The 52,940-nt window shown below is 64.4% G+C and carries 56 protein-coding genes, 1 tRNA gene and 6 pseudogenes (1 of these 63 cut by a window edge); 47 read left to right on the top strand and 16 right to left on the bottom strand.

Annotated features, from left to right (window positions below; translation table 11 throughout):
- The 14 genes and pseudogenes from rplF to ACQ86E_RS00520 all read left to right on the top strand — a co-directional run.
- A pseudogene (gene rplF, locus ACQ86E_RS00585) lies at window positions 1-125 on the top strand (50S ribosomal protein L6) (it extends 410 nt beyond the left edge of the window).
- A gap of 11 nt (window positions 126-136) precedes the next feature.
- Window positions 137-499, top strand: a complete 363-nt coding sequence (gene rplR, locus ACQ86E_RS00580) for a 50S ribosomal protein L18 (protein ID WP_007603036.1) — start codon at window positions 137-139, stop codon at window positions 497-499.
- A gap of 44 nt (window positions 500-543) precedes the next feature.
- A pseudogene (gene rpsE, locus ACQ86E_RS00575) lies at window positions 544-1,135 on the top strand (30S ribosomal protein S5).
- A gap of 24 nt (window positions 1,136-1,159) precedes the next feature.
- Window positions 1,160-1,354, top strand: a complete 195-nt coding sequence (gene rpmD, locus ACQ86E_RS00570) for a 50S ribosomal protein L30 (protein WP_011088137.1) — start codon at window positions 1,160-1,162, stop codon at window positions 1,352-1,354.
- Window positions 1,355-1,429: 75 nt separating this feature from the next.
- Complete coding sequence (gene rplO / locus ACQ86E_RS00565; protein ID WP_151649655.1) at window positions 1,430-1,915, top strand: 50S ribosomal protein L15; 486 nt, start codon at window positions 1,430-1,432, stop codon at window positions 1,913-1,915.
- A gap of 150 nt (window positions 1,916-2,065) precedes the next feature.
- On the top strand, window positions 2,066-3,397 hold the full coding sequence (gene secY, locus ACQ86E_RS00560; RefSeq protein ID WP_431203772.1) for a preprotein translocase subunit SecY: 1,332 nt from the start codon (window positions 2,066-2,068) through the stop codon (window positions 3,395-3,397).
- Window positions 3,398-3,672: 275 nt separating this feature from the next.
- Window positions 3,673-4,542 carry an adenylate kinase gene (locus tag ACQ86E_RS00555; RefSeq protein WP_431203771.1) on the top strand — a complete coding sequence of 290 codons (870 nt, stop codon included), beginning with the start codon at window positions 3,673-3,675 and terminating at the stop codon, window positions 4,540-4,542.
- Window positions 4,543-4,729: 187 nt separating this feature from the next.
- A complete protein-coding gene (gene rpsM, locus ACQ86E_RS00550; protein ID WP_148770533.1) occupies window positions 4,730-5,098 on the top strand; it encodes a 30S ribosomal protein S13 in 369 nt (122 codons plus the stop codon).
- A gap of 122 nt (window positions 5,099-5,220) precedes the next feature.
- Window positions 5,221-5,610 carry a 30S ribosomal protein S11 gene (rpsK, locus tag ACQ86E_RS00545; RefSeq protein ID WP_007603045.1) on the top strand — a complete coding sequence of 130 codons (390 nt, stop codon included), beginning with the start codon at window positions 5,221-5,223 and terminating at the stop codon, window positions 5,608-5,610.
- A gap of 112 nt (window positions 5,611-5,722) precedes the next feature.
- Window positions 5,723-6,754 (top strand): DNA-directed RNA polymerase subunit alpha, encoded by a 1,032-nt coding sequence (locus tag ACQ86E_RS00540; RefSeq protein ID WP_431203770.1) that lies wholly within the window; start codon window positions 5,723-5,725, stop codon window positions 6,752-6,754.
- A 121-nt stretch (window positions 6,755-6,875) separates the two neighbouring features.
- Window positions 6,876-7,292 (top strand): 50S ribosomal protein L17, encoded by a 417-nt coding sequence (gene rplQ / locus ACQ86E_RS00535; protein WP_431203769.1) that lies wholly within the window; start codon window positions 6,876-6,878, stop codon window positions 7,290-7,292.
- Window positions 7,293-7,411: 119 nt separating this feature from the next.
- Window positions 7,412-8,251: a c-type cytochrome gene (locus ACQ86E_RS00530; protein ID WP_431203768.1), complete on the top strand. Its 840-nt coding sequence runs from the start codon at window positions 7,412-7,414 to the stop codon at window positions 8,249-8,251.
- A gap of 80 nt (window positions 8,252-8,331) precedes the next feature.
- Window positions 8,332-9,120 carry an SDR family NAD(P)-dependent oxidoreductase gene (locus tag ACQ86E_RS00525; RefSeq protein ID WP_431203767.1) on the top strand — a complete coding sequence of 263 codons (789 nt, stop codon included), beginning with the start codon at window positions 8,332-8,334 and terminating at the stop codon, window positions 9,118-9,120.
- Window positions 9,121-9,227: 107 nt separating this feature from the next.
- Window positions 9,228-10,556, top strand: a complete 1,329-nt coding sequence (locus ACQ86E_RS00520; protein WP_431203766.1) for a chloride channel protein — start codon at window positions 9,228-9,230, stop codon at window positions 10,554-10,556.
- Window positions 10,557-10,565: 9 nt separating this feature from the next.
- Here the strand turns inward: ACQ86E_RS00520 and ACQ86E_RS00515 are convergent, their stop codons facing one another.
- Window positions 10,566-11,579 (bottom strand): zinc-binding alcohol dehydrogenase family protein, encoded by a 1,014-nt coding sequence (locus tag ACQ86E_RS00515; RefSeq protein WP_431203765.1) that lies wholly within the window; start codon window positions 11,577-11,579, stop codon window positions 10,566-10,568.
- Between the two features lie 134 nt (window positions 11,580-11,713).
- Here ACQ86E_RS00515 and ACQ86E_RS00510 point away from each other — a divergent pair, with 134 nt between their 5' ends.
- Entirely contained in the window at window positions 11,714-12,091 is a 378-nt protein-coding gene (locus ACQ86E_RS00510) for a winged helix-turn-helix transcriptional regulator (protein WP_431203764.1), read from the top strand.
- A gap of 66 nt (window positions 12,092-12,157) precedes the next feature.
- Here ACQ86E_RS00510 and ACQ86E_RS00505 read toward each other — a convergent pair whose 3' ends face one another.
- Window positions 12,158-13,771: an OprO/OprP family phosphate-selective porin gene (locus ACQ86E_RS00505; RefSeq protein WP_431203763.1), complete on the bottom strand. Its 1,614-nt coding sequence runs from the start codon at window positions 13,769-13,771 to the stop codon at window positions 12,158-12,160.
- 313 nt (window positions 13,772-14,084) lie between these two features.
- Here ACQ86E_RS00505 and ACQ86E_RS00500 point away from each other — a divergent pair, with 313 nt between their 5' ends.
- The 5 genes from ACQ86E_RS00500 (at window position 14,085) to ACQ86E_RS00480 (ending at window position 18,769) form a co-directional block, all read left to right on the top strand.
- Entirely contained in the window at window positions 14,085-15,491 is a 1,407-nt protein-coding gene (locus ACQ86E_RS00500) for a DegQ family serine endoprotease (RefSeq protein WP_431203762.1), read from the top strand.
- Entirely contained in the window at window positions 15,488-16,822 is a 1,335-nt protein-coding gene (locus ACQ86E_RS00495) for a replication-associated recombination protein A (RefSeq protein ID WP_431203761.1), read from the top strand. The genes ACQ86E_RS00500 and ACQ86E_RS00495 overlap by 4 nt, the downstream gene beginning before the upstream one ends.
- Window positions 16,823-16,885: 63 nt before the next feature.
- Window positions 16,886-17,233: a type II toxin-antitoxin system RelE/ParE family toxin gene (locus tag ACQ86E_RS00490; protein WP_431203760.1), complete on the top strand. Its 348-nt coding sequence runs from the start codon at window positions 16,886-16,888 to the stop codon at window positions 17,231-17,233.
- Window positions 17,233-17,523, top strand: coding sequence for a helix-turn-helix domain-containing protein (locus ACQ86E_RS00485; protein ID WP_431206640.1), 291 nt, complete (start codon window positions 17,233-17,235; stop codon window positions 17,521-17,523). Before ACQ86E_RS00490 ends, ACQ86E_RS00485 begins: the two co-directional genes overlap by 1 nt.
- Window positions 17,524-17,548: 25 nt before the next feature.
- Window positions 17,549-18,769 (top strand): RluA family pseudouridine synthase, encoded by a 1,221-nt coding sequence (locus tag ACQ86E_RS00480; protein WP_431203759.1) that lies wholly within the window; start codon window positions 17,549-17,551, stop codon window positions 18,767-18,769.
- 175 nt (window positions 18,770-18,944) lie between these two features.
- Here ACQ86E_RS00480 and ACQ86E_RS00475 read toward each other — a convergent pair whose 3' ends face one another.
- The gene (locus ACQ86E_RS00475; RefSeq protein ID WP_431203758.1) at window positions 18,945-19,391 is read right to left on the bottom strand and encodes a hypothetical protein; all 447 of its coding nucleotides are present in this window, start codon (window positions 19,389-19,391) and stop codon (window positions 18,945-18,947) included.
- 92 nt (window positions 19,392-19,483) lie between these two features.
- On the opposite strand from ACQ86E_RS00475, the gene ACQ86E_RS00470 reads away from it, so the two are divergent.
- The 4 genes and pseudogenes from ACQ86E_RS00470 to blaOXA all read left to right on the top strand — a co-directional run bounded on the left by ACQ86E_RS00470 (window position 19,484) and on the right by blaOXA (window position 23,060).
- Window positions 19,484-20,278 (top strand): ATP12 family chaperone protein, encoded by a 795-nt coding sequence (locus ACQ86E_RS00470; protein ID WP_431203757.1) that lies wholly within the window; start codon window positions 19,484-19,486, stop codon window positions 20,276-20,278.
- A 59-nt stretch (window positions 20,279-20,337) separates the two neighbouring features.
- Window positions 20,338-21,912, top strand: a pseudogene (locus ACQ86E_RS00465) (flagellar hook-length control protein FliK).
- Window positions 21,909-22,169: an EscU/YscU/HrcU family type III secretion system export apparatus switch protein gene (locus ACQ86E_RS00460; protein WP_431203756.1), complete on the top strand. Its 261-nt coding sequence runs from the start codon at window positions 21,909-21,911 to the stop codon at window positions 22,167-22,169. Before ACQ86E_RS00465 ends, ACQ86E_RS00460 begins: the two are co-directional and overlap by 4 nt.
- A 72-nt stretch (window positions 22,170-22,241) precedes the next feature.
- The gene (gene blaOXA, locus ACQ86E_RS00455; protein WP_431203755.1) at window positions 22,242-23,060 is read left to right on the top strand and encodes a class D beta-lactamase; all 819 of its coding nucleotides are present in this window, start codon (window positions 22,242-22,244) and stop codon (window positions 23,058-23,060) included.
- 113 nt (window positions 23,061-23,173) lie between these two features.
- On the opposite strand, the gene ACQ86E_RS00450 is transcribed toward blaOXA, so the two are convergent.
- Together ACQ86E_RS00450 and ACQ86E_RS00445 are read right to left on the bottom strand one after the other, a co-directional pair.
- Complete coding sequence (locus tag ACQ86E_RS00450; protein WP_431206639.1) at window positions 23,174-23,767, bottom strand: hypothetical protein; 594 nt, start codon at window positions 23,765-23,767, stop codon at window positions 23,174-23,176.
- Between the two features lie 164 nt (window positions 23,768-23,931).
- On the bottom strand, window positions 23,932-24,348 hold the full coding sequence (locus ACQ86E_RS00445; protein ID WP_431203754.1) for a DUF4260 domain-containing protein: 417 nt from the start codon (window positions 24,346-24,348) through the stop codon (window positions 23,932-23,934).
- Window positions 24,349-24,498: 150 nt separating this feature from the next.
- Here ACQ86E_RS00445 and ACQ86E_RS00440 point away from each other — a divergent pair, with 150 nt between their 5' ends.
- From ACQ86E_RS00440 to ACQ86E_RS00425, 4 genes are all read left to right on the top strand, one after another.
- Window positions 24,499-26,031: an acyl-CoA carboxylase subunit beta gene (locus ACQ86E_RS00440; RefSeq protein ID WP_151649672.1), complete on the top strand. Its 1,533-nt coding sequence runs from the start codon at window positions 24,499-24,501 to the stop codon at window positions 26,029-26,031.
- A 34-nt stretch (window positions 26,032-26,065) separates the two neighbouring features.
- Complete coding sequence (locus ACQ86E_RS00435) at window positions 26,066-26,278, top strand: hypothetical protein (protein WP_431203753.1); 213 nt, start codon at window positions 26,066-26,068, stop codon at window positions 26,276-26,278.
- Window positions 26,275-26,943 (top strand): Fic family protein, encoded by a 669-nt coding sequence (locus ACQ86E_RS00430; protein WP_431203752.1) that lies wholly within the window; start codon window positions 26,275-26,277, stop codon window positions 26,941-26,943. Before ACQ86E_RS00435 ends, ACQ86E_RS00430 begins: the two co-directional genes overlap by 4 nt.
- Before the next feature lie 61 nt (window positions 26,944-27,004).
- Window positions 27,005-27,352 (top strand): hypothetical protein, encoded by a 348-nt coding sequence (locus tag ACQ86E_RS00425; protein WP_431203751.1) that lies wholly within the window; start codon window positions 27,005-27,007, stop codon window positions 27,350-27,352.
- A gap of 28 nt (window positions 27,353-27,380) precedes the next feature.
- On the opposite strand, the gene ACQ86E_RS00420 is transcribed toward ACQ86E_RS00425, so the two are convergent.
- Window positions 27,381-27,530: a hypothetical protein gene (locus ACQ86E_RS00420; RefSeq protein ID WP_431203750.1), complete on the bottom strand. Its 150-nt coding sequence runs from the start codon at window positions 27,528-27,530 to the stop codon at window positions 27,381-27,383.
- A gap of 103 nt (window positions 27,531-27,633) precedes the next feature.
- Window positions 27,634-28,284: a glutathione S-transferase family protein gene (locus tag ACQ86E_RS00415; protein ID WP_431203749.1), complete on the bottom strand. Its 651-nt coding sequence runs from the start codon at window positions 28,282-28,284 to the stop codon at window positions 27,634-27,636.
- A gap of 145 nt (window positions 28,285-28,429) precedes the next feature.
- Between ACQ86E_RS00415 and ACQ86E_RS00410 the strand changes: the two genes are divergently transcribed.
- Window positions 28,430-28,744: a hypothetical protein gene (locus tag ACQ86E_RS00410; RefSeq protein WP_431203748.1), complete on the top strand. Its 315-nt coding sequence runs from the start codon at window positions 28,430-28,432 to the stop codon at window positions 28,742-28,744.
- Window positions 28,745-28,853: 109 nt separating this feature from the next.
- The gene (locus tag ACQ86E_RS00405) at window positions 28,854-29,126 is read left to right on the top strand and encodes a twin-arginine translocation signal domain-containing protein (RefSeq protein ID WP_431203747.1); all 273 of its coding nucleotides are present in this window, start codon (window positions 28,854-28,856) and stop codon (window positions 29,124-29,126) included.
- Window positions 29,127-29,264: 138 nt separating this feature from the next.
- Here the strand turns inward: ACQ86E_RS00405 and ACQ86E_RS00400 are convergent, their stop codons facing one another.
- The 3 genes and pseudogenes from ACQ86E_RS00400 to ACQ86E_RS00390 all read right to left on the bottom strand — a co-directional run bounded on the left by ACQ86E_RS00400 (window position 29,265) and on the right by ACQ86E_RS00390 (window position 30,985).
- A complete protein-coding gene (locus tag ACQ86E_RS00400) occupies window positions 29,265-29,507 on the bottom strand; it encodes a GCG_CRPN prefix-to-repeats domain-containing protein (RefSeq protein ID WP_015685441.1) in 243 nt (80 codons plus the stop codon).
- 208 nt (window positions 29,508-29,715) lie between these two features.
- Entirely contained in the window at window positions 29,716-30,222 is a 507-nt protein-coding gene (locus ACQ86E_RS00395) for a hypothetical protein (protein WP_431203746.1), read from the bottom strand.
- Window positions 30,223-30,287: 65 nt separating this feature from the next.
- Window positions 30,288-30,985 (bottom strand): annotated as a pseudogene (locus ACQ86E_RS00390) (metalloregulator ArsR/SmtB family transcription factor).
- Between the two features lie 148 nt (window positions 30,986-31,133).
- Between ACQ86E_RS00390 and ACQ86E_RS00385 the strand changes: the two are divergent.
- From ACQ86E_RS00385 to ACQ86E_RS00375, 3 genes are read left to right on the top strand one after another with little or no spacing between them, the layout of a single operon-like run.
- Window positions 31,134-31,442, top strand: a complete 309-nt coding sequence (locus tag ACQ86E_RS00385) for an NIPSNAP family protein (protein WP_375314113.1) — start codon at window positions 31,134-31,136, stop codon at window positions 31,440-31,442.
- 23 nt (window positions 31,443-31,465) lie between these two features.
- Complete coding sequence (locus ACQ86E_RS00380) at window positions 31,466-31,816, top strand: antibiotic biosynthesis monooxygenase family protein (protein WP_431203745.1); 351 nt, start codon at window positions 31,466-31,468, stop codon at window positions 31,814-31,816.
- Between the two features lie 54 nt (window positions 31,817-31,870).
- On the top strand, window positions 31,871-32,680 hold the full coding sequence (locus ACQ86E_RS00375; protein WP_431203744.1) for an isocitrate lyase/PEP mutase family protein: 810 nt from the start codon (window positions 31,871-31,873) through the stop codon (window positions 32,678-32,680).
- A gap of 60 nt (window positions 32,681-32,740) precedes the next feature.
- Here the strand turns inward: ACQ86E_RS00375 and ACQ86E_RS00370 are convergent, their stop codons facing one another.
- Complete coding sequence (locus ACQ86E_RS00370) at window positions 32,741-33,136, bottom strand: hypothetical protein (protein ID WP_431203743.1); 396 nt, start codon at window positions 33,134-33,136, stop codon at window positions 32,741-32,743.
- 143 nt (window positions 33,137-33,279) lie between these two features.
- On the opposite strand from ACQ86E_RS00370, the gene ACQ86E_RS00365 reads away from it, so the two are divergent.
- Window positions 33,280-33,924 carry a trimeric intracellular cation channel family protein gene (locus tag ACQ86E_RS00365; RefSeq protein ID WP_431203742.1) on the top strand — a complete coding sequence of 215 codons (645 nt, stop codon included), beginning with the start codon at window positions 33,280-33,282 and terminating at the stop codon, window positions 33,922-33,924.
- Window positions 33,925-34,038: 114 nt separating this feature from the next.
- Here ACQ86E_RS00365 and ACQ86E_RS00360 read toward each other — a convergent pair whose 3' ends face one another.
- On the bottom strand, window positions 34,039-35,244 hold the full coding sequence (locus tag ACQ86E_RS00360) for a c-type cytochrome (protein ID WP_431203741.1): 1,206 nt from the start codon (window positions 35,242-35,244) through the stop codon (window positions 34,039-34,041).
- Window positions 35,245-35,523: 279 nt separating this feature from the next.
- Here ACQ86E_RS00360 and ACQ86E_RS00355 point away from each other — a divergent pair.
- Window positions 35,524-39,014 (top strand): annotated as a pseudogene (locus tag ACQ86E_RS00355) (indolepyruvate ferredoxin oxidoreductase family protein).
- Window positions 39,015-39,115: 101 nt separating this feature from the next.
- On the opposite strand, the gene ACQ86E_RS00350 reads toward ACQ86E_RS00355, so the two are convergent.
- The gene (locus ACQ86E_RS00350; RefSeq protein ID WP_431203740.1) at window positions 39,116-40,075 is read right to left on the bottom strand and encodes a radical SAM protein; all 960 of its coding nucleotides are present in this window, start codon (window positions 40,073-40,075) and stop codon (window positions 39,116-39,118) included.
- A 240-nt stretch (window positions 40,076-40,315) separates the two neighbouring features.
- Here ACQ86E_RS00350 and ACQ86E_RS00345 point away from each other — a divergent pair, with 240 nt between their 5' ends.
- From ACQ86E_RS00345 to ACQ86E_RS00310, 8 genes and pseudogenes are all read left to right on the top strand, one after another.
- On the top strand, window positions 40,316-41,473 hold the full coding sequence (locus ACQ86E_RS00345; RefSeq protein ID WP_431203739.1) for a thiolase domain-containing protein: 1,158 nt from the start codon (window positions 40,316-40,318) through the stop codon (window positions 41,471-41,473).
- The gene (locus ACQ86E_RS00340) at window positions 41,473-41,862 is read left to right on the top strand and encodes a Zn-ribbon domain-containing OB-fold protein (protein WP_015685453.1); all 390 of its coding nucleotides are present in this window, start codon (window positions 41,473-41,475) and stop codon (window positions 41,860-41,862) included. The genes ACQ86E_RS00345 and ACQ86E_RS00340 overlap by 1 nt, the downstream gene beginning before the upstream one ends.
- A 196-nt stretch (window positions 41,863-42,058) precedes the next feature.
- On the top strand, window positions 42,059-42,919 hold the full coding sequence (locus tag ACQ86E_RS00335) for a MaoC/PaaZ C-terminal domain-containing protein (protein ID WP_431203738.1): 861 nt from the start codon (window positions 42,059-42,061) through the stop codon (window positions 42,917-42,919).
- Between the two features lie 79 nt (window positions 42,920-42,998).
- Window positions 42,999-43,877: an SDR family oxidoreductase gene (locus ACQ86E_RS00330; RefSeq protein WP_431203737.1), complete on the top strand. Its 879-nt coding sequence runs from the start codon at window positions 42,999-43,001 to the stop codon at window positions 43,875-43,877.
- 27 nt (window positions 43,878-43,904) lie between these two features.
- Window positions 43,905-44,859 (top strand): annotated as a pseudogene (locus ACQ86E_RS00325) (dihydrodipicolinate synthase family protein).
- Between the two features lie 4 nt (window positions 44,860-44,863).
- Window positions 44,864-45,658 (top strand): NUDIX hydrolase, encoded by a 795-nt coding sequence (locus ACQ86E_RS00320; RefSeq protein ID WP_431203736.1) that lies wholly within the window; start codon window positions 44,864-44,866, stop codon window positions 45,656-45,658.
- Window positions 45,659-45,739: 81 nt separating this feature from the next.
- Window positions 45,740-46,654 carry a DMT family transporter gene (locus ACQ86E_RS00315; RefSeq protein WP_431206638.1) on the top strand — a complete coding sequence of 305 codons (915 nt, stop codon included), beginning with the start codon at window positions 45,740-45,742 and terminating at the stop codon, window positions 46,652-46,654.
- Between the two features lie 115 nt (window positions 46,655-46,769).
- Window positions 46,770-49,457: a PAS domain S-box protein gene (locus ACQ86E_RS00310; protein ID WP_431203735.1), complete on the top strand. Its 2,688-nt coding sequence runs from the start codon at window positions 46,770-46,772 to the stop codon at window positions 49,455-49,457.
- A gap of 8 nt (window positions 49,458-49,465) precedes the next feature.
- Here the strand turns inward: ACQ86E_RS00310 and ACQ86E_RS00305 are convergent, their stop codons facing one another.
- On the bottom strand, window positions 49,466-49,816 hold the full coding sequence (locus tag ACQ86E_RS00305) for a GrlR family regulatory protein (RefSeq protein WP_162006267.1): 351 nt from the start codon (window positions 49,814-49,816) through the stop codon (window positions 49,466-49,468).
- Between the two features lie 257 nt (window positions 49,817-50,073).
- Between ACQ86E_RS00305 and ACQ86E_RS00300 the strand changes: the two genes are divergently transcribed.
- A complete protein-coding gene (locus ACQ86E_RS00300) occupies window positions 50,074-50,571 on the top strand; it encodes a hypothetical protein (RefSeq protein WP_431203734.1) in 498 nt (165 codons plus the stop codon).
- A gap of 49 nt (window positions 50,572-50,620) precedes the next feature.
- On the opposite strand, the gene ACQ86E_RS00295 is transcribed toward ACQ86E_RS00300, so the two are convergent.
- On the bottom strand, window positions 50,621-51,007 hold the full coding sequence (locus ACQ86E_RS00295) for a VOC family protein (protein WP_431203733.1): 387 nt from the start codon (window positions 51,005-51,007) through the stop codon (window positions 50,621-50,623).
- Between the two features lie 175 nt (window positions 51,008-51,182).
- Between ACQ86E_RS00295 and ACQ86E_RS00290 the strand changes: the two genes are divergently transcribed.
- The 3 genes from ACQ86E_RS00290 to ACQ86E_RS00280 all read left to right on the top strand — a co-directional run bounded on the left by ACQ86E_RS00290 (window position 51,183) and on the right by ACQ86E_RS00280 (window position 52,642).
- Window positions 51,183-51,749, top strand: coding sequence for a hypothetical protein (locus ACQ86E_RS00290; RefSeq protein ID WP_431203732.1), 567 nt, complete (start codon window positions 51,183-51,185; stop codon window positions 51,747-51,749).
- A gap of 161 nt (window positions 51,750-51,910) precedes the next feature.
- Window positions 51,911-52,414 (top strand): hypothetical protein, encoded by a 504-nt coding sequence (locus ACQ86E_RS00285; protein ID WP_431206637.1) that lies wholly within the window; start codon window positions 51,911-51,913, stop codon window positions 52,412-52,414.
- A 151-nt stretch (window positions 52,415-52,565) separates the two neighbouring features.
- Window positions 52,566-52,642 (top strand) — tRNA-Arg (locus ACQ86E_RS00280).
- Between the two features lie 84 nt (window positions 52,643-52,726).
- Here ACQ86E_RS00280 and ACQ86E_RS00275 read toward each other — a convergent pair.
- A complete protein-coding gene (locus tag ACQ86E_RS00275) occupies window positions 52,727-52,861 on the bottom strand; it encodes a hypothetical protein (RefSeq protein WP_431206655.1) in 135 nt (44 codons plus the stop codon).
- Window positions 52,862-52,940: the final 79 nt, after the last annotated feature.

The following is a 52,940-nucleotide window of genomic DNA, read 5'->3' as shown; positions in this document are numbered from 1 at the left end:
CATCCAGCGCGTCGGCCAGGTCGCCGCCGAGATCTCGCTCCTATCGTCCGCCGGAGCCCTACAAGGGCAAGGGCGTGAAGTATGTTGGCGAATTCATCTTCCGCAAGGAAGGCAAGAAGAAGTAACGGAGCCGGTCATGTCGAAAGCCAAGGTTACGAATGCCCGGCGCAAGCGGAGTGTGCGGCTGAAGCTGCGCCGCTCCGGTGGCGGCCGTCCGCGTCTGTCTGTGTTCCGCTCGTCCAAGCACATCTACGCCCAGGTCATCGACGACCTGAAGGGCGAGACGCTGGCATCTGCCTCTTCGCTCGAGAAGTCGATGCGCGACGGCGGCAAGACCGGCGCCGACATCGATGCGGCGAAGGCGGTCGGCAAGCTGCTGGCCGAGCGCGCCGCCGAGAAGGGCGTCAAGGAAGTCGTGTTCGATCGCGGCAGCTACCTCTATCACGGGCGCGTCAAGGCTCTTGCCGATGCGGCGCGTGAGAGCGGGCTGAGCTTCTAACAGAATTTGAGGATTGAGGCGTAAGCCTCTGAAGGATTGGAAAAATGGCAGAACGCGAACAACGTGGTGGACGCGATCAACGCGGCGGACGTGACCGCCAGCAGCGCGAGGAGCGCGACAGCGAGTTCGTCGACAAGCTGGTCCACATCAACCGCGTGGCCAAGGTCGTCAAGGGCGGCAAGCGCTTCGGTTTCGCGGCGCTGGTCGTGATCGGCGATCAGAAGGGCCGCGCCGGCTTTGGTCATGGCAAGGCGCGCGAAGTGCCTGAAGCCATCCGCAAGGCCACCGAGTCCGCCAAGCGTAACCTGACGCGCGTGTCGCTGCGCGAGGGCCGTACGCTCCATCACGATATCGCCGGCCGTCATGGCGCGGGTCGTGTCTACCTGCGTGCAGCTCCGGCCGGTACCGGCATCATCGCGGGCGGCCCGATGCGCGCCGTGTTCGAGACGCTCGGTGTGCAGGACGTGGTGGCGAAGTCGATCGGCTCGTCGAACCCGTACAACATGGTTCGCGCCACCTTCGACGCGCTGAAGCATCAGGATCTCGCCGCGTTCGGTCGCAGCCCGCCGCAACATCAAGGTGTCCACCATCCAGTCACGTCGCATCGGCGGTGACGCCGAGGCGGCTGCCGACTAACGGAAGCTTTCGGAGTAGACCATGATGGCCAAGGCCGCAAAGACGATCAAGCTCGAGCAGACCGGCAGCGCAATCCGCCGCCATCACTCGCAGCGTTCGACGCTGATCGGGCTCAAGCTCAACAAGATCGGTCGCACCAGCGAACTGCCGGATACCCCGGCTGTCCGCGGCATGATCGAGAAGGTTCACCATCTCGTTCGCATCGTCGACGAGAAGTAAGACACAGCGCGTGATCCCGAAAGCCGGCGATCGGTTCTCGGCAGAGATCATGCGCAAGAAACAAGGAGCAGGGCGATGAAGCTCAGCGATATCGCCGACAATGCCGGCTCGCGCAAGAAGCGTATGCGTGTCGGCCGCGGCATCGGTTCGGGCAAGGGCAAGCAGTCCGGCCGCGGCGGCAAGGGCCAGACCGCGCGTTCGGGCGTGCGCATCAAGGGTTTCGAAGGCGGCCAGATGCCGTTGCATCGCCGTCTGCCCAAGCGCGGCTTCACCAACATCTTCCGTGTCGAGTTCGCCGAGATCAACCTCGACCGGCTCCAGGATGCGGTCGATGCGAAGAAGATCGACACCGGCAGCGTCGTGAACGTCGAGGCCCTGGTGAAGGGCGGCGTGCTGCGTCGTGCCAAGGGCGGCCTGCGGCTGCTCGGCCGCGGCGAGCTCAAGTCCAAGCTCAACATCGAAGTCCACGGTGCCACCAAGGCCGCGATCGAAGCGGTCGAGAAGGCCGGCGGCTCGGTGAAGATCCTCGCCCCTGCCAAGGAAGAAGGCGAGGCGGCGTAACAACTGCGTCATTGGCCCGCGGCTCGCGGGCCTTTACGCGTGTGGGACGTGGACTTATCGATGCCGAGCCCCAGATAATGTCCGGCGTCCGCTATATCGTAGCCCGGCCGCGGGCATGACGGCGCAATAGGCGGCGGGAGAAAGTCCAAGATGGCCTCTGCAGCGGAACAACTTGCAGCCAATCTGAATTTCGGTGCGTTTGCCAAGGCTGACGAACTGAAGAAACGCATCTGGTTCACCCTGGGTGCGCTGCTGGTTTACCGGCTCGGGACCTACATCCCGCTGCCCGGCATCGATCCCAACATCTGGGAGCAGGTGTTCCGCTCCCAGGCGGGCGGCATCCTCGGCATGTTCAACATGTTCGCCGGCGGCGGCATCCACCGCATGGCGATCTTCGCGCTGAACATCATGCCGTACATCTCGGCGTCGATCATCATCCAGCTCCTGACCACCGTCTCGCCGCAGCTCGAGGCGCTGAAGAAGGAAGGCGAGGCCGGCCGCAAGCTGCTGAACCAATACACTCGCTATCTCACGGTCATCCTGGCCGCGTTCCAGTCCTACGGCATCGCGGTGGGTCTCGAGGGCGCCGGTAACGTCGTCAGCGACCCCGGCATGTTCTTCCGCCTCTCGACCGCGATCACGCTGACCGGCGGCACCATGTTCCTGATGTGGCTGGGCGAGCAGATTACCTCGCGCGGCATCGGCAACGGCATCTCGCTGATCATTCTCTCCGGCATCGTCGCCGAGCTGCCCGCGGCGCTCGCCAACATGCTCGAGCTCGGCCGTCAGGGCGCGATGTCGACCGGCCTGATCCTGGTCGTCATCATCATGGCGGTCGCCGTGATCGCCTTCATCGTGTTCGTGGAGCGCGCCCAGCGCCGGCTGTTGATCCAGTATCCGAAGCGCCAGGTCGGCAACAAGATGTTCGAGGGCCAGTCCTCGCATCTGCCGCTCAAGCTCAACACCTCGGGCGTGATCCCGCCCATCTTCGCGTCCTCGCTGTTGCTGCTGCCGACCACGGTGGCCAACTTCAACGCAGGCAAGGGACCGGAATGGTTCCAGTGGATCACGACGCAGCTCGGCCACGGCCGTCCGCTGTTCCTGATCATGTATCTCGCGCTGATCGTGTTCTTCGCGTTCTTCTACACCGCAATCGTGTTCAACCCGACCGAGACCGCGGACAATCTGAAGAAGCACGGCGGCTTCATTCCGGGCATCCGCCCGGGTGAGCGCACCGCGGAATATATCGACTACGTGCTGTCGCGTATCACCGTGCTCGGCGCGATCTATCTCGCGATCGTCTGCTTGATCCCCGAGATCCTGATCTCCTACGCCTCGGTGCCGTTCTACTTCGGCGGCACCTCGCTGCTGATCGTCGTCAGCGTCACCATGGACACGGTGGCACAGGTACAGGGCTATCTGCTGGCCCATCAGTATGAAGGCCTGATCCGGAAGTCGAAGCTGCGCGGCCGCCGCCGCTAAGCGCGGCGTCCTGGCCGGCTTCCGACTCACATCGCCGATCTGCCGCGCACGTGGCTGCGCGGCTTCCGCGAGGTGCGTGTACCTGCCGTTCGGTCGTATCGGCAGAACCGCTCTGACTGCGACGCAATCACTGATTTCAAAGGGGTTCTTGGCGGCAGGGCATTTGCTCCCCTATGATATGGGTGGCAGTGCGGAGCCGATTGTGATTTGCACTGTTGTCGAACTTCAAACACAGGTGCGCGACGTATCGCTCACCAATCCGGGGGCGTACGCCGATGAGAATTATACTTCTGGGACCGCCGGGGTCGGGCAAGGGGACCCAGGCGCAGCTGATGGTGCAGCGCTATGGTATCGTCCAGCTCTCGACCGGCGAGATGTTGCGCGCGGCCGTCGCGGCGGGAACGCCGGTCGGCCTCAAGGCCAAGGAAATCATGGCCAGCGGCGGCCTCGTGCCCGACGACGTCGTAGTCGGAATCATCTCCGACCGCATCGACCAGCCGGATGCCAGAAACGGTTTCATTCTCGACGGCTTTCCGCGCACCGTGCCGCAGGCCGAAGCGCTGGATGATTTGCTCAAGCAGAAGCATCTCAAGCTCGACGCCGTGATCGAGCTCCGCGTCAACGAGAGTGCGCTGCTGAGTCGCGTCGAGACTCGCGTTGCCCAGATGCGGGAGCGCGGGGAGGAGGTCCGGCTCGACGACACTCCGGAGGTCCTGACCAAGCGCCTGGCCAGCTACCGGAGCCAGACGGAACCCTTGATTCACTACTATTCCGAGCGGCGGAAGCTCTCCACCATCGACGGCATGATGGCGATCGACGAGGTCACCGGCGCCATCCACCGCCAGCTCGTGGCGCTGGGGGCGACCGAGCCCAAGGTCCGCGCCAAGAGCGCTGCCAGGGCGACGCCGGCCAAGAAGGGTACGACGCAGAGCGCCGCAAAGGCCAAAACAGCCAGGAAAGCGGCGAAAACGGCCAAAAAGCCTGCCAAATCCGCCAAGAAGGCCGTAAAGGGCACGAAGAAGGCGGCCAAGAAGACCGTCAAGAAGGTGGCGAAAAAGGCTGGCAAAAAGGCCCCGAAGAAGTCCTTCAAAAAGGGTGCCAAAAAGGCCGCAAAAAAGGTCACGAAAAAGCGAGCTAAGCGCTAGCAGCGGTTGACGAAAGCCCCCTGAATCCCCTAATAAGCCCAGCATCCAAGTCGGATAGTTTCAAACGATGCCGGGCCCCAGGAAGACTAGGGGTGGGCGTCGTGTTCGCGTTTGTGAACACCTGCCCGAGAAACCAAGCACTTAAAGACCGGTTCCTGACGAGGGACCGGCAACAGGAGAGAGAGCCGTGGCCCGTATTGCCGGCGTGAACATTCCGACCAACAAGCGCGTGCTCATCGCGCTCCAGTACATCCATGGCATCGGCCAGAAGATTGCCGGTGAGATTCTCGAGAAGGTGAAAATCGCCGAGGATCGTCGCGTCAATCAGCTCAGCGACGCCGAAGTGCTCCAGATCCGCGAAGTGATCGACCGCGACTATCTCGTCGAGGGCGATCTGCGTCGTGAAGTCGGTATCAACATCAAGCGTCTGATGGACCTCGGCTGCTATCGCGGCCTGCGTCATCGTCGCGGCCTGCCGGTGCGCGGTCAGCGGACCCACACCAATGCGCGCACGCGCAAGGGTCCGGCCAAGGCCATCGCCGGCAAGAAGAAGTAAGTTTTCGAATCAAGATCTCGGCGTGTGGCGAATCGGGATGACCCGTCGCCACACGCCTTTCGTTCCACAGGTGTAGCCGCTGGCATTACGGCGGCGTTCGAGATCTCCAGGAAAGGTACTCAATGGGTAAGGAAGCCACCCGCGTTCGCCGTCGCGAACGCAAGAACATCGCCTCCGGCGTTGCTCATGTGAACTCCTCGTTCAACAACACGACCATCACCATCACCGACGCGCAGGGCAACACGATTGCCTGGTCTTCCGCCGGAACGATGGGCTTCAAGGGCTCGCGCAAGTCGACCCCGTACGCCGCGCAGGTTGCCGCCGAGGACGTGTCGAAGAAGGCGCAGGAGCACGGCATGCGTACGCTGGAAGTCGAAGTCGCCGGTCCCGGTTCGGGCCGCGAGTCGGCGCTCCGCGCGTTGCAGGCCGCGGGCTTCACCGTCACCTCGATCCGCGACGTGACCACGATCCCGCACAACGGTTGCCGTCCCCGCAAGCGCCGGCGCGTTTGATTCCAGGTTGCGGGCGCATCGGCGCCCGCGATGACTTTTGCAAGAAGCCGCAGGTGCGACCTGCGGCCTTTCTCCAACGCCAGTGTCTGCAACGGCAGTTCGACTGGCCTGTATGGGTGAAACAGTGACGATCCAGAAAAATTGGCAAGAACTGATTCGGCCGAACAAGCTCCAGATTCAGCCTGGCAGCGACCCTCAGCGTTTCGCGACCATCATCGCCGAGCCGCTCGAGCGCGGCTTCGGCCAGACTCTCGGCAACGCCTTGCGCCGCATCCTGCTCTCCTCGCTCCAGGGCGCGGCGGTGCAGTCAGTGCACATCGACGGCGTGCTGCACGAGTTCTCCTCGATCGCGGGCGTCCGTGAGGACGTCACCGACATCGTGCTCAACATCAAGGACATCTCGATCAAGATGCAGGGCGAAGGCCCCAAGCGCATGGTCGTGAAGAAGTCCGGCCCGGGCGTCGTCACCGCCGGCGACATCCAGACCGTCGGTGACGTGGTGGTGCTCAACCCGGACCTGCAGATCTGCACGCTCGACGAGGGCGCCGAGATTCGCATGGAGTTCACGGTCGCCACCGGCAAGGGCTACGTGCCCGCCGAGCGCAACCGTCCCGAGGACGCGCCGATCGGCCTGATCCCGGTCGACAGCCTGTACTCACCGGTCCGCAAGGTCTCGTACAAGGTCGAGAACACCCGTGAGGGCCAGATCCTCGACTACGACAAGCTGACCATGACGATCGAGACCAACGGCGCGCTGACGCCGGATGATTCGGTGGCTTACGCCGCCCGCATCCTGCAGGATCAGCTCAACGTGTTCGTCAACTTCGAAGAGCCGCGCAAGGAAGTCGCCCAGGAGATCATCCCGGACCTCGCCTTCAACCCGGCGTTCCTCAAGAAGGTGGACGAGCTCGAGCTCTCGGTGCGTTCGGCCAACTGCTTGAAGAACGACAACATCGTCTACATCGGCGACCTCGTGCAGAAGTCGGAAGCGGAAATGCTCCGCACCCCGAACTTCGGCCGCAAGTCGCTGAACGAGATCAAGGAAGTGCTGGCCCAGATGGGTCTGCATCTCGGCATGGAAGTGCCGGGCTGGCCGCCGGAAAACATCGACGAGCTCGCCAAGCGCTTCGAGGATCACTACTGATCTGAACTCACAACAGGCGAAAGCGCGACTTCATCGCGCTTTCGCGGGCGAACGCAGGCAGCCCACCTGAGCAACAAGTCCGACGAACCGTCGCGACGAATGGAATTTAAGGAATACCAAAATGCGTCACGGCAAGGTTCATCGTAAGCTCAACCGCACCGCCGAGCATCGCCGCGCGATGTTCGCCAACATGTGCGCCGCGCTGATCAAGCACGAGCAGATCGTCACCACGCTCCCCAAGGCCAAGGAATTGCGCCCGATCGTGGAAAAGCTGATCACCCTCGGCAAGAAGGGCGGCCTGTCCATGCGCCGCCAGGCCATCTCCGAGATGCGCGACAAGGACCAGGTCAGGAAGCTGTTCGACACACTGGCACCCCGTTACAAGGACCGCCAGGGCGGCTACACCCGCATCATCAAGGCCGGCTTCCGCTACGGTGACAACGCCGCGATGGCCGTGATCGAGTTCGTCGATCGCGACGTCGATGCCAAGGGCCAGGATTCCGGTCCGGTGCAGGAGAAGGAAGCCGAGGCGGCGTAAGCCGGCCGGTCTCTCAGTTTTCAGAAAGCGGCGCCCTTGGGTGCCGCTTTTTGTATGGCGCGGCGATATCTCATGCCGCGCATCGTCTGGTGAACGCGATTCCGGCCGGGGGGCTGTCGATGAGAATTGTGTCCGGGATTACGCTCGCGCTGCTGATGTCGCCGGCTTCTGGCGAGACGCTGGTCGAGCGCGGCGCCTATCTCGTCAACAGCGTGATGGTCTGCCACAACTGCCACACCCCGCGCGGCCCTCAAGGCCTCGATCTCTCGCGCGCGCTCTCGGGCGGCAGCCAGGTTTTTGACGAGCCGGCCTTCAAGGTCTCCGGCTCCAACATCACGCCGGACAAGGACACCGGGATCGGCAACTGGAGCGAGGCCGAGCTGAAGCGGTTTCTCGTCAGCGGCATCAGGCCTGATGGCACCAAGGTTGCGCCGATCATGCCGACTGCGTTCTACACTGTGCTCACCGCTCGCGATCTCGATGCGCTCACGGCCTATCTGCGCTCGGTGCCGCCGGTGCGCCACGAGACGCCGGCGCCGGAATACAGGATCGCGCTGAAGCCGGAGACGCCGACCTACGCCGGCAAGCAGGCAGTCGAGGGCGAACTGTCCGACAAGCTCGCGCGCGGCCGCTATCTCCTGACCCTCTCTCATTGCCTGGAGTGTCACACGCCGGCGGGCCCATCCGACGTGCACGATTTCACGGCAGCAAGCGGCAAGGGAGGACGGACATTCAAGGGGCCGTGGGGCGAATCCGTCTCCGGCAACATCACTGCGGATTCCGCGGCGGGGCTGGGCGGCTGGAGCGATGACGAAATCAAACGTGCGATTACGCAAGGCATCGCGCGCGACGGCCACAAGCTCAAGCCGCCGATGGCCTATGCTGCCTACGCCACCATGACGGCTCAGGATCTCGATGCCATCGTCGCGTTTGTCCGGACGTTGCCGCCCCGCCGCTAGTTGCTCACGCGTCGGTGAGGGGCGATTGCGGCCGCGTGTGCAGCGCACGATATCGGCTTCAACATCAATGGAGACGACGTATGAAGATCGACCTTTCCGGAAAGACCGCTCTCGTGACCGGTTCGACCGCCGGCATCGGCCACGCGATTGCGAAAGGCCTTGCCGGCTCAGGCGCCAGCGTGGTGATCAACGGGCGTAGCCAGGACAAGGTCGATGCGGCCGTGCACAAGCTGGAAGCGGCCGGCGCCAAGGTCCGCGGTATCGCCGCCGACGTCTCGACCGCTTCGGGCTGCAAGGCGCTGGTCGCGGCACTGCCAGAGGTCGACATCCTCATCAACAATGCCGGCATCTTCGAGCCGAAGGACTTTTTCGACATTCCGGATGAGGACTGGACGCGCTTCTTCGAGGTCAACGTGATGAGCGGCGTGCGGCTGTCGCGCGCGTACATGCAGGGCATGCTCAAGCGCAATTGGGGCCGCATCGTCTTCATCTCCTCGGAGTCCGGCCTCAACATTCCCGTCGAGATGATCCACTACGGCATGAGCAAGACGGCCCAGCTCTCGGTCGCGCGCGGCCTCGCGCAGCTCACCCGCGGCACCGGTGTCACCGTCAATTCCGTGCTGCCGGGCCCGACCATGTCGGAGGGCGTCGAGACCTTCGTGAAGGATCTCGCCAGGCAGAACGGCCAGTCGCTGGACGAGGCCGCGGCCAATTTCGTCAAGCAGCATCGTCCGAGCTCGCTGATCCAGCGATTTGCCAGCGTCGAGGAGATCGCCAACATGGTGGTCTATGTCGCGTCGAAGGAAGCGTCCGCGACCAACGGCGCTGCGCTGCGGGCCGAGGGCGGTATCGTCAACACCATCGCCTGAGACCGGCTCAGAGGTTATGTGATCTGGGGAGCGCATGATTACGGCTTGGCTGGTCTGTCCACTTTGCGCTTCAATTCGGTGCGTGACGGGCTAAAACTAAGGTCTGCATGCTCAAGCCACTGTCGACACGCCAAAAACGTCTGTTCAGACTGACCTCCGCGCGGTGGCAGCGGCGGGCGATTTTCGTGCTTGGCGGGATCGGCGTTGGCGCTGCGGCAGTGGCGCTTGCGCAACTCGCCGATCTCGCACAGCACGTGTTTGCCCTGCTGCTCACAAGGTCGCGCTACGCCGTGCTGGCGCTGACCCCGCTCGGTTTCATGCTGTCAGCCTATCTGACCATCCGGATGTTCCCGAACGCGCAGGGCAGCGGCATCCCGCAAGCGATCGCCGCCCGGCATCTGACAGATCAGAGCGCGCGCGAGAAGCTCGTCTCGATCAGGATCGCGATCGGGAAGGTGATCCTCACTCTGTTCGGTCTGTTGTGCGGGGCCTCAGTCGGACGGGAAGGGCCGACGGTACAGGTCGGTGCCTCCATCATGTTCGCGCTCGGCCGCGTCTCGCCGCGCCGGCAGCCCGGGTTGATCCTGGCCGGTGCCGCCGCCGGTGTTGCCGCCGCGTTCAACACGCCGCTGGCCGGCATCGTCTTCGGCATCGAGGAGATGAGCCGCGCGTTCGAGACGCGCACGTCCAGCCTGATCATCGCGGCCGTGATTGCGGCCGGACTGACCTCGCTCGCGATCGCCGGCAATTACGCTTATTTCGGCACCAGCGCGATGTCGCTGGCGCGGGGCGCGGACTGGCTTGCCGTTCCGCTTTGTGGCGTGGCCGGTGGCCTCGCGGGCGGCTTGTTCAGCCGTATCGTCATCGGCGTGGCGCGCGGGTTCGAGAACCCGCTCGGCCGCGCGATCAAGCGACACCCGCTCTGGTTCGCCTTCGCTTGCGGCCTCGCTGTCGCCATCTGCGGCCTGGTGTCCGGTGACACGATCTACGGCACCGGCTACGATCAGGTGAAAACGGCGCTGGAGCACGGCTCGCCACTGCCGCAGGATTTTAGCCTGCTCAAGCTCCTCGCCACCACCTTTGCCGCGATCAGCGGCATTCCGGGCGGCATTTTCGCGCCGTCGCTCGCCGTCGGTGCCGGCATCGGCAGCAATATCGCCTCGTTCTTCCACGATGCGCCGCTCGGCGCGATCATGCTGCTCGGCATGGTCTCGTACTTTGCCGGTGTGGTGCAGGCGCCAATCACGGCCTTCGTGATCGTGACCGAGATGACCGACAATCACGGCATGGTCGTGCCGCTGATGGCGGCGGCGCTGATCGCACACGCGACCTCGCGAGCGATCTGCGAGGAGGGCATCTATCACGCGCTCGCCAAAGGCTTTATCGAGCGGGCGGCGCACCCGCCAGAGGCGAAGGCGCCGCCCGCTTCGAACTAGTCTAAAAGCCTACCATCCCTCCAGCACGATCTTGCCACGCGACTTGCCACTCTCCAGCAGCGCATGCGCGCGCTTGAGGTTGGCGGCGTTGATCGTGCCAAACGTCTGGTCGAGCGTGGTGCGCAGCACGCCCTTGTCGATGAGGTCGGCGACGTCGTTGAGCAGATGATGCTGCGCGATCATGTCGGCCGTCTGGAACGAGGACCGCGTGAACATCGACTCCCAGTGCACCGAGATCGCCTTGCCCTTGAAGGTGCTCATCGCGAACTCCGGCGGATCGTCGATCAGGCCGAACCGGCCCTGCGGCGCCATGAGTTCGGCGATCGACTTGTAGTGCTGGTCGGTGAAGGTGAGGCTCGCCACCAGCGCGACCGGCGGCAGCTTGAGCTTCTCGATCTGCTCCTTCATCGGCTTGCCATGGTCGATCACCGCATGCGCGCCGAGATCGAGGCACCATTTTTGCGACTCCGGCCGCGTCGCGGTCGCGAGCACCGTCAGCCCGGTGAGGCGGCGGGCGAGCTGGATCAGGATCGAGCCGACGCCGCCGGCGCCGCCCGTGATCAGCAGCGTGCGCGGATCGACGCTCTTGCCGGGCACCGCGCCGAGGCGGTCGAACAGCAATTCCCAGGCGGTGATGGAGGTGAGAGGAAGGGCGGCGGCCTGCGCGAACGAGAGCGACTTCGGCTTGTTGCCGACGATTCGCTCGTCGACGAGATGGAATTCGGCATTGGTACCCTGGCGCAGGATCGAGCCGGCGTAGAACACCTCGTCGCCCGGCTTGAACAGCGTCACGTCGGGCCCGACGGCGTCGACCACGCCGGCCGCGTCGTAGCCCAGGATCTTGGTTTCGCCCTCGGGCGGGGCGGCGCGCTTGCGCACCTTGTAATCGACCGGATTGGCCGAGATCGCCTTCACGGCGACGCGGATGTCGCGTCCCTTGGGCTCGGGTTTCTCGGTCTCGAAATCGATCAGCGCGTCCTGATCCTCGATCGGAAGCGATTTCTTGTAGCCAACGGCCTTCATGGCGTGTCTCCATCAGATGGCGCGATCGCTTGTGATGTGCGCCTGCCGTTGTAACTGTCCCGCCAGGCCCCATTTGGCAAGTACTGTCAAATCGGGGATATAGTCCCTGTTTGGATACTATTGGGAAAACATCTATGAAACGGCGGGATTTTAGCCGGCGCCCCGGCTGCTCGGTCGAGGCGACGCTGGATCTGATCGACGGCAAGTGGAAGGGCGTGATCCTCTACCACCTCCAGAACGGCACCCAGCGCTTCGGCGAATTGCGTCGCCGGATGCCCGGCATCACCCAGCGCATGCTCACCAAGCAGCTTCGCGCGCTGGAAGAGGACAAGCTCGTCATCCGCAAGGTCTATGCCGAGGTGCCGCCGCGGGTGGAATATTGCCTCTCCGAACTCGGCGAGAGCCTGCGGCCGGTGATCGACATCCTGAAGGCCTGGGGCGAGAGCCACCAGCAGCGGCTCTCCTGCGCGCCGCCGCCTGTCGTCGTGAGGAAGCCGAAGCGGGCTGCATGAGGCCGGGAGGCGGTGTCGCTTGGTCCCGGGGTCGCGCTTGCGCGCGCCCCGAAACGACGAGAGATGTCAGAACGCAAACTGCGTGCGCATCGCCACCGCGTCGAACTTCGAGCCGACATCGGCGGTCGAGACCGGCGAGGCCTGTCTCGACACCGTGCCGTGCAGATAGTCGAGCATGAATCGGACGTTGCCGTTGACATACCAGTTCAGCGCCGCCGTGTAGACGGTCTGCCGACCGCCGGCGATGCCGGTCGCCATTCCCAACTGGTTGTTGAGGTCGATCGTCGAGAAGCGTCCCGCGATTTCCCACGCGCCCCAGCCTCCGCCATCGAGCGAGAACGGATGCGCCGGCTTGACGCCACCATAGGCCGCATTCGCGGCGTTGTAGCTCCGGCCTTCGCCCGTCAGCACGTAGCCCGCTTGCGCATAGCCGCCCTGGAATTTCAAGCTCGGTGCGCCGAGCAGCGGCACGCTGGTGTTGGCGGTGCGATCGATGTTGTACCAGAAGTACTCGCCCTGGAGGATCAGCGGCCCGTACGTCGCTGCGGCCTCGACGCTGTAGACCTGCGCGCCCGAGGCGTTGGCGATCGCGCCGGTCGAGATCAGCGTGGTCGGGTCGAGACGCAATTCCGGCCGGTCGCTGAGCGTCACCGTCTGAGTGTTGGCGATCAGATTGCGCGGCGGCTGGATCAGCCACTGTGCGTCGGCGCCGATATGCACCGAGTAGTCCTTGCCGCTGATCGGGTTGCTGGCAATGCGCGCCACCGCGCCATATTGCTCGCTGGTGCCCGCCGGCGCCGCGCTCGAAGCCGAGTGGATCGCGCCGGTCGACGGGCCTGTGACATAGCCGCCGATCCAGAGCTGGTCGTTGAACCAGCGCGTGCCGGCCGCGGAGCGGAAGTCGCCGGCGGCGATGTTGGTGGCAACGATGCCGGCCGAGGCGCGCTCCATGAACATGATGTCGTTGGAGCTCGTGGCCTCGTCCATGGTGTAGGGCAGGTCCATGATGCCGGCCTCGATCGCCATCCGGCCGCCGAACGGCTTCAGGCCTGTATAGCTGACATAGGCGTTCTCGACGCCGGACACAGCGCCACCAGGCAGCGAGCCGGGCGCAGCGCCGCCAAAACCGTCGGATGAGCCGCCGAAGTCGTAGACCAGTGCGAAATTCCAGTCGTTGAAGAACTTGCCGGCAATGCCGATACGCGCGCGACGGACGTTCTGTCCGCTGTCGAGCTTTTGCGGCACGGTGGCCGCCGTGTTGGGACGATAGTCGTAGCCGCCGACATCGTAGTGCAGGCGGCCGGTGATCGCGACGCAGTTTGCCTGATCGGCGGTGCAGATGGTCGGCCGGTTGTTCGGCATCGTCACGACGACGCCGGACGCGGGTGCCGGTCCCTTGAGCGGGATGGCCGCGTTGGCGTTGGCGACGACTGCCTTTGCCTCCGAGCGCGCTTCCGCCTTGGCCTCGGCCTTTGCTTCCACTCTGGCCTTCGCCGTGGCTGCGGTGTTCGCCGCGGTCTGGCTCTGGAGCTTGTCGAGCTTCTGCTCCAGCATCTTCAGCTGCTGCTTCAGCAGCGCGATCTCCTGCTCGCTGCTGCTTGCCGTTTGGGCCTGGGCCTGCGCGGCCGCCAGCGCGCCGGCAAGACCAATCGCCGTGGCTGCAAGTCTCGTTCTGCTCACGTCACGCCTCCATCGTTTGACGAACTTCCCCAACTCGCGACGGGAGAGCCTAGGTCTGATCGATGACCGCCCCGCGACGCTGCGCTCCGGTTGCGCGGTTCCCACTGGTGCAAATTCGCCGCAACCGAATCCGCCATGAAGTAGAGTGCTGGATGATGCGCGTCATGCCAATCTGTCGGGACAGAAGGATTGTGATTTCGCACGGAGGGCTTGCATTTCGGAGACACCCGGAAGAGGTGAATATTGCCGCCCCGCGCCCTTCTATTGGCCGGCGAACGCGCCTATATTCCGGCGTCTTTTCCGAGAGGTAGGAATGTTTCGATCGATCCGCGCCGCCGTCATCACGGCATTGTGCATAGCCTTTTCGGCCACCTTCGATCCGGCCGTCGCGCAGGACCGCCGTGTCCCGTCGTCGCCGGCCGAGCTGCGACTGTCCTACGCGCCGATCGTGCAGCGGGTGCAGCCTGCGGTGGTCAATGTCTACGCCGCCAAGGTGGTGCAGAACCGCAATCCGTTGCTCGACGATCCGATCTTCCGCCGCTTCTTCGGCGTACCCGGCCAGCAGCCCGAGCAGATGCAGCGTTCGCTCGGCTCCGGCGTCATCGTCGATGCCTCCGGCCTCGTTGTCACCAACGTCCACGTCATCGAGGGGGCGGACCAGGTGAAGGTCTCGCTGTCGGACAAGCGTGAGTTCGAAGCCGAGATCCTGTTGAAGGACCCCCGTACCGATCTCGCCGTGCTGCGCCTGAAGGACACCAAGGAGAAATTCCCGACCCTCGACTTCACCAATTCGGATGAGTTGCTGGTCGGCGACGTCGTGCTGGCGATCGGCAATCCCTTCGGCGTGGGGCAGACCGTGACCCATGGCATCATCTCGGCGCTTGCGCGCACGCAGGTCGGCATCACCGACTACCAGTTCTTCATCCAGACCGATGCGGCGATCAATCCCGGCAATTCCGGCGGCGCGCTGGTCGACATGAGCGGCAAACTCGCCGGTATCAACACCGCGATCTATTCGCGCTCCGGCGGCTCGCAAGGCATCGGCTTTGCGATTCCTTCCAACATGGTGCGCGTCGTCGTCGCCTCCGCCAAGGGCGGCGGCAAGGCGGTGAAGCGTCCCTGGCTCGGCGCAAAATTGCAGGCGGTGACGCCCGAGATCGCGGAAAGTCTCGGCCTTCGTTCGCCGACCGGTGCGCTGGTGGCCAGCGTGGTCTCGAGCAGCCCCGCGGCGAAGGCCGGCCTGAAGTCCTCCGATCTCATCATCGGGATTGACGGCCAGACCGTGGATGACCCCAATGCCTTCGACTACCGCTTCGCGACGCGCCCGCTCGGCGGCACGGCACAGATCGACGTGCAGCGCGGCGGCAAGCAGGTCAAGCTGACGGTGGCGCTGGAGACCGCGCCCGATACCGGCCGCAACGAGCTTGTCGTCACCGCGCGCTCGCCGTTCCAGGGCGCGAAGGTGTCGAGCATCACGCCGGCGGTCGCCGACGAGCTGCATCTGGACGCCGACACCGAAGGCGTCGTGATCACCGATCTCGGCGGCGACAGCGCGGCTGCAAATGTCGGCTTCCAGAAGGGCGACATCATCCTGGCGGTGAACAACCAGAAGATCAGCAGGACCGGCGATCTCGAAAAGGCCGCGAGCGAGCGCCCGCGGGTCTGGCGCATCACGCTGGTGCGCGGCGGCCAGCAGATCAACGTCACGCTGGGCGGATGAGTCCGAAGCGACCACAGGAGACGCCAACTCTCTTTGCCGCGGCGGGGCTCGATCACGAGGCGCCGCATCCGCTGCCGGACCGGCTGCGTCCGCGCGCGCTGTCGGAGGTCGTCGGCCAGGACCACATCCTCGGTCCCGACGGCGCGCTGACGCGCATGCTGGAGACGCGCACGCTGGGATCGCTGGTGTTCTGGGGCCCGCCCGGTACCGGCAAGACCACGGTGGCGCGGCTGCTGGCGGATGCGACGGATCTACACTTCGAGCAGATCTCCGCGGTGTTCTCCGGCGTCGCCGACCTCAAGAAGGCCTTTGAAGCCGCGCGCGCCCGCCGCGAGATGGGCAAGGGCACGCTGCTGTTCGTCGACGAGGTGCATCGCTTCAACCGCGCCCAGCAGGATTCCTTTCTCCCCGTGATGGAAGACGGCACCGTCGTCATGGTCGGCGCCACCACCGAGAACCCGTCCTTCGAGCTCAACGCGGCGCTTCTGTCCCGCGCGCGCGTGCTGGTGTTTCGCTCGCTCGATGCGGCCGCGATCGAAAAGCTGTTCGCGCATGCCGAGGAGGTCGAGGGTCGCAAGCTTCCGCTCGATGACGAGGCGCGCGCCGTGCTGGTGCGCATGGCCGACGGCGATGGACGGGCGTCGCTGACCCTTGCCGAAGAGGTCTGGCGCGCCGCGCGCAAGGACGAGATTTTCAACGCCGCGCAATTGCAGGACATCCTGCAGCGCCGCGCGCCGATCTACGACAAGTCGGCCGACGGCCATTACAACCTGATCTCGGCCTTGCATAAATCGGTGCGCGGCTCCGATCCCGACGCCGCGCTGTATTATCTCTGCCGCATGCTCGATGCCGGCGAGGACCCGCTGTTTCTCGCCCGCCGCGTCGTGCGCATGGCGGTGGAGGACATCGGCCTTGCCGATCCGCAAGGACTCGTCATCGCCAATGCGGCCAAGGATGCCTTCGATTTCCTCGGCCACCCCGAAGGCGAACTCGCCATCGCCCAGGCGGTGGTCTATCTCGCCACCGCGCCGAAATCGAACGCCGTCTACACTGCCTTCAAGTCTGCGATGCAGGTTGCCAAGCAGGCCGGCTCGCTGCTGCCGCCCAAGCACATTCTGAATTCTCCGACCAAGCTGATGAAGTCGGAAGGCTACGGCGCAGCCTACGAATACGACCACGACACCCCCGACGCCTTCTCGGGGCAGGACTATTTTCCGGATGCCCTCGGGCGTCAGACCTTCTACGACCCGCCGGAGCGGGGCTTCGAGCGGGAGATCCGCAAGCGGCTGGATTACTGGGCCAAGCTGCGCAAGGAGCGGGGCGGGAAATAGGTTCGGCGGAGCCTAAACGAAGCTTGCATTCACGTGTCAAAAATGACACATGAATGGAGCCGAATGATCGATCGTACGAAGAAGCTTCCAGCGAGGTTCTACGTCAGCTCGACAGGTCGAAATCCTGTTCGCGAGTGGATATTGCAATTGCCTCCCGAGGATCGTCGGACCGTCGGGAAGGATATTCAGAAAGTCGAATTCGGCTGGCCGTTAGGACGCCCGCATTGTGCCCCGCTGGGGAATGGATTGTGGGAGGTTCGGAGTGATCTCGACAGTAACCGGATTGCGCGGGTGATCTTCTGTCTGGAAGGCGGGCAGATGATCTTGCTTCACGGCTTCATCAAGAAGACGCAGAAGGCGCCGAAGCAGGATATCGACCTTGCGCTCAAGCGCAGACGAGAGGTGACGTGATGGCAAAGAGAAGAGCGCATGTGAGCGAAGAAACGTTCGACGAGTTTCTTGCGGAGGAAGGCATACTTGGGGCCTGTGAAGAGCGTGCCATCAAGGAGCTCATTGCCGAGCAACTGACGGAAGCGATGAAGACGCAGGGGATCACGAAAACGGCGATGGCGGAGCGCATGAAGACGAGCCGCCGGCAACTCGATCGCCTCCTCGATCCCACGACACCTTCGGTGACGCTGGATACTCTACAGCGCGCCGCAAGCGCAGTAGGACGTACATTGCGAGTTGAGCTGGTATAATAAGACGAAAGCTTGGATGAACCGCATGAGCCGCCGCATCAAGAGAATGAACCCGAAACCTCGCGAGCGCGACGAGCATAAGGAGGCACGTCCGTTCAAAGCGCGCGGTGCGTCAAAGGCCAGCCCGCGTTCGGGGGCTAAGCCTGGGACGAAGCCGCCGCGCTTTGCGGGTGAGCGCGCCGAGCGGCGTGCGCCCAAGGTGGCCGCACCGGAAACGCCGGTGCCCGCAAAGCCCGTCGAGGCCCTGCTGCCGACCAAGGTGCAGACAGTCGAGGTGACGGCAGACGAGAACAACATGCGGGTTGATCGTTTCCTCGAAGCGCGCTTTCCCGGCCTGTCGTTCTCTCACATCCAGCGCGTCGTCCGTAAGGGCGAACTGCGCGTCGACGGCAAGCGCGTCGACAGCAAGGATCGGCTGGAGGAAGGGCAGAGCGTCCGCATTCCACCGCTGAAGCTCGACGCGCCCAAGGCTGCCGCCGGCTCCCTGTCAGAAGCCGCACAGAAGACGCTGGCCGCGCTGAAGGAGATGACGATCTACGAGGACGACGACGTCCTCGTGCTGAACAAGCCGGCCGGCCTTGCCGTGCAAGGCGGCTCGGGCATGACGCGGCACATCGACCAGATGCTGGAGGTGATGCGCGATTCCAAGGGCCAGAAGCCGCGCCTCGTGCACCGCATCGACAGGGAGACGTCGGGCTGCCTGCTGATCGCCAAGACACGCTTCGCCGCCTCCTATCTGACCGGCGCATTCCGCGAGCGGTCGGCGCGGAAAACCTATTGGGCGCTGGTGCCGGGGCTGCCGAAGCCGAAGCAGGGCCGTATCTCGACCTTTCTCGCCAAGGAAGAGAGCGAGGACGACACCATCATGCGCATCGCCCAGCATGGCGACGAGGGCGCAAGCCACGCGGTGACCTATTACGCGGTGGTCGAGACCGCCGGCAACAAGCTGACCTGGGTGTCGCTGAAGCCGGTGACGGGCCGCACCCATCAGCTTCGTGCACACATGGCGCATATCGGCCACCCCATCGTCGGCGATCCCAAATATTTCAACATCGAGAACTGGCAGCTGCCGGGCGGCCTGCAGAACCGGCTGCATCTGTTGGCCCGCCGCATCGTCATTCCGCATCCGCGCGGCGGCGTGATCGACGCCACCGCACCGCTGCCGCCGCACATGCAGCAGTCCTGGAATCTGCTCGGGCTCGACGCGAGCCGCTTCGATCCGATCGAGAACGCGCCGGAAGAGTAGGCTCGACGGGAACCATAGATTGGTAGACCAGCCACACCCTCCGCTGTCATCGCCCGGCCTTGACCGGGCGATCCAGTATTCCAGAGACCGCAGTGATTGATCCGAGAGCCGCGGCGTACTGGATGCCCCGGTCAAGCCGGGGCATGACAGTTGTGGTTGTACGACCGACAATCCCTCAATTCCGGAACTGCTCCAGAAACATCCGTAAGGAGTCATGTGGGCTCTCGACGTCGGTAATCAGCCAACCCTCGGGCCCGTTGACCAGGATGAAGTTCAGCGTCACTCGCCGCCCGCGATTGTCGAAATTCGCCGCGACATAGGTCTTGTCATATTGCCTGCGAACGACCGCGGTCGTGACCGGGCCAAGCTTCCAGCTCGGGCTCTGCACCAGGAAATCATAGGGCTCGCTCCGCGGCGCCGACCACGCCTTGCGCAAGGAGGGGTCGAAGAACTGCCGGGCGGTCGCCGCATCCCGCGGCAGGCCCTTGGACAGCTCTGGCGCGCCCTGGCCGTAATAGGCATAGACGTTGCGGACCAGCGATTCCGGGCTGCGAAAGCCGGCCTCCGCCGCGGCCAGCCAAAGTCCGGCGAACAGGGCCACAATGCCCGCAAGTTCCCTCATGCCCGCCGCTCGCTTTATCGGCCGCAAGGTTTGGCTTAAAATGGTCTTATCTTAAAAGCCTAGCATCCACCGGCGGAGAGCGAAAACTCAAGATGCGCGAATTGTTCGATGAAGCTGCGGTGCAATCCGCTCGCGATCCCCGTGAATCGGTCCGCCAGTCCGGACGTACGCCACAGCGCAAGCGCTTCTACAAGGAGGCCGGCGCCACTGAAGCCGAGGGCGGCTTCGCCATCACGCTCGACGGCAAGCCGATCCGTACGCCGTCCGGCCGTCAGGTGGTGATCCCCTCGCGGGCGCTGGCCGATGCGGTGGCTGCCGAATGGGCGGCGCAGGGCGAGACGATCGATCCCGTGACCATGCCGCTGACGCGGATCGCCAACAGCGTGGTGGAGGGCGTCGTCGACCGCATCGAGCTCGTCACCGACGACCTCGCCAAATACTTCGAGTCCGACCTGCTGTTCTATCGGGCGGGCCACCCCGAGGGGCTGGTGGCCCGCGAGGCCGCGCACTGGGACCCCCTGCTGTTCTGGGCGGCGGAGACGCTGGGCGCGCATTTCATCCTGTCCGAGGGCATCATGCATGTGAAGCAGCCGGACGAGGCCATCGAGGCCGCGCGCGGTGCGCTGCCCGGGGATGCCTGGTCGATTGCCGCGCTCCATGTGGTGACGACCCTGACCGGTTCGGCGCTCCTCGCGCTCGCACTTGCCCATGGCGTGCGCGATGCCGGCCAGGTCTGGGCAGCCGCCCATGTCGACGAGGACTGGAACGTCGAGAAATGGGGCGCGGACGAGGAGGCAGCCAGCCGCCGGACCGCCCGCCTGAGGGATTTCGAGGCCGCCGTGGCGGTATTGGCCGCCGTAAAGCCCGCTGCGGCCAAAGGTCCTTAACGAGAGGTTTACGACGGCGGCCTTAGGGTGGGCACTAGCTTTCCCCGGGCCGCCTTCAGATGCCGACGCCGATAAGCTCGATTCTTCCCGTCAGTGCTGCCAGCCCCGTGGCTGATGCGGCAACACCCGATCTCGTGCTTCAGGCAGGCAGTGTCGTCGACGCCAGGGTCGTCAGTGTGATGGCTGACAATCTGGTGCGGATCGCGATCGCCAATCTGTCGATGGACGTGATGTCGGAGGTGTCGCTAACACCAGGGCAAAATCTCCAGCTCGCGGTCTCGAAAAACGACGGCACCATCCGGCTTGCGGTGATGAGCGGGGCAGGCGAGGCGACGGGGGATCAGATCACGTTGACGTCTCGGGCGGCCTCGCTGGTGGAGAGCCCGTCGCTGGCGCCGTCTGCGATTGCCGCACGCAATACGCTGACGCCGTTGGAGCAGGCCGCGGTCACCGCCGCTTCGGCCGATGCGGCCACGAAACAGGGCAGCCAGGCGCCGCTGTTCGCCAATCTGGCCTCCGTCGTCACCGGCAGCGATCTGCCGGGGGGCTGAAGCAGGCGATGCTGGACGTGCTGGCGCAGCAGACGCCGCTCAATGCCGGGCTCGACGGCGGCGATATCGAATCCGCCTTCCAGAAATCCGGCTTGTTGCTCGAGGCCTCACTGGCCGCGGGCGCGACGCCGTCCTCCGGTGCGATGCCGGACCTGAAGGCCGCGCTGCTGGTGTTGCGGCAGACGCTGGCTACACTCGACACCACCGCGCCACAGGGCGCAGCGCATCCCGCGAGTGCCACAGGGGCACCGCAGGTCGCCGCCGCGGCGGCGGGAGGCGAGGCGACCGGCGAAGCGTCCCAGATACCGCGCAACACCAACCCGGCTGCCGCCGTGCTCGCCGACATCGCCGGTAGCCCTCCGCAGGCCACAATGACCCGCACGATGAGTGCCGGCGTTGCCGCGGCTCTTCTGCAGGAAGTCGCTCAAAATCTGTCGCGCATGACGGGCAACGTCCCCGGCTCGAACAAAGCCGTACCCGACGGCCATATTTTCGAGGCCGCCGCGCACACGACGCCACCGCCATTCCGTGGGGCACTGCCGGCGCCGCAGGCGGTCGCTTCGGCCTCGCTCGCACCCGATACGCCGCTTTCCGCCACGGTGCACCGGCTGCTCGACGATACCGAGGCCGCAATTGCACGGCAGACCCTGTTGCAAGTCGCCTCGCTGCCCGATCGCACCGATGCCAGCGGTCACCGCACCGACCGGGCCGTGCCGCAGTGGAATTTCGAGATTCCGTTCGCGACGCCGCAGGGCACCGCGATGGCGCAGTTCGAGATCTCACGCGACGGCGGCAACGAGATCCGCCGATCCCGCCAAACGCGCCTGGCGCGCGCGCTTCACGCTCGATGTCGAGCCGGCCGGCCCCGTGCATGCGCTGATCACGCTCAACGGCGACAAGACCTTCGTGCGGATGTGGGCGGAGCGCTCCGCGACCGCTCAGCAGCTTCGCGCCGGCATCGGTGAGCTCAATCAGGCCCTGACGCGGGCCGAGCTCAAGCCCGGCGACATCCTGGTCCGCGACGGCACGCCGCCGCAGCCGGTACCGCCACGCGCCGGTCACTTCCTGGATCGCGCCACATGAGCGATCCGTCCAAGCTTGCCATTGCGCTGCATTACGAGAAGGGCAGCAACGCGCCCATCGTCGTCGCCAAGGGCAAGGGCACGATCGGCGAAAAGATCGTCGAGATCGCCAAAGCCAACGACATCCCGATCGAGGAGAACGAGATCCTGGCCGGCGCGCTGTCCAAGGTCGAGCTTGGCGAGGAGATCCCGCCCGACCTCTACAAGGCCGTCGCCGAAGTGCTGGTGTTCGTGCTGCGGCTGTCGGGGCGGCGCTGAGGGCGCTGTCATCGTTTCACCACGATATCGGCTGCATGCTCGCGCCGCATCTCCCAATTCAGGACGTTTGACGTGATCACCCGTCGCTCCACCCTCGGCCTTCTCGCCGCTGCCGCGGTCTTGCCGCAGCGCTCGCTCGCCCATGTCGCGCCGCCGCGCAACGAGATCCGCGACAGCCTGGCAAAGCGCTTCGCCGATCTCGGCACGTCGGGCACCTTCGTCGGCTACAAGGTCGAGGACTATCTGATCGTCGCAAGCGACAAGGAGCGCTCAGGCGAGGGCAAGCTGCCGGCCTCGACCTTCAAGATCCCGAATTCGCTGATCGCGCTGGAGACCGGCGTGGTCGGCGATCCTGACAAGGACGTGTTTCCGTGGGACGGCGTGAAGCGTTCGATCGAGGCCTGGAACAAGGATCACACGCTGCGCAGCGCCATCGCGGCGAGCGCGGTGCCGGTCTATCAGGAGATCGCGCGCCGCATCGGCCAGGAGCGCATGCAGAAATATGTCGACCTGTTCGACTACGGCAACCGCGACATCGGCGGCGGCATCGACCAGTTCTGGCTCACGGGAAATTTGCGCATCGATCCGATCGAGCAGATCGATTTCATCGACCGGCTGCGCCGCCGCGCGCTGCCGATTTCCAAGCGCAGCCAGGATCTGGTCGCCGACATCCTGCCGGTGACCAAGGTCGGCGAGAGTGTCATCCGCGCCAAGTCGGGCCTGCTCGGTGCCGAGCGCGGCGAGCCGTCGCTCGGCTGGATGGTTGGCTGGGCCGAGAAGGGCGAGGCGCACACGGTGTTCGCGCTCAATATGGATTGCACCGAGCCGCGCCTCGTAGGCGAGCGGATGCCGCTGACGCAAGCCTGCCTTGCCGCGATCGGCGCGATTTGACGCACGATGAGACGAGCCCAACTGAAGCCGCGGCGGAGGTCTGCTACCTCTCCCCGCAAGCGGGGCGAGGCAAGGCGGCATCGCACGTCGGTAGTGACGAGCTGTAATTCCTCTCAGGCCCCGTCGGCCTTCTTCACCGTCAGGGCCTGGTCGATGGCAAAGCCGCCGATCTCGCTCATCGCCTGCGAGATCACGTCGCCCTTGCGGGCAAATCCTGCGGAGAGGAAATCGAACTGGGTGCGCGCCAGCCGCAGCACCTCGATCGGCACGGAGACCACCGTCTCATTGAAGCTGTCGACGGAGGCGCGCAAGCTGTCGAGCTCGGTGGTGAGCTTGCCGATATGGCTCTCCGCATGCTGCATCAGGCCGAGCAGCTTGTCGCGCTCGGCATCGAATGCGGCGCGCTCAGTGGCGGCCGCCGCCGTCACGTCCGCCAGTTGGGCCCGCAGCGCCTCGATCTGGCTGACCATGGCGTCGGAGGCGAGCTCGGCGGCCTCGCGCAGCTCGGTGCTGCGCGTGCTCTCTTCCTGCTGTTGGTGATAGAGCCGTTCGGCCGTCATCGCCCGCTGCGCCAGCGACTCGATCAGCGATGCGGCGCGCAGCAGCATCTCGCCGTTCCGCCCCGACACCATGCTGGCCATGCGGCGCAGAAAGTCGGTGGTTTCGGACGATGAGTTCGGCGGCAGGGGGACGACCGTCGCGGACATGAGGTGATGCTTGAGCCAAAGCGTCATGATCACCGCCGTACCGACTGGGCTCACGCAACATTCGGCGCCTGATCGTAAGCGTTGAGCAAGCCTGAATCGGCAGGCCGGGTCAACCGGGCGGGCCGCCAAATTTGCGGGCGGCGTCCGCTGTCGGAGCCCGCAGGTCAGGCGTCCTTCTGCCGCCCGATCCGCCCCAGATGGGTGAAGCCGAACCCGGCCGCGTATTTCAGCCCATAGCCCAGCGCCCGGTCGAGGCCGATATGGGCGAGCCAGATCAGGGCGATGGACAGGGTGAGCGGCGAGGCGAGGCCGAAGCCCAGCGTCAGCAGCGTCACCGGGGCCATGTAGCTGTGGGCGGCGTTGTAGACCATCGCGCCGAATTTGGCGTCGGAGAGGTATGCCAGGAAGCTGAGATCGGGCACGAAGAACAGCAGGGCGAACACCAGCCAGGAGCCGTCCCAGGACGCATAGAGCAACACCATGCCCAAGAACAGGGTCAGGCCCTCCAGCCGCAGCATGATGTTGACGCCGCCCGTCACAGCGCCGGTCTCGGCGCCGGTCTTGGCCGTTCCTTGGTCCATCGTCGTCTCTCCAGGCAAAACTTTGTAATTCCTTGCGCTTTGGCGCTGCGGCAAGGCAGCCCTACGGCGCCGAAAGCCGCTTCCCGGCCCGCAAAATGCCGTGTTAGAACCCCCGGCAATCGCATTTAGGCTAAGAACTGGCGGGAGCAAATGAAGAATATCCTGGACGCCCTTGAAGATCGTCGTGCCGGCGCGAAGCTCGGCGGCGGGGAGAAGCGCATCGAGGCGCAGCACGCCCGCGGCAAGCTGACCGCCCGCGAGCGCATCGAGCTGCTGCTCGACAAGGGATCGTTCGAGGAGTTCGACATGTTCGTCGAGCACCGCTCCACCGAGTTCGGCATGGAGAAGAACAAGGTGCCCGGTGACGGCGTCGTCACCGGCTGGGGCACCGTCAACGGCCGCAAGACCTTTGTCTTCGCCAAGGATTTTACGGTGTTCGGCGGTTCACTCTCCGAAACGCACGCGCTGAAGATCACAAAACTCCAGGACATGGCGATGAAGGCGCGGGCGCCCATCATCGGCCTCTATGACGCGGGCGGCGCCCGCATCCAGGAAGGCGTCGCCGCGCTCGCCGGCTATTCCTACGTGTTCCGCCGCAACGTGCTCGCCTCGGGCGTGATCCCGCAGATCTCCGTCATCATGGGCCCCTGCGCCGGCGGCGACGTCTATTCGCCGGCGATGACCGACTTCATCTTCATGGTGAAGAACACCAGCTACATGTTCGTCACCGGCCCGGACGTGGTGAAGACCGTCACCAACGAGGTCGTCACGGCGGAAGAGCTCGGCGGCGCCTCGGTGCACGCCACGCGCTCCTCGATCGCCGACGGCGCCTTCGAGAACGACGTCGAGACGCTGTTGCAGATGCGACGCCTGATCGACTTCCTGCCGTCCAACAACAGCGACGGCGTGCCGGAATGGCCGAGCTTCGACGACATCGGCCGCGTCGACATGTCGCTCGACACGCTGATTCCCGACAATCCGAACAAGCCCTATGACATGAAGGAGCTGATCCTCAAGGTCGTGGACGAGGGCGATTTCTTCGAGATCGCGGACATGTTCGCCAAGAACATCGTCACCGGTTTTGGCCGCATCGCCGGCCGCACCGTCGGCTTCGTCGCCAACCAGCCGATGGTGCTGGCCGGCGTGCTCGACAGCGATGCGTCACGAAAAGCGGCGCGCTTCGTTCGTTTTTGCGACGCGTTCAACATCCCGATTGTCACCTTCGTCGACGTGCCGGGCTTCCTGCCGGGCACCGCGCAGGAATATGGCGGCCTGATCAAGCACGGCGCGAAGCTGCTGTTCGCCTATTCGCAGTGCACCGTGCCGCTGGTCACCATCATCACCCGCAAGGCCTATGGCGGCGCCTTCGACGTCATGGCCTCCAAGGAAATCGGCGCCGACATGAACTACGCCTGGCCGACCGCCCAGATCGCGGTGATGGGCGCCAAGGGCGCGGTCGAGATCATCTTCCGCTCTGATATCGGCGATCCCGACAAGATCGCCGCGCGCACCAAGGAATACGAAGACCGCTTCCTGTCACCGTTCATCGCCGCCGAGCGCGGCTACATCGACGACGTCATCATGCCCCACTCGACCCGCAAGCGGATCGCGAGGGCGCTGTCGATGCTGAAGGACAAGAAGGTGGAGACGCCGGCGAAGAAGCACGACAATTTGCCGTTGTGAGCAAGCTCACAGTGGTTTTCACATACAGAATCGCATGGTGCCCCAGAGCGGACTCGACTATATTGTTGCGATGATCGACGCTCTTAAGAAACTCATCGAAGCTGCCAAGTCCGCGAAACCATCCCCGGAACACCGGGAGGAGCAGCGGCGCAGCTTCGTGTACGGCAACACCCATTTCGAGAATGCGCTCATTACGCGTGAAATGGTGGACCGAGAGGCCGAGAAGTTGGCCAGGGACGAGAAATGACAGGCGACGAGCGTGAACGGCGTGATAGCCGCGCGCTCGAACCTGAGTTAATTACAGATCCCCAGCAAAAGGCCGCAGCGGAAGCTCGGAATGGGTTCCGCCAGTACGACGCAGCTATTAGTGCGATCCAGGCGGCTCTTGAGCGCGGCTCATTCAAGCTCCGCCCCTCTCTCATTCTCGGATTACAGCGAGAGGCCTTGGCAGGCATCAGTTCCTACGCTGGCAATTATCGCCCCGGTGGTGTTGCCATCGAGGGAAGTCGGCACGAGCCCGTCGGCGCACATTTGGTGCCGGAACTCGTTGAAGACATGTGCGATTACGTCAATGACCATTGGGAAGCCAGCACACCGATTCACTTGGCTGCTTATGTCATGTGGCGATTAAATTGGATTCATCCGTTCGCGGATGGAAATGGTCGCACCTCTCGAATTGTCTCATACGTTGTGCTGTCAATTCGGGCTGGCGCGCTGCTGCCCGGCACGCCGACGATACCGGATCAAATCGTCGACAACCGAAAGCCCTATTTCGACGCCTTGGACGCTGCCGATATGTCCTTCCGGGACAGCGGCCGGATCGATGTTTCGGAGATGGAAGGTTTGTTGGCTTCGCTCCTGGCGAACCAACTCGCGGAATTCTATAAATCCGTTGGGGGCAAGCTTACTTAGTTATCAAGAATTCTGCCGCCAAGCTCCATTCGTAATCGAGCTCCGTAAATCCAGAAACCCAATGACCGAAGACGATCTGACTGACGAGATTTCCCAGATCGAAAACCGGATCGAGGCGCTCGCCGAGATCGCCGAGCGGTGCCGCAAATACATTCTGGCGTCCAAGATCGCCGTCGGCAGCGGCGGCGCGCTGCTGCTGGTCACGATCCTCGGCCTGTTCGGGATGGGGCAGACCGCAGCGCTTGGCTCGATCGCTCTTGTGCTGGGCGGGATCGTGTCGCTCGGCTCGAACGTCAGCACGTTGCGGCAGACCGAAGATGCCATCGGCGCTGCCGAGGCGCTTCGCGCGCAGCTGATCAGCAGGATTGATTTGCGCGTGGTGGCCGATACACCGATGAAGCTGGTGTGACGCGGCGCTCGGCGAGCGCCAACGCGCCTTACGCGGCCCTGCGCGTCAGGTCCTGCAGCTCACCGCGGCATTCGGCCGCAAAAGTTTGAAGTCGCTGTGCGGTTTGCTGGTCGAGGATCGCTTTCGCCAGCCGCTCGGCGCGGGCAAGCTGCTCTTTCAGATATGCGATGCGGGCCATGTCTCACCTTCCGCAGGGGATTTGAATGACAATTTGAAGCAAATTGCCTGGTTCCGATGGCTTTGAGCCTAGGGCTACCAACGGGTTAAAACTGTGCGGTTCGTCACGCTTCGCGCGCCGCATCCGCCGCGGCGAAATGCGCCATCTGGTCCGCGTGGGCCTTGGCGAAGGCCGGGCGGCCCGTTGCGCGCGCGACGTACGCGCGGCAGGCGGGATGATCCGCCAGCCCGTCGAAACCGTCGACGACGCGCAGCACGTCCGACATCAGGATGTCCGCGACCGAGAAAGATCCCGCCAGCCATTCGCGCCCAGCCAGCACCGGCTCGAGATGCTTGAGGCGAAGCTTGAGAAAGTCGTCGACGAATTTCCACGCTGCGGTGTCGGTCGGATGGCCCATGAACTGCGACATGCCCCAGGGCAGGCTCGCCATCTCGACTGAATTGAGTGCGGCGAACACCCATTCCGTCGCCTCGCTCTGGCCGCGCGGATCTGACGGCATCAGCTTTGCGCTGAGTCTTCCCAGATGCAGCAGGATCGCGCCGGTCTCGAAGATCGAGAGGTCGCCGTCGGTCAGCCACGGCACCTGGCCGAACGGCTGGTGGGCGAGATGTTCGGGGCCCTTGTCGCCCGACACTCTGGCGACGCGATAGGGCAAGGCTGCTTCTTCCAGCGCCCAGCGCACGCGAAGGTCGCGCACGAAGCCGCGCGGGGCTGAGGGAACCCAGTCGAAGGTGGTCAGCGTGAGGTCGGCCATGCGGTGTCTCCATCTGCTGTTCGAACTTGTGCTGTTCAAAGCAAGGACGGGCGAAGGGCGCGCGTTCCGACAGGGCTGCCAACTCTTTTTGTCGCCGGCGCGGGTACCGTCTATGCTGTGGGCAAACAGCAGGAGGAAATCAAAAATGCCCGCCGCCTACTTCGTCGTCCGCGCCACCGTCACCGATCCCTCGAAGCGCGCCGCCTTCGACAAATGGTACGAGACTGAACATGTGCCCGACGCGGTGAAGGCGTTCGGCGTCAGCAAAGCCTGGCGATTCTGGAGCCTGGACGATCCCTCGCTGCACCAGGCCATGTATCAGTTCGACGATGAGGCCAGGCTGGCTGCGATGCTGAACGGCGATGCGCTGAAGCAGCTCGTTGCCGATTTCAACCGCGACTGGCCCGATGTGACGCGCACGCGCGATACGCTGGTGCTGGCGCAGGCGTTTGGAACGTAGCTTCCTGTCGGCTTTGCAATGAACCTGAACGCGGGATTCAGCGGCAGTTCATGTCGCCACAGCGACACTTCGTTTCGCATCACCTGAGCGATAGCCGAGAGGACATGTCATGGAACGCCGCAATTTTCTGAAACTCGCATTCGGTGTCGCGGCGGGAGCCGCCGCGTTCACCACCGCCGCACAGGCCGCGCCGCTGTCGCCGCGGCCGCTCGGTGATGTCGGTGGGCCACAAGGCAATCCGGACGCGCATCCCGCCGTCACCACCGGAGAGGAGGCAGCCCATCTCAAGCCTGAACAGGTGCACTGGCACGGCCATCACCGCCACTGGCGTCACCGCCACTGGGGCTGGCGCCGTCGCCGTTGGCATCGCCGCCACTGGTAAGCTCCACACAAGCCATGCTCTGAGCGGGGATCGCAATTGCGGTCCCCGTTTTGATTCTCGGACGGGCGTCAGGCGCTCAAAAAGAAATGGCCGCGCAGCTCTCGCCGCGCGGCCATTCTGCAATGCAAGAAGATCAGATCAGAACGGACGGCAGCGACCGGCGTACCAGCGGAAACCATAGGGGCACACGCGCGGACGCACCACCACGACCGGCGCGGGGCGGGGCGCCACGACGACGACCGGCGCACGCCGGGCCATCGGCTGGCAGCCGCCATACGGGCCGCGATACCAGCCGGGGCCGCAGCCGCCGGCGGCGCTGGCCGCCTCGCTGAAACCGACGACCGCACTGGCGAGCATTACGGCGGCGAACATATACTTCATTCTGATCTTCCTTCTCGTCCTTGGGGGCAGATTCTCGAGGAGCGGCGCTTGCGGCGCACAATGAATCAAAAGACACGATTCGACATGTTAAATTTTGCAACATGCCGACACGTCGCGATCCAAACCTGCCAATCATGACCTGAATGCGGCATGAACGCAGCTAGCGCATCGTTGTGCCGGTGGCGGCTGGAGGTAGCGTCTGGATGCCTCATTCGATCTTCGGCGAGGTCTCGAAATTGCCGTCGGTATTCATCGTGTACAGATGCTTCAAGCGGCCGCCTTCGCCGAGCAGGTAGTAGTGATTGCCGATAGCACCGGTCTCGTTGCGCGCGCCGCGGAAGACGATGAGACGGCTGCTGGCACGGCTGACTACGGCGTCGAAATCGTCGCCGACCTCCCGCCAGCCGGACACCGTGAACAGCTCGGTGATGCGGCCGGTGCGGGCATCCAGCAGCACGGGGGCGACGCAGGCCGAACCGCAGGGCAGCTTGACGACGTAATAGTGGCCGGCCGCGCTGACCTTGTCGTCACTGATGGCGTGATCAAACTGTTCGCGGACGTCGCGCAGGTATTGGTTGTGCAGGCGCGGCCTGGCCGGTTTTCCGGTGAAGACTTTGGCCGGATAGTCGACGAATTTGGGGACGATATCCGCGTGGACCGGCAGGATGTACCCCGCAATGAGCAGGGCAGGAAGCAGGCGTAGCAGGCGGTACATGGGGCTCTCGAAACCTCGCCCCGATTGGTCGCCCGGCCGGGCGAATGGTTCAAGAGTTGCGAGGGCTAGCCGCCATCATTCCCGAACAGCGCCGCAAACTGCTTTTCGCCGGTGCGGGTGAAATTCACCACGCGGCTGCCGGGCGTGGCATCGCGCGCGGCCCATTTCAATTCGGCGAAGCGATGCATCATGGCGGCGCCGAGCGTGCCGGCGAGATGGCGGCGGCGCTCGCTCCAGTCGAGGCAGGCCTTGCACACCGGGCGGCGCGGATGGGTCAGCATGTCGGGCGAGATCTGCAGATGTTTGGCCAGGAAGCGTTCGCCTTCGGGCGTCAGCTCGATGTCCTGCTTCTTCTGCCTGATCAGGTTTCGCGTGCGCAAGGAGTCCAGCATCTGCACGCCGAGATCACCGGCAAGATGGTCGTAGCAGATCCGCGCGCGGCGCAGCGCAGGATCCTTCGGCCCGGTACGGACGCGCATGTGGCCCGTGCGCGCCGCAAGCCCCGCAAGTCCTCGAGCACGCCGGCGACATCGTCGTCGGTGAGGCGGTAGTAGCGGTGGCGGCCCTGTTTCTCCGGTTCGATCAGTCCGCCGGCCTCGAGCTTCGCCAGGTGCGAGCTCGCCGTCTGCGGCGTGATGCCGGCTTCCTGCGCCAGCTCGCTCGCGGTGAGCGCGCGGCCGTTCATCAGCGCTGTGAGCATGTTGGCGCGTGCGGGATCGCCGACCAGCGCGGCGACCATGGCGATGTCAGGTCCCGATTTCATGCTTCGATGGTAGCCGAAGCATTGTCGTCGGGCAAGGGCGTAGCGTGTTGCCACAAACTCGTCATTGCGAGCGAAGCGAAGCAATCCAGACTGCTTCAGCGGCGACGGTGTCGCTTTGCCCGTTGCAACGACCAATCAGGAGACCGCCATGTCCGTCACCGTCTTCATCCGCTACCAGCTCGATCCCTTCAAGCGCGCGCAGTTCGAGGAATATTCGAAGCGCTGGCTCACCATCATTCCGAAATGCGGCGGCGACCTGATCGGCTATTTCATGCCGCATGAGGGCACCAACAACATCGCCTTCGGACTGATCACCTTCGAGAGTCTGGCCGCCTACGAATCTTATCGCGCGCGGCTGCGGCAGGATACCGAGGGCATGGCCAACTTCCATTTCGCCGAGGAGCACAAATTCATCCTCGCCGAAGAGCGCACCTTCCTGCGCAAGGTGGTATTGTAGGCCACCAACGCAAGGAGACGCCCATGATCGCCGTGATTTTCGAAGTCTGGCCCAAACCGGAACATCGCCAGGACTATTTCGATCTCGCAGCCGATCTGAAGCCGATCCTGCAGACCATCGACGGCTTCATCTCGGTCGAGCGCTTCGAGAGCCTGACCGACAAGGGAAAGATCCTGTCGGTGTCGTTCTGGCGGGACGAGGCCGCCGTGCAGGCCTGGCGCAACACGATGGAGCACCGGCGCACTCAGGCCAAGGGCAGGGCGCAGATCTTTTCCGATTATCATCTGCGCATCGCCAGCGTCGTCAGAGACTACAGCATGACCGATCGCGCGCAGGCCCCGAAGGACAGCCGCGCGGTTCACGACGCGCACTAGCGTTTGCATCCACGCGAGCCTATGTCTGCGCGGCTATTATCCAGGGAGAGAAACATGCACGTGACAACCGCTGACAAGCGCGAGGCGTTCAGGAAGATGCACGAGAGCGGCTGCTTCATCCTGCCCAATCCGGTCGATGTCGGCAGCGCCAGGGCGTTGCAGCATCTCGGCTTCAAGGCGCTGGCCTCCTCCAGCGCGGGCTTTGCCTGGACCATCGGCAAGGCCGACAACCATGTCACCGTCGAGGATGTCTGTCAGCATCTGGCAGCATTGTGCTCGGCCGTCGACATCCCCGTGAATGCGGATTTCGAGGGCGGCTTCGCGGTCGAGCCGGACAAGGTCGCTGATCATGTCGAACGCTGCGTGCGCACCGGCGTTGCGGGCCTGTCGATCGAGGATTCCACCGGCGACAAGGACAAGCCGATCTACGAGCGCGCGCTCGCGGTCGAGCGCATCAAGGCTTCGCGCAAGGCGATCGGCGACAGCAATGCCATGCTGGTCGGCCGCTGCGAGGCCTATTTGTGGGGCGTCACCGATCTCAAGTTCGTCATCGACCGGCTGACCGCTTACGCCGAAGCCGGCGCGGACTGCCTCTACGCGCCGGGCCTGAAGAGCCGCGAGGATATCGCCGCGGTGGTGAAGGCGGTGCACCCGAAGCCGTTCAACCTGCTGATCGGTGCATCCGGCCTGTCGTTGCGGGAGGCCGAAGATCTCGGTGTGCGCCGCATCAGCGTCGGCGGCTCGCTCGCACGTGCCGCCTGGGGCGGCTTCATGCGCGCCGCCAAGGAGATGGCGGAGAAGGGGACGTTCACCGAGCTTGCCGGCGGCTATCCCGGCGGCGAACTCAACAAGATGTTCCATTAACGAAAAGCGGCGGGACCTTTCGGGTCCCGCCGCGCTCACGCGTTATCACGAATTGTACTTCTACTTCGCGCCCTCGGTCGGCGCGACCGGAGCCGGAGCCGACGGCTTGCTCGGCGCAGCGCCCGTGGTCATGCCGGGCTCGGTGTTGTTGCGCGGCGTCACGTCACGCATGCCCGGAGGCGTGGCCGGGTTGGCGGGCGCGGTCTGCTGGGCGGTCTGTGTAGTCGGCGCGTTGCTCGCCTGGTTGCTCGTGCTGCTGTTGTTCAAACCATAGAACACGGCGCCCAGCACCAAGGCGACCGCAACGGCAAACACGGCAATCCTGCCGCTGGAAGCGGGGCCTTCGGCAAGTTCGGGATCGGCCTGAAGTTCGGCATCCCGGCGCGCCGCGCGAGCATACTCATCCTCGGCGAGGTTCGGGCGATACGGATCGTTCGGAAAACGCTCGTCAGCCATCTTTGGATCTCCTCGTTTATTGCGCGGGGACAACCCCTAGATGCGAGATTCCGTTCCGTCCTCCCTGTGCTTTCGTCGCATGTTGCCCCCCGCAGGGAATCGGGAACCTGTTAGGTTCCACCGTTAGCGAAGGGAACAAGGGAATGTGGAGCCTGCCGCCGAGCGATAGCGTGCTGCATTTCCTGTCCCTGGTTGCCGTCGCTGCGCAAGGCATGACTGCTGCGCTCGCGGCGGGCAGGCGCAGCATGGACTGGTTGGGGGTCTGCTTCCTCGGCTGCATCACTGCGCTCGGGGGCGGCACGCTGCGCGATCTCTTCCTCGGGCACTACCCGCTGGCCTGGGTGCAGAGCCCGATCTATCTGGCGCTCGCCGGCGGCGCGGCCTTCCTCACCATTCTGACCGCGCGCCTCGTGCACCGGCTCAGGCTCGCCTTCATCGTGCTCGATGCGATCGGCCTCGTCGTCTTCACCATGGCCGGCTGCGACATCGCCTGGCAGATGGATGCCACGCTGCCGATCGTCATCGTCTCCGGCATGGTCACGGGCTGCGCCGGCGGCGTGCTGCGCGACGTGCTCTGCAACGACGTGCCGCTGCTGTTTCGCTCGGAGCTCTACGCCACTGTTTCGGCGGCCACCGGCCTGTTCTATGCCACCGCCTTCGGCTTCAATCTCAATGCCGAGCTCTGGACCATCTTGACGTTCGTCCTCGGCATCAGCTTCCGCCTGCTGGCGGTGCGCTACAAATGGGAGATGCCGAAATTCGTCTTCACGGGGGATGAGGAGAAGTAGCTCCATCCGCGCCGTCATTGCGAGCGCAGCGAAGCAATCCAGACTCTTTCCGCTGAGGGACTCTGGATTGCTTCGCTGCGCTCGCAATGACGAGGAGGAGACAATGGAGATCCACTATTCCTTCCGCGCCTTCGCCACTTGCGCCGGCGTCACCATCAGGCCCGCATTGCCCCAGGAATTGCGGATGTAATTGGTGACCGCCGCGATATCTTCGTCGGACAATTGTTTGGCATAGCTTGGCATCTCGCCAGTATTCGGCGCGCGCGGCGTCGTCACGGTGTGGGCGCCGTCGAGGATGATGCGCAAGGTGGAGGACGGATTGATCGATTGCAGCAGCGCATTGCCCGGCAGCGGCGGATAGATCCGAGGGCTGCCCGTGCCGTCGGCTTCATGACAGGCGATGCAGAGTTTTGCGTAGACGGCCTGGCCGGCCTTCATCTCGGCCTCGCCGGGCGGCGTCACGATCGTCTCGCGCCGCGCCGGCGGCAGGCTCTTCAAATAGAGCGCGATCGCGCGGACATCGGCATCGCTCATCTTCGACGTGGAATTGACGACCACCTCCGCCATTAGCCCGCCGGCATGGCTCCTGGCGTTGCGCCCGCTCTGCAGATATTCGACGATGTCCTGCGCGCTCCACGATTTCAGCCCGGTGCGTGCTGCACCATCGAGCCTTGGCGCATACCAGCCGCCGATCTCGCTGCCGGCGAGCGCCTGCGTGGTCTTGTCTGCGCCAAACCAGTTCTTCGGCGTGTGGCAGGCGCCGCAATGGCCGAGCCCGGTGACGAGATAGCCGCCTCTGTTCCACGCCGCGCTCTGGCTCTGATCCGGCTCGAACAGGCCGGGCTTGAAGAACATGGCGTTCCAGACCCGCATCAGGCCGCGATAGCCGAACGGCCAGCGCAGCTCCGGCGGTTTGTTCCGGCTCGCGACGGGCGGCAGCGTGCCGAGATAGGCCCGGATCGCCAGCGTGTCGTCCTTGGTCATCTTCGTGAAGTAGGGGTAGGGGAACGCCGGGTAATAGTTCGAACCGTCCGGCGCGATGCCGGTGCGCAACGCGCGCGTGAAATCGGCATCCGCCCAGGCGCCGATCCCGGTCTCGCGATCGGGCGTCAGGTTCGGCGCGTAGATCGCACCGAAGGGCGTGTCGATGCGCTTGCCGCCTGCGAACGGTCTTGCCGGATCGGCGGTGTGGCACCCCGCGCAGTCGCCGGCCTCGACCAGCGCCTTGCCGGAGGCGATCAGTTCCGGCGACGGCTCGGCAGCGAGGGCCACGCTTGCAACCGCACTGCACAAGAACAGTCCCGCCAGAATCGTCCGCATCCAGAGGCCTCCTGCGACCAATCACCCCGTCCCGCATGATACCTGCGTCACGTCGTTGCGCGATGGCGGGGGTATGGTGACACAAATTGAAAATCGCCGATGCCTTGTAGCCACGAAATTGCGATTTTTACCCGGCGCTCCCTTTGGTCCAGATTTGTGATGCGGAGCGTTAAATATCCGACATAGAGTGGCGCGGATGGTCGGCGCGCCCTAGCTAAAAACAACGGGCAGGCAACGGCTTAAGCAGCCAAGCGCTCAAAAGGGCGGAAGAGGACGAGAATGGGCATCAACCAGGGTCCGATCAGTCTCGATCAGAAATACACCCAGGACACCGGCCATATCTTTACGACCGGCATTCAGGCGTTGGTCCGCCTGCCCATGGCCCAAATTCGCCGCGACCGTGCCGCCGGGCTGAACACGGCGGGCTTCATCTCCGGCTACCGCGGCTCGCCGCTGGGCGGCTACGACCAGCAGCTGTTCGCCGCCCGCAAGCATCTCGAACAGTACAACATCAAGTTCCAGCCCGGCGTGAACGAGGACCTCGCGGCCACCGCCGTCTGGGGCTCGCAGCAGCTCAACCTCTCGCCCGGCGCCAAATATGACGGCGTGGTCGGCATCTGGTACGGCAAGGGCCCCGGCGTCGACCGCTGCGGCGACGTGTTTCGCCACGGCAACGCTGCCGGCTCCGCCAAGAACGGTGGCGTCTTGTGTCTCGCCGGCGACGATCACGGCGCCAAATCCTCCACCGTCCCGCATCAGTCCGACCACGCCTTCATGTCGGCTCTGATGCCCTATCTCTACCCGTCGAGCGTCCACGAGATGATCGAGATGGGCCTTCTGGGTATCGCGATGTCGCGCTACTCGGGCTGCTGGGTCGGCATGAAGGTGATCACCGAGACGGTGGAGACCACCGCCGAGATCGACCTCACCGACGAGATGACGCCGTTCGTGATCCCCACTGATTTCGAGATGCCCGAGGGGGCCTCAATCTGCGTTGGCCCGACGACCGCTTTGCCCAGGACCGCCGCCTCCAGGACTACAAGGGCTTTGCCGCGATCGCCTTCGCGCGCGCCAACAAGGTCAATCGTATCACGATGGATTCGCCGAACGCCCGCTACGGCATCATGGCGTCCGGCAAGAGCTATGAGGATATCCGGCAGGCGCTGCGCGAGCTCGGTATCACACCCGAGGTCGCCGCCAAGATCGGACTTCGCCTCTACAAGATCGGCATGCCCTGGCCGTTGGAGCCGGAAGGCGTCAGGCAATTCGCCGTAGGCCTCGAGGAAATCTTCATCATCGAAGAGCGCCGCGAGATCGTCGAGAATCAAGTGAAGCAGGAGCTGTTCAACTGGCGCGACGATGTCCGTCCCCGCATCATCGGCAAGATGGACGATCATGACAAGCGCTTCCTTCCCTTTGCCGAAGAACTCAGCGTCGCCTCACTGGCCAGTTCACTCACCGAACGTCTGCTTCGACTTAATCTCAACCCCGAGATTGCGGAGATGCTCCGCGTCAAGGCCGATTGGTTCAACGGCCGCCAGGCTTCGCAAATGCAGGCGACCGCGCCCGTCGCCCGTACCCCGTATTTCTGCTCCGGCTGCCCGCACAACACCTCGACCAAGGTGCCCGAAGGCAGCCGCGCCTTTGCCGGCATCGGCTGCCACTTCATGGCGCTGTGGATGGATCGCTCGACCGAGACGTTCACGCATATGGGCGGCGAGGGCGTGCCGTGGGTCGGCGTTGCCCCCTTTACCAAGGAAGAGCACGTGTTCGCCAATCTCGGCGACGGCACGTATTTCCACTCCGGCAGCCTTGCGATCCGGCAGGCGATCGCCTCCGGAGCCAACATCACCTACAAGATCCTCTATAACGACGCGACCGCGATGACCGGCGGCCAGCACGTCGACGGCGAATTGTCGCCGCAGCAGATCACCTTCCAGCTCCACAGCGAAGGCATCCGCGAGATCTATCTGGTCTCGGAAAATCCCGAGGCCTATCCGGCCAACGAGATCGCGCCCGGCGTCAAGACCGCGCATCGCGACGACCTCGACACGGTCCAGAAAACGCTGCGCAAGGTCAAGGGCGCGTCCGCAATCGTGTTCGTGCAGACCTGTGCCGCCGAAAAACGCCGCCGCCGCAAGCGCGGCACGCTGGAGGATCCGGCGCGCCGTGTGCTGATCAATCCCGCAGTGTGCGAAGGCTGCGGCGACTGCTCGGTGCAATCGAACTGCATTTCGGTCGAACCGCTCGAGACCGAGATGGGACGCAAGCGTGCCATCAACCAGTCGACCTGCAACAAGGACTATTCCTGCGTCAAAGGCTTTTGTCCGTCCTTCGTTACCGTCGATGGCGGCAAGATGCGCAAGCGTGCGCCGGCGGGCGTTGGCGATATCGGCGATCTGCCGGAGCCGGCGTCGCGTCCGACGCTTGAAAAGCCCTACAACATCGCGGTCGGTGGCGTCGGCGGCACCGGCGTGCTCACCATCGGCGCGCTGCTCGGCATGGCCGCGCACATCGAGGGCAAGGCCTCGATGATCCTCGACATGTCAGGCCTCGCGCAAAAGGGTGGCGCGGTGCTCAGCCACGTCCGCCTGTCGGATCATCCGGCGGAGGTGACCTGCTCGCGCATCGTCACCGGCACGGCCGATGTCGTGCTCGCCGCCGATGAGGTGGTCGCGGTCGCCAAGGACACCATCTCGCTCTGCGACACCAGTCGCACCCACGGCATCATCAACAGCCACGTCATTCCAACCGCCGACTTCGTCCTCAACCGCGACTTCAACTTCCAGACCCGCAAGCTGAACGGACTTTTGGAAACGGCGCTGCACAAGGACTCCGTTTTCTTCGACTTCACCAAGCCGGCCGAGCAGCTGCTCGGCGACAGCATCGCCACCAACATGATGATGATGGGCTATGCTTATCAGAAGGGCCTGCTGCCGTTGTCGGCAGAGTCGATCGAGCAGGCGATCGAGGTCAACGGCGTCTCGATCAAGATGAACAAGGAAGCCTTCCGCCTCGGCCGCCTTGCGGTTGCGGAGCCCCAGCGTCTTGCGGTGATGCTGAAGGGAACGGACGAAGTCGTCGCGCCGAAGACGCTGGATGCGATGACGCTCGACGAGGTGATCGAGCATCGCGCCGGGCATCTCACCGCCTACCAGAACGGCCGTCTCGCCAAACGCTATCGCAAGCTGGTCGATCAGGTTCGCGAAGCCGCCAGGCAAGGCGGTTACGACGAGGCGCTGCCGCGCGCGGTCGCGGTGAATTATGCCAAGCTGCTCGCTTACAAGGACGAGTATGAAGTCGCGCGGCTCTACACCGACGGCGCTTTCGAAAAGCAGCTCCGCGACCAGTTCGAGGGCGACTTCACGTTCAATTTCAACCTGGCGCCGCCGATCCTCGGCGGCGGTCTCGACGCACTCGGCCGTCCGAAGAAACGCGCCTTCGGCCCGTGGATGCTTTCCGCGTTCCGCGTGCTGGCGAAATTCAAGTTCCTGCGCGGCACGGCGCTCGATGTTTTCGGCCGCAACGCCGACCGCAAGCTCGAGCGCGATTTGATCGTAGGTTACGAGAAGGACGTCGCCACCGTGATCGGCCTGCTGTCGCCGCTCACGCTCGACACGGCGGTCGAATTGCTGTCGCTGCCCGACCGCATCCGCGGCTACGGCCCGGTGAAGGAGAAGGCGGTCGCCGACGCCAAGGCCCGCTACGCCCAGCTCGCCGCGGATCTGGCGAACCCGCCGCCGGCCCCAAGGCAGATTGCAGCGGAGTAGGGCAGTCTCGCAGGGTGGGCAAAGGCGCAAAGCGCCGTGCCCACCTCATCGGGATTTGTACAAGAAGGGGTGGGCACGCTTCGCTCTGCTCACCCGACAAGCTAAGCAGCCGGCGCATCCCTTGATGCCCGGCTCCGCAGCGGATTTGGCAACGAAAATCGCCGAACCTCCGCGGAGCACATTGCACAGGCCGCCTCATCCTCTCGCCACAGGAACGCATCCAGCTCGGCGTCGGTACATGTCGGCGGGAGCGGCTTGTACTGCAAATACGGATCCCATTTCGGCGACAGATCGTATTTTGCCGTCTGCAGGTTGAGATAGGCGAGCGGCGGACATTTCCAGAGTTGCCCGTCATGCAGCTGCTTGCAGTATCTGGCGGGGCAAATTTCCCAGCTCTGTCTGCTGCGATCATCTTCGAACGGCAGCATCTCGGCACCGGAGCCGAGGTAGCGGCGTGTCCAGCCCTCGTCGGATTGCCTGATTTCGACGGCGATGCCGTGATCACGCTGCCACGCCGCCACGAGGTCCAGAGCGGGACGCAGTTTAACGAGGTAGGACGGGTCGTCGTGATGCACCGACAAGGAGAGGCTGGCGTTGCCGTCGGCGGCCAGCGTCGCTGGAAGCGCGGGGTGGCGATGCAGGAAAAAGCCGTTGGTGATGATGCGGATATGCGTCGCCGGCCAATATTTCCGGGCGAGCACGACGAATTCGGACAGGCGGGAGTTCATGGTCGGCTCGCCCCCGAGTAGGTTCAACTCGTCCAGGGTGATGCGCTTGCTCCATGCGCGGATCCAGCTTTCCGCCAGCGCCAGGTCCAGAATGCCCTTGTGCGCGTGGTTGGAGTAGTGGGAGCAGCTCTCACAGGTCAGGTTGCAGGTGTGGGCGACGTGCAGCTCGATGAAGGAAACGTGCCGGAGCGCTGGCTCGGGTTGCGGTTCCGGCCTGCGCAGGCGCCGATACATTCCGGTGAAGATGCCCATTCGATCTTTATAGCAGATGAGGGCGGTGACGCCATGTCGGTCGGCTTGCTCGCCTTCGATTTCCTCTTTGAAATCAACCACCGCTCTACTGTGCATGGGGTTGTTTTCGCAAAAGGGTTCTTTCGATAAAGCGAAAATCGCTTGTGCCGTCGGGCAAAACACCTTTTGGATTCTTCCAACCTCTTCGGGACACGAGAGTAACGCCCCCCTTGCGCCAGCCCGCAGCCCTCTCGCCCGACGGAATATTTCCGCGCTTGCCAATCAGGCCACCGCGGTTCAGAAAAAAGAGCCAAGAAGAAACGCGAGCGGAGACCTGAAGTTTTGACCATCAAGGGCAAGGCCTACATTGCCGGGATCTACGAACACCCGACCCGGCATGCGCCGGACAAATCCACCGCCCAGCTCCACGCCGAGGTCGCCAAGGGCGCGATCGAGGATGCCGGGATCAGCAAGGACGATGTCGACGGCTATTTCTGCGCCGGCGACGCGCCCGGCGGCGCCTGGCCGATGGTCGACTATCTCGGCCTGAACACCAAGAAGCTGCGCCACGTCGATTCCACCGAGACCGGCGGCTGTTCCTACATCATCCATCTCGGCCATGCCGCCGAGGCGATCGCGGCGGGCAAGTGCTCGATCGCGCTGATCACGCTCGCCGGCAAGCCGCGCACCGGCGCGATGCCGCCGCGGGCGCAGGGCGCCGAAGCCGATTTCGAGACCGCGTACGGCGCGACCACGCACAATGCCTATGGCATGTGTGCCATGCGCCATATGCACGACTATGGCACCACCAGCGAGCAGCTCGCCTGGATCAAGGTCGCGGCCTCGCACCACGCGCAGTACAATCCGCATGCGATGCTCAAGGACGTCGTTACCGTCGAGGACGTGCTGAACTCGCCGATGATCTCCGATCCCCTGCATCGCATGGATTGCTGCGTCGTCTCCGACGGCGGCGGCGCGCTGATCGTGACCACGCCCGAGATTGCGAAGAGCCTGAAGAAGCCGCTGGTGCGGCTGATCGGCCATGGCGAAGCCATGAAGGGCCCGCGCGGCGGCAAGGATCTCGATCTCACATACTCCGCCGGCATCTGGTCCGGCCCGCGCGCGTTCGAGGAAGCCGGCATCACGCCGAAGGACATCAAATACGCCTCGATCTACGACAGCTTCACCATCACGGTGCTGATGCAGCTCGAGGACCTCGGCTTCTGCAAGAAGGGCGAGGGCGGCAAGTTCGTCGCCGACGGCAATCTGATCTCGGGCGTCGGCAAGCTGCCGTTCAACACCGACGGTGGCGGCCTCTGCAGCAACCACCCCGTCAATCGCGGTGGCATGACCAAGATCCTCGAGGCCGTCAGGCAGCTGCGCGGCGAGGCGCATCCGAAGGTGCAGGTTCCGAATTGCGATCTCGCCATCGCGCATGGCACCGGCGGCCTTCTGGGCGTTCGCCACGCCGCTTCGACGGCCATTCTGGAGCGCGTGTGATGAGTGAAGCAAAGAAATACCCTGCACCGGTGACCAATCCGGAGACTGCAGCGTTCTGGGACGCCGCGAAGCAGGGCAAGTTCATGATCAAGCGTTGCACCGCCTGCGGCGAGGCGCATTACTTCCCGCGCTCGATCTGCCCGTTCTGCTATTCGGACAAGACGGTGTGGGAAGAGGCTTCCGGCGAGGGCACGATCTACACCTGGAGCCTGATGCGGAAGTCGCCGACGGGTCCTTACGCGATCGGCTACGTCACGCTGAAGGAAGGTCCGTCAGTGCAGACCAACTTCGTCGATTGCGATCTCGAGAAGCTGAAGATCGGCCAGAAGGTGAAAGTGGTGTTCAAGCCGACCGACGGCGCACCGCTGCCGTTCTTCACGGTGGCATAGTCTTTTCTTCCTTCCCCCTTGCGGGGGAAGGTGGCGCGAAGCGCCGGATGAGGGGTATCGCTCCACGGAGAGAATTTTCAACGCGGAAGCAACCCCTCACCCAAACGCGTATGTGGCCGGCATCTCGTAGCCCTCTCCCGCAAGGGGAGAGGGCGCATCAATGAGCGCCGGTGAAATGCCGGGAGGAAACAACAAAATGTCCGCCAGATATGAAGAGCTCAAAGCCCTCAAGAACATCGGCCAGAAATACGCCTACGCCGATCGCGACGTGATGCTCTACGCCTATGGTATCGGCCTCGGTGCCGATCCCATGGACGAGAACGAGCTCGCCTTCGTCAACGAGGGCACGCTGACGCCGCGGCCGCTGAAGGTGGTGCCGACCTTCGCCTCCGTCGCGGCCTGGGGCTCGGGGCCCGGCGAGATGAACCTCAACCGCGTCATGGTGGTCGACGGCGAGCGCGACATCACCTTCCACCAGCCGCTGCCGGTGGCAGCCAACATCACCGCCGACTCCTCCGTCGTCGAGGTCTATGACAAGGGCAAGGACAAGGGCGTCGTCATCGCGCACCAGACCGTGCTGAAGAACGAGAAGGGCGAGAAGCTGGCAACGCTGGTGGCCTCGCGCTTCGCCCGCGGCGACGGCGGCTTCGGCGGGCCGAACCTGACCCAGCCCGATCCGCACAAGATCCCGTCGCGCAGCCCCGACAAGACCATCGATATCGTCACGCGTCCCGACCAGGCGCTGGTCTATCGCCTCTGCGGTGACCGCAACCCGCTGCACTCCGATCCCGAGTTCGCCAAGAAGGCCGGCTTCCCGCGTCCGATCCTGCACGGCATGTGCACCTACGGCATCACCTGCCGCGGCGTGCTTCAGACCTATGCCGACTACGATGCCTCCGCCTTCCGCCAGCATGTCGCGCGGTTCTCCTCGCCGGTCTATCCCGGTGAGACCGTGACCATGGACCTCTGGAAGGACGGCAACGTCATCTCGTTCGAAGCCAAGGTGAAGTCGCGCGGCGTCACCGTGATCAAGAACGGCAAGACGGTGCTGGGTTAGACGGGCACCGGTGTTTCGCTCGCCCTTCCCCGCACGCGGGGAGAGGCGAAGGAAGAAAAACAAACAGGGAGAAGCCACCATGGGACTGCTCGACGGCAAGGTTGCGCTGATCACCGGGGCGGGCGGCGGGCTCGGCGAGGCCTACGCAAAACTGTTCGCGCGGGAAGGGGCCTCGGTCGTCGTCAACGACCTCGGCGGCCCCCGCGACGGCTCCGGCGCCGACAAATCGATGGCGCAGCAGGTCGTGGACGCGATCAAGGCCGAGGGCGGCCAGGCGGTCGCCAACGGCGCCGACATCTCCACCATGGAGGGCGGCCAGTCGGTGTTCGACGACGCCATCAAGCACTTTGGCCGCGCCGATATCCTGGTCAACAATGCCGGTATCCTGCGTGACCAGACCTTTGCCAAGGCCTCCGAGGCCGACTGGGACAAGGTCATCAAGGTCCATCTGAAGGGTACCTTTTGTTGCACCATGCCTGTGTTTCGCTGGATGCGGGAAAACGGCGGCGGCGTCATCGTCAACACCTCCTCGACCTCAGGGCTGATCGGCAATTTCGGCCAGTCCAACTACGGCGCTGCCAAGGGCGGCATCTGGGGACTGTCCAACGTGCTGGCGATCGAGGGCCGGAAGTACAACATTCGGATCTGGACGCTGGCCCCGGGCGCCCTGACCCGCATGACCGCAGACCTGCCCCGCTATAAGGAGAACCCGGGGGCGGCGCTGGGGCCGGACGGCATCGCGCCGGCCGTGCTATACATGGTCAGCGATTTGTCGGGCGACCAGACCGGCAAGGTGCTGGGCGTGTCCGGGCCCCGCGGCGTGCGCGAAATGCGGATGATGGAAATGGAAGGCTGGAAACCGCCGCACGCGGGCTGGGACGCCCGGGACGTCGTTGAGCATGCCAAGGAGATCTTCTTCTCCGAGGAGCAGATCAAGATGGGGGCGCGGCGGTTTTAGCCCTACGAGAGAGAAAACAGGTAGACGATGAAACTGACCGCCGACGCCAAGGGCACCTTCGCAATCGCGCCGACGCCGTTCCACGATGACGGCCGGATCGATGAACGCTCGATCGACCGCCTGACCGATTTCTACGAGGAGGTCGGCTGCGACGGCGTTACGGTGCTCGGCATTCTCGGTGAGGCGCCGAAGCTCGACGCGGCCGAGGCCGAGCAGGTGGCGGTGCGCTTCGTCAAGCGCGCCAAGAAAATGCAGGTGATCGTCGGCGTCTCCGCGCCGGGCTTTGCCACCATGCGCGCGCTGGCCAGGGCTTCGATGGATGCCGGCGCGGCCGGCGTGATGATCGCGCCGCCGCCCAGCCTGCGTACCGACGACCAGATTGTCGGCTATTTCAAGCAGGCCGCCGAAGCCATCGGCCCCGATGTGCCCTGGGTGCTCCAGGATTATCCGCTGACGCTGTCGGTGATCTTCACCCCCGCCGTGATCCGCAAGATCGTCATGGACAATGCGAACTGCGTGATGCTCAAGCACGAGGACTGGCCGGGGCTCGAAAAGATCTCGACGCTGCGCGGTTTCCAGAAGGACGGCTCACTCCGTCCGCTGTCGATCCTTTGCGGCAATGGCGGCATGTTCCTCGATTTCGAGATGGAGCGCGGTGCCGACGGTGCCATGACCGGCTACGCCTTCCCCGAGTTGCTGATCGACGTCGTGAACCTCTCCAAGGCCGGCAAGCGCGACGCCGCGCACGATCTGTTCGACGCGCATCTGCCGCTGATCCGCTACGAGCAGCAGCCGGGCGCGGGCCTTGCCGTGCGCAAATACGTGCTCCAGAAGCGCGGCATCATCGCCTCGAGCCGCGCAGCGCAAGCCGGGTGCGACCATCACCCCGGCGGCGAAGGCGGAGGTCGAGTACCTGCTGTCGCGCGTCGCCCGTGTCGACAAGCGCGCCAATCTCGGCCCGCAATCCAGCGCTGCAGGTTAACTGAATGCCCGAGACATCAGCGTCACGCCCGGCCTCGACGATTCTCCTGCTGCGCGATGGCGCGAAGGACATCGAAGTCTTCATGATGGTCCGCCATCATCAGATCGAGTTCAACTCGGGCGCGCTGGTGTTTCCGGGCGGCAGTGTCGATGCCGGCGATCAGGAGATTGTCGCCCGCGCCGAGCTGTATTCGGGCGGCGAGGGCCTCAGCGAGGCGGACCGCGGTTTCCGTATCGCCGCGATCCGCGAGACTTTCGAGGAGAGCGGCATCCTGCTGGCGCGCGCGAAGGATTCGGGCACGCCTGTTGATGCCAAGCGCGCCGGCGAGATCGCGGATGCGCATCGCGTGGCGCTCAACGAGCACAAGATCAGTTTCCTCAGCATTCTCTCAGACAACGGCCTTCAGCTCGCGCTCGACACGCTATTGCCTTACGCGCACTGGATCACGCCGGAGGGTATGCCAAAGCGCTTCGACACCTGGTTCTTCCTTGCCGCTGCGCCGCCCGACCAGCTCGGAGCGCATGACGGGCGGGAGTCGACGGATTCGATCTGGGTGTCGCCGCGCGAGGCGGTAGAGGGTGGCGAGAGCGGACGCTTCAAGCTGCCGTTTCCGACCACGCGCAACCTGATCCGGCTCGCCAAGCAGCCGAGCGTGAGCGCGGCGTTGGAGCACGCTCGCGGAATGTCCGTCGTCACGGTGATGCCGGTCATGACCAAGACCGAAACCGGCCGACAGCTCCGCATTCCGCGCGAGGCCGGCTACGACGGCGAGGTGTTCGAGGTCGGCGCCGTCGGCTGATACACTTCGACAGGCGACGAACTATCGTGCCCCGTTGCTGCTGTATGTTCCGTCCTCGGACAGCGAGGCGGAATGAGCACCATGGATAACCGGCAGGATCCCAACATCGCCGTCGAGCTGGCGCTGCTGGTCGCGCTCGCAACGCTCTGGGGTGGCTCCTACACCTTCATCAAGCTCGGCGTCGCCACCATTCCGCCAATCACGCTGATCGCGGCGCGCACCGCGATTGCGGGCCTCCTGCTGCTCATCGTCATGTGGGCGCGCGGCATCAGGATGCCGACCGACGCGGCGACCTGGCAGCGCTTCGCGTTCCAGGCCGTGCTCAACAGCGTCATCCCTTGGACGCTGATCGCCTGGGGCGAGCGCCACGTCGATGCCGCGCTCGCGACCATCCTCAATTCCGCAGGACCGATCTTCACTTTCCTGCTCACGGCGATCGTCACCCGCCACGAGGCGACGTCGCCGCGAAAACTGTTCGGCGTGGTCGCCGGCATGGCCGGTATCCTGCTGATCGTCGGTGTCGACGCCGTCCATGACGTCGGCAGCGGCCTGGTCGCGGAAGCCGCCATCGTCGCCGCCACCATCTGCTACGCCTGCGCCGCGATCTTCGGCCGCAACTTCAAGGGTCTCGATCCCATGGCGCCTGCGGCCGGCTCGCTGCTGGCAGGGGCGGCGGCCCTGATCCCGGCATCGCTGATCGTCGAGCAGCCCTGGACGCTGTCGCCTTCGCTGAGCTCGGTGCTGGCGCTGCTGGCCCTGGCAGTGTTCTCGACCGCGGCGGCGTTTGCGATCTATTTCCGCCTGATCCAGACCCTGGGTTCGGTCGGCACGACCGCGCAGGCCTATCTGCGCGTGCCCATCGGGGTCGCCATCAGCGTGACCTTCCTTGGGGAAACCCTGAGCCGGACCGCTTGGGTCGGGCTTGCCTGCGTTGTCCTCGGGGTCGCCGCCATGACGATCCCGGCGCGCAGGCCGGCCAGTGCCAAACCGTCATAATCGGGAGGGGATGGACTCCGATATTAAGGATATTGGCCGGCCTGAGGCATGTTCCCCCGGAGGGGCATTACGTCGTATATTGGGCCCCCAGTAGCCCGGTCCCTCAACCACACCCATGTCCGCCGAATTGACGCCGACCCCTGAGAAAAAGCGAATCTTCTCGCTCTCCATCGGCCAGCTCACGTTCGGCAGCTTCCTGTTGGTGCTGGCGGTGATCATCGTCACCTCGACCGCGAGCGTGATCGCGATCCGGCACATCGACACGACCTTCGCCGAGTTGCAGCGGCTCCAGAGCGTCGGCGACCTCGCCGAGGACATCGACCGCCGCATGAACGAGTTGCGCCTTGCCGCGCGCGACTTCGTCACCGATCCCGGCGCCGGCATCCAGTTCAAGCAGGTGGGCGAGGCGGCCTCGACGCTGAGTGATATCCTGAAGAAGACCCGCATCGAGCTCGCTCCCGAGCAGCAGGACATGATCGACGGGGTCACCGAGCGCCTTGCGACCTACCGCAACGGCCTGGAGCGGATCTCCACCCTGATCGACCGCCGCGCCCAGCTGCTCGCCGGCCTGCCGCCCCTGCGCGACCGGTTCGACACGGCCGTCGGGGCTACCGCGGACCGTGAGCTGGCCTCGCGCCTGTCGGAGGCGCAGAGCCGGATCGCGCTCGGACTGCTGGCGCGCAACCCGTCTGCGGCCGAGCAGGCCGCGCAGAGCATGCGCGCGATGGACATCGCGGATGGCAGGTTGAAGGCAGCCGTGAGCGACTACGCCGACGCCATCATCGCGGTGGCGGTCCGCGAGCGTCAGATCGCCGACATCGACCGGGAAGTGCTGGGCACCGAGGGCCGGCTGATCGGCCGTGTCACCGAACTCCTGCGCGAAGTCAGCGCAAGGCGCGGCCACGTGCTGTCGCGCGACTTCGCGAGGACGCTGACGGAGGCGCGGTGGCAGAGCATCGTGCTCGGCTCCATCGGCGTGCTGATCGGCATTCTCGCGGCCGGCTTCGTGGTGCGGCGGACGGTGCGGCCGCTGGCGAAGATCGCCAGATCGATCCGCGCGCTGGCTGCCGGCGAGAAAAACACCTCGATCCCGTCGGCCGACCTCGACAACGAGATCGGAGACATCGCACGCGCGGCCGAAGTGTTCCGCCGTGCGCTGGAGGAAGCCGACACGGCGCGCGAGGCGGCGGTGCGCGCGCTCACCGAGCAGCGTCTGGCCGAGGAGAGCTACCGAAAACTGTTCGAGGGCTCGGTCGACGGCATCTACGTGACCACGCCGGCCGGCGACCTCCTCAACGCCAATCCGGCGCTGGCGCGGATGATGGGCTACGACAGCCCGCAGCAGCTGATCGACAGCATCAACGACATCGCCCATACGATCTACGTCCATCCCGAAGCGCGCGTCGAATACCAGCGGCTGATGACGCGCGACGGCATGGTGCGCGAATTCGAGTACCAGGTGCGCCAGCGCAGCGGCAACATCCTGTGGCTTTCCGACAGTGCCACGGGCGTGCGTGACGAGGCGGGCAACATCGTGCGATATGAGGGCACGCTGCGCGACATCACCGACCAGAAGCGGGCGGAGGACGCCATCGCCGAAGGCCGGCGCCTGCTCCAGCAGGTCATCGACACCGTGCCCGCGGTCATCAACGTCAAGGACCGCGATCTGCGCTACGTGCTGATGAACCGCTACATGGCTGGTATCTTCGGCATCGAGCCCGGCGACGCACTCGGCCGCACGACCGCCGACCTGATGTCGCGCTACGGCGCGGCCAAGACCGACGAGAACGACAAGCGCGTACTGAATTTGCGCAGGGGCCTCGGCTTTTACGAGGAGGAGTACAAGGATTCCTCCGGCAACATGCGGCAATGGCTGGTCAACAAGCTGCCGCTGCTCGACGCCGACGGCGGGATCGAGCGGATCGTCACCGTGGCGCTCGACATCGGCGAGCGCAAGCGCGGCGAGCAAGAGATGCGCAAAGCCAAGGAATCCGCCGAGACCGCGCTGCGCAATCTGCGCGAGACCCAGGCTTCGCTGATTGAGGCGGAGAAGCTCGCCGCCCTAGGACGGCTCGTTGCCGGCGTCGCGCATGAGGTCAACAATCCCGTCGGCATCAGCCTCACCGTGGCGTCCGCGCTGGAGCGCAAGACCGCGATGTTCACCGCCGAGGTCGAGCGCGGCGAGCTTCGCCGCTCCACGCTCAATGATTTCCTCAACACCAGCCGCGATGCGTCCTCGCAGCTCGTCTCCAATCTCAACCGCGCCGCCGAGCTGATCCAGTCGTTCAAGCAGGTAGCTGCCGACCGAAACTATTCGGATCAGCGCAGCTTCGACCTCGGCGATCTCACCGAGCAGGTGGTGATGAGCCTGCGGCCAGGCCTGCGCAAACACAATCTGACGCTCAACGTCGAGTGCCAGCCCAGCCTGACCATGAACAGCTATCCCGGCCCCTATGGCCAGGTGCTGACCAATTTGTTTCTCAACTCGGTGGCGCACGCCTTTCCGGATGGACGTCCGGGGATCATCGACATCCAGGTGCGCGAGTCCGGCAAGGACAATGTCGAGATCATCTTCGCCGACAATGGCTGCGGCATGTCGCTCGACGTCCGCCGCCGCGCCTTCGACCCGTTCTTCACGACGCGGCGCGACCAGGGCGGCACCGGTCTCGGCCTGCACATCGTCTACAGCATCGTCACCAACAGGCTTGGCGGCCGGCTTGATCTGGATTCCGAGCAGGGCGAGGGGACGCGGATCCAGATCATCCTGCCGCGGGTGGCTCCGCTGGAGCAGGCTGCCGAATAGCTTTGCGCCTAATCTGCGTCGGCAAGTTTGTGCAGCGTGGCGCCGAAGATCTGGCTGGCCTTGCCGACCAGCGCCGTGCCCGTCATGTCCCCGCGCGTATCGGTGAAGGTGCCGCTGACGCCAATGCCGACCGCCGCAGGCCCGCCGAACAGGGGATTGTCGTCGCCTCGCGGGGAGGTGTGCCGCTGCACCAGCACCTCACCCTTGAAGGTGTTGTCCTTCACCACGTAGCTGCCGGTGTAATAGAGGTAGGCATCGCCGCCGAGGATCTTGCCATCGCGGAAAAGAATCACGCCGCTGCCCTTGCCGACCCGACCATCGAGCAGGTTCACGTGAATCGAATAGAGGCCGTTCTTCATAACGTCCCGTAGGCCGGCCGCCATCGCCCAATGGCGTAACCGGTAGTGCTTTTATGCCAAAGCGTATCCGCCCGCGCAACGCGGCAGTTTGCCGGCCACGCGCCGCCCACCGACGAGCCGTAATTGTCCCGGCTTGCCTGCGACAGGGCTATGACCGTCTCATTTGCGGGGCGAGGCCAGTTGGAGCGAATCAAAACTGGCCCGCGAAATGCATGACCATTGTTGCACTAGCCGCGGGGTGCTGGAGCAAGAGCAACGTGACCAACTGGATCGATTCCGGCGGCCATGAGCCGCGTCTGTACAGTGCGCGTTCCACGAATTGCAAAAGCCAACACCGGAGGACAAGTCGCGCGACACGCTGGCCAAGCGTGGCGAGCCTGCCTTGTGCCTTGGCCCTGATCGCCCTCGTTGCCCCGCTCGGCTACGCGCGCGATCGCGGCCAGTTCGTCAACACCAATGCCGATTTGAAGGCCTGGTTCGACGGATTGCGAAGCGGCAAGGGGCCGTGCTGCTCCGATGCCGACGGCTCGGCGCTCTCGGACACCGACTGGGAGAGCAAGGACGGACATTTTCGTGTCCGTGTCCCGCGTCTGGGCTATGTGCTCGACGGCCAGCAGCAGGAGCTCGTCTGGGTCGACGTGCCCGAGGAGGCCGTCATCTCGGAGCCGAACCGTGTGGGCCGGACCATGGTCTGGCCGATCTACGGCTATACGGGCGTGACCATCCGCTGCTTTATGCCCGGTAGCATGACTTAGCCGGGCGGCAGCGCGCCCGGCTTCTCGTCGATACCTGGTGCGTGCTGCGTCAGGTGTATTTCTTGTCGCGCTCGAGCAACTCGATCGAGATGCCTTCGGGGCCGCGAATGAAGCAGATGCGCACGCCTGGCCGGAGGGTGGTCGGCTCGCGCGTGAAGGTGACACCCTTGGCCTTGAGCTCGGCCGCGACGGCGTCGATGTCCTTCACCGTGAGACCGAAATGGTCGAGGCCCTGATGCGGGTGCGGGGGCGGCGGGTTGACGGCGTTGTCGCCCTCGAGCGGCGCGATGAAGATTTTTGCGCCGCCGAGATTCACGTCGATCCGTCCCGGTGCGCGCGCGACTTCGCCACCGAGAATGTCCTGCAGCCAGCTTGCGGTGGCCTCCGGATCGGGGCTGCGCAGATGGATGTGATCCCAGGTGACGACGACGGGCATTTCATGTTCTCCCAACGGGGCTTCGATGTTGCAGCGCATATTAGCGACCACGGCCGGCGATCGCCACCGTCCTCGCCGATCTGCATCTGCGCGGGAACCCTAGTTCGTCTGCTCGATTAAGGTAAGCAGTGGCTCAGTCGTCGAAGATGCTTCGGCCACCATCGGTGACATACCCATGAGTGCGAGGTTTGACCGGATCGGGTTGGGACGTTTTGTCGGGAACGGCGAGCGACTGGCGCGGACTGTGATGATCGCGAGCGTCACGTTCGGCCGAGGCCTGCTATGGGGGCTGGCGGTCCTCATTGTCGGCTGCGGTGTCTGGATGCTGCTGCCTCTCTCCAAAGGAAGCAGTACCGAGCCGGTGAAGTCCGACACGGCTACCTTCGAGCCTGCTGCCCCCAGCGATGTGGCAACTGTGGCCTTGCCGATTGCTCAGGCTTCAACTGCGGCGGAGATCGATCGCCTCAGAATTTCATCGCAGACTTGGCGTCGCGGCGGGCTCGGCTCGAAGGCACTGGTGACCTTCACGTTGCGAAACGACAATGACTATGCCGTGCAGGATCTGGAGGTCGTTTGCGCGTTCGCACGGCGCGATGGCAGTCATCTCACCAACCGCAGCCGCGTGCTGGCCGATACCGTTAACATGAAGAGCCGCAAAACGTTTGTGCGCGTGGCCGTTGGCTTCATCAACGTTAATGCCGATCAGGCAAAGTGTTCGCTAATTGCCGCACGGCGTGCGTAAGGCGCGGCGTTGGCCGGTAGCGGAAAAGTGACGGTCATTGCCCCTTGGTAAAAAACTCGGCGTTGCCATTTGAACCGCAGGGCCGGGTGCAGGAACCAATCAGAGTATCGCCTGTTAAGGCGAAGTGCCCACGCGGGGATGCGGTGGGCGGAGTGCGGCCAATGCCCATCTTTCGGTATTTCATGTTTGTCGGTGGAGCTTTGCTCGCACTGTTGTTCGGGGCGGACTTCGTCTGGCCAACCGCGCCCGTCGCCAAAGCGATCGCAAGCAATGATCAGCCGCTGATCCGGATCCGGTCGGATCGTCACCTGCCGGATCGCGTCGTGATTGACACCAGCCAGCCGACGATTGTCGCGCCCGCGCTGAAGACGGCCGCTGTGGCCGCGCCGCAGCAGCCCGTGCGGGCTGACGTGTTGGCTGAGATGTCGGCCAAGGCAAGGGTGCGCGAAACCTTTGCCCAGTTCACGCCGGCTCCCAAGGCCGAGACCGCCGCGGGGAGCAGGACCGACGCCAAGTCGCAGGCAGAGGTCACCCAGGTCCAGGCTCCTCACGTTCAGCCCAAGCGCAAGGTCGCCCGGGTACATCCGGCGCCGCAGCAGCAGGGCCGTCCGATGATGCTGGTGGCCCAACAGCCGCATTTCGGGCTTTTCAACACGACCTGGTGACATTGCCTTCGACCCGCCTCGGAACGAGACGGGTGGGGCTTTTTATTGGTCAGTCTCTCTGCTAATTCGAACCCACCCGAACCCCGCTCGGCGTGCTGGCCTGCCAGCCGCGGTCCGGTAGTTCTGGTTTCGGCCCAATCCCAGGGCCAAGGCGCTCGTAGCTCAGCTGGATAGAGCATCGGATTTCGATTCCGAGGGTCGGGAGTTCGAATCTCTCCGAGCGCGCCATGTGTCAGATCAGGGCTTTATCAGATCAGGGCTACGGGACCAGGCGGCCCTAATCCGCGTAGCCTGTCTACTTGCCTTGGATCTTCAGCCCATTGGGGCCCACATTGATCTGGACGCCGTCGGGCTGCTTTTCTCCTGGTAGAGATTGTAGCCCAGCACGCCTGCGGTGACGACCAGAGCGCCGATGATCAGAAACAACAAATTGCGGCTGATGGACATTCGCTTCCTTGAACCGGGTTTGATGACGGCCAGAAAAACCCCGCGTTTGGGATCTCGCGGGGTGCCTGGCAAAATAACG

Source organism: Bradyrhizobium betae (genome assembly GCF_050632175.1).
GTDB lineage: Bacteria > Pseudomonadota > Alphaproteobacteria > Rhizobiales > Xanthobacteraceae > Bradyrhizobium > Bradyrhizobium betae_B.
Note: the sequence above shows the minus strand (reverse complement) of the source record. Positions and strands in the feature narration are given on the sequence as shown.

Bases quoted from the DNA above. Each gene is read 5' to 3' on its own strand.
- rplR (WP_007603036.1), top strand. From the start codon at position 137: ATGTCGAAAGCCAAGGTTACGAATGCCCGGCGCAAGCGGAGTGTGCGG.
- rpmD (WP_011088137.1), top strand. From the start codon at position 1,160: ATGGCCAAGGCCGCAAAGACGATCAAGCTCGAGCAGACCGGCAGCGCA.
- rplO (WP_151649655.1), top strand. From the start codon at position 1,430: ATGAAGCTCAGCGATATCGCCGACAATGCCGGCTCGCGCAAGAAGCGT.
- secY (WP_431203772.1), top strand. From the start codon at position 2,066: ATGGCCTCTGCAGCGGAACAACTTGCAGCCAATCTGAATTTCGGTGCG.
- ACQ86E_RS00555 (WP_431203771.1), top strand. From the start codon at position 3,673: ATGAGAATTATACTTCTGGGACCGCCGGGGTCGGGCAAGGGGACCCAG.
- rpsK (WP_007603045.1), top strand. From the start codon at position 5,221: ATGGGTAAGGAAGCCACCCGCGTTCGCCGTCGCGAACGCAAGAACATC.
- ACQ86E_RS00540 (WP_431203770.1), top strand. From the start codon at position 5,723: ATGGGTGAAACAGTGACGATCCAGAAAAATTGGCAAGAACTGATTCGG.
- rplQ (WP_431203769.1), top strand. From the start codon at position 6,876: ATGCGTCACGGCAAGGTTCATCGTAAGCTCAACCGCACCGCCGAGCAT.
- ACQ86E_RS00530 (WP_431203768.1), top strand. From the start codon at position 7,412: ATGAGAATTGTGTCCGGGATTACGCTCGCGCTGCTGATGTCGCCGGCT.
- ACQ86E_RS00525 (WP_431203767.1), top strand. From the start codon at position 8,332: ATGAAGATCGACCTTTCCGGAAAGACCGCTCTCGTGACCGGTTCGACC.
- ACQ86E_RS00520 (WP_431203766.1), top strand. From the start codon at position 9,228: ATGCTCAAGCCACTGTCGACACGCCAAAAACGTCTGTTCAGACTGACC.
- ACQ86E_RS00515 (WP_431203765.1), bottom strand. From the start codon at position 11,579: ATGAAGGCCGTTGGCTACAAGAAATCGCTTCCGATCGAGGATCAGGAC.
- ACQ86E_RS00510 (WP_431203764.1), top strand. From the start codon at position 11,714: ATGAAACGGCGGGATTTTAGCCGGCGCCCCGGCTGCTCGGTCGAGGCG.
- ACQ86E_RS00500 (WP_431203762.1), top strand. From the start codon at position 14,085: ATGTTTCGATCGATCCGCGCCGCCGTCATCACGGCATTGTGCATAGCC.
- ACQ86E_RS00495 (WP_431203761.1), top strand. From the start codon at position 15,488: ATGAGTCCGAAGCGACCACAGGAGACGCCAACTCTCTTTGCCGCGGCG.
- ACQ86E_RS00490 (WP_431203760.1), top strand. From the start codon at position 16,886: ATGATCGATCGTACGAAGAAGCTTCCAGCGAGGTTCTACGTCAGCTCG.
- ACQ86E_RS00485 (WP_431206640.1), top strand. From the start codon at position 17,233: ATGGCAAAGAGAAGAGCGCATGTGAGCGAAGAAACGTTCGACGAGTTT.
- ACQ86E_RS00480 (WP_431203759.1), top strand. From the start codon at position 17,549: ATGAGCCGCCGCATCAAGAGAATGAACCCGAAACCTCGCGAGCGCGAC.
- ACQ86E_RS00475 (WP_431203758.1), bottom strand. From the start codon at position 19,391: ATGAGGGAACTTGCGGGCATTGTGGCCCTGTTCGCCGGACTTTGGCTG.
- ACQ86E_RS00470 (WP_431203757.1), top strand. From the start codon at position 19,484: ATGCGCGAATTGTTCGATGAAGCTGCGGTGCAATCCGCTCGCGATCCC.
- ACQ86E_RS00460 (WP_431203756.1), top strand. From the start codon at position 21,909: ATGAGCGATCCGTCCAAGCTTGCCATTGCGCTGCATTACGAGAAGGGC.
- ACQ86E_RS00450 (WP_431206639.1), bottom strand. From the start codon at position 23,767: ATGTCCGCGACGGTCGTCCCCCTGCCGCCGAACTCATCGTCCGAAACC.
- ACQ86E_RS00445 (WP_431203754.1), bottom strand. From the start codon at position 24,348: ATGGACCAAGGAACGGCCAAGACCGGCGCCGAGACCGGCGCTGTGACG.
- ACQ86E_RS00440 (WP_151649672.1), top strand. From the start codon at position 24,499: ATGAAGAATATCCTGGACGCCCTTGAAGATCGTCGTGCCGGCGCGAAG.
- ACQ86E_RS00435 (WP_431203753.1), top strand. From the start codon at position 26,066: ATGGTGCCCCAGAGCGGACTCGACTATATTGTTGCGATGATCGACGCT.
- ACQ86E_RS00430 (WP_431203752.1), top strand. From the start codon at position 26,275: ATGACAGGCGACGAGCGTGAACGGCGTGATAGCCGCGCGCTCGAACCT.
- ACQ86E_RS00425 (WP_431203751.1), top strand. From the start codon at position 27,005: ATGACCGAAGACGATCTGACTGACGAGATTTCCCAGATCGAAAACCGG.
- ACQ86E_RS00420 (WP_431203750.1), bottom strand. From the start codon at position 27,530: ATGGCCCGCATCGCATATCTGAAAGAGCAGCTTGCCCGCGCCGAGCGG.
- ACQ86E_RS00415 (WP_431203749.1), bottom strand. From the start codon at position 28,284: ATGGCCGACCTCACGCTGACCACCTTCGACTGGGTTCCCTCAGCCCCG.
- ACQ86E_RS00410 (WP_431203748.1), top strand. From the start codon at position 28,430: ATGCCCGCCGCCTACTTCGTCGTCCGCGCCACCGTCACCGATCCCTCG.
- ACQ86E_RS00405 (WP_431203747.1), top strand. From the start codon at position 28,854: ATGGAACGCCGCAATTTTCTGAAACTCGCATTCGGTGTCGCGGCGGGA.
- ACQ86E_RS00400 (WP_015685441.1), bottom strand. From the start codon at position 29,507: ATGAAGTATATGTTCGCCGCCGTAATGCTCGCCAGTGCGGTCGTCGGT.
- ACQ86E_RS00395 (WP_431203746.1), bottom strand. From the start codon at position 30,222: ATGTACCGCCTGCTACGCCTGCTTCCTGCCCTGCTCATTGCGGGGTAC.
- ACQ86E_RS00385 (WP_375314113.1), top strand. From the start codon at position 31,134: ATGTCCGTCACCGTCTTCATCCGCTACCAGCTCGATCCCTTCAAGCGC.
- ACQ86E_RS00380 (WP_431203745.1), top strand. From the start codon at position 31,466: ATGATCGCCGTGATTTTCGAAGTCTGGCCCAAACCGGAACATCGCCAG.
- ACQ86E_RS00375 (WP_431203744.1), top strand. From the start codon at position 31,871: ATGCACGTGACAACCGCTGACAAGCGCGAGGCGTTCAGGAAGATGCAC.
- ACQ86E_RS00370 (WP_431203743.1), bottom strand. From the start codon at position 33,136: ATGGCTGACGAGCGTTTTCCGAACGATCCGTATCGCCCGAACCTCGCC.
- ACQ86E_RS00365 (WP_431203742.1), top strand. From the start codon at position 33,280: ATGTGGAGCCTGCCGCCGAGCGATAGCGTGCTGCATTTCCTGTCCCTG.
- ACQ86E_RS00360 (WP_431203741.1), bottom strand. From the start codon at position 35,244: ATGCGGACGATTCTGGCGGGACTGTTCTTGTGCAGTGCGGTTGCAAGC.
- ACQ86E_RS00340 (WP_015685453.1), top strand. From the start codon at position 41,473: ATGAGTGAAGCAAAGAAATACCCTGCACCGGTGACCAATCCGGAGACT.
- ACQ86E_RS00335 (WP_431203738.1), top strand. From the start codon at position 42,059: ATGTCCGCCAGATATGAAGAGCTCAAAGCCCTCAAGAACATCGGCCAG.
- ACQ86E_RS00330 (WP_431203737.1), top strand. From the start codon at position 42,999: ATGGGACTGCTCGACGGCAAGGTTGCGCTGATCACCGGGGCGGGCGGC.
- ACQ86E_RS00320 (WP_431203736.1), top strand. From the start codon at position 44,864: ATGCCCGAGACATCAGCGTCACGCCCGGCCTCGACGATTCTCCTGCTG.
- ACQ86E_RS00315 (WP_431206638.1), top strand. From the start codon at position 45,740: ATGGATAACCGGCAGGATCCCAACATCGCCGTCGAGCTGGCGCTGCTG.
- ACQ86E_RS00310 (WP_431203735.1), top strand. From the start codon at position 46,770: ATGTCCGCCGAATTGACGCCGACCCCTGAGAAAAAGCGAATCTTCTCG.
- ACQ86E_RS00305 (WP_162006267.1), bottom strand. From the start codon at position 49,816: ATGAAGAACGGCCTCTATTCGATTCACGTGAACCTGCTCGATGGTCGG.
- ACQ86E_RS00295 (WP_431203733.1), bottom strand. From the start codon at position 51,007: ATGCCCGTCGTCGTCACCTGGGATCACATCCATCTGCGCAGCCCCGAT.
- ACQ86E_RS00290 (WP_431203732.1), top strand. From the start codon at position 51,183: ATGAGTGCGAGGTTTGACCGGATCGGGTTGGGACGTTTTGTCGGGAAC.
- ACQ86E_RS00285 (WP_431206637.1), top strand. From the start codon at position 51,911: ATGCCCATCTTTCGGTATTTCATGTTTGTCGGTGGAGCTTTGCTCGCA.
- ACQ86E_RS00275 (WP_431206655.1), bottom strand. From the start codon at position 52,861: ATGTCCATCAGCCGCAATTTGTTGTTTCTGATCATCGGCGCTCTGGTC.